Origin of the sequence: Bacillus cereus group sp. MG1 (assembly GCF_040460035.1) — a bacterium.
Taxonomy (GTDB): Bacteria; Bacillota; Bacilli; order Bacillales; family Bacillaceae_G; genus Bacillus_A; species Bacillus_A cereus.
In genome coordinates this window covers 2,858,357-2,916,027 of record NZ_JARVGY010000001.1, presented here as the reverse complement: position 1 = coordinate 2,916,027, position 57,671 = coordinate 2,858,357, and the positions used below count along the sequence as shown (strand labels likewise).

Here is a 57,671-nt window from a genome sequence, read left to right as displayed (position 1 = left end):
GAACGAATCCGATAAATCCACCGTACGTTAATTCTCCTTGCAGAACAAACCATGTACCGCATATTAAGACGAAGAGCGTTACGAGCCGCATGAGCATATAACTAATCGATGAATTTAACGCCATAATTTTATACGCCATTAATTTCGTTGTACGGAAACGAGCGTTGTTGACAGCAAATTGCTCTTTCTCAAACTTTTCATTTCCGAATGCTTGTACAACACGAATTCCCCCAACATTGTTCTCAATGCATGCATTAAAATCAGCAACGTCTGAGAATAAACGTCTAAATGTACCTGTCATTTTTTTATTAAAGTAAAGTGCTAACCATAATAGGAATGGAATGACGAAGAACGTTAATAACGCTAACTTCCAGTTGATCATCATCATAAATGAGAATGCCCCAACTAAAGTCATTACGGCGATAAATAGATCTTCTGGTCCATGGTGAGCAATTTCCCCAATTTCCATTAAATCGTTTGTAAGGCGTGAAATTAAATGACCAGTTTTATTATTATCAAAAAATCTGAATGATAGCTTTTGAATATGATCAAATAATTTCTGCCTCATATCTGTTTCAATGTTAACACCAAGCATATGTCCCCAATATGTAACGACATATTGTAAGCCTGCATTTAACATATAAACTGCGAGTAAACCGAAACAAGCCCATAAAATAAGCGTCCAGTTTTGCCCTGGCAATAACTTATCAATAAATTGATTTACGATAAGCGGGAAGCCGAGTTCTAATAATCCTGCGACAACCGCACAAGAAAAGTCGAGTATAAATAAACCTTTATACGGTTTATAGTACGAGAAAAATTTACGCAGCATATCTTACCTCCATTTTCCAAAATTAAAAAGACTCCCTAAATGATAACCATTATCAAATAATTATTCAAGTTATCCGTCTATGAAACTGAAAATAAGCTTTGCGATAGTTGTCGTTTTTTGCTGGAAAGTCGATATATTCGAATAATCGCCGATATATTTCGAGTTGCGCTGATATATTCGGATAATCGCCGATATAAATTTCATTTACTAACTACCCTTCCCCCCAAAAAACAAAAAAGGTATCACCACAAGGTGATACCTCTCCTTCTATTACATCGCTTCCGAATCCCACTCGTGCTCCTGCTCAACGAATACAATACCTAATTCGTGATGCCCACCAGCATATAATGCAGTTTGTGCAAGACGAAGCTCACCATTTGTATCTAATACTTCTAATTTACAAAATGCTCCTGTCGTCTTCGTTTGAAGCGCATCATAAAATTCCTCGGCGCTTTTTGGAATGACTCCATTTACTTTCGTAATAATTTCTCCAGGCAGTAATTTTAGCTCTGCTCCAATTGTATTTGGAATTGTATCTAGTACAACGAGCCCATCATTGCGTGCAGCAAAATATGCTGGTCTTGTTTCATCGGCAATTTTCTCTTGCATCGAGATTGTGAAACGCCCAAGCATTGCGACTCCCATCGCGATAATTGCAAGTACGTGCCACCAGTAACTTGCGACTCCTAAAACGAGCACAAGTCCTGCTAATCCATAAACACGTCTTCCTGTAAATAATAAGGCTTCCGTCGGCTCATAACTTTTAATCTTTCTCATAAATCCAATTAAAAATGGAACGAGGAATAGAGAATATGTATTTGAACCGATTGAAACGACAGGCCACCATGAAATAAACTGCGTTACCGCATCACCCGGTACAAGAATAAAAATAGGAACGATCCATAAACGCTTTGATTCGTGTAAACCAATCTTTAATCCACGCTTCCCCTTCCTAATCCTCGGCGTCGAATATCCTACTGCGTTTTTAGAAATCAATAAGCCTTCTACAATAAGCATAACGCCTAGTAAAATAACAAGGGATACAATGGTACTCTCTTCACCTTCTCGAAGCTGTAAAAAGGAAACTGGTAGCTTAGAAGATAATAGAACACATACAATCGCAATGCTAAATGTATAAGCCGCCGATAAATATCGATACATAGCCGTTAATCCAAATAGTAACGTCCAAATTAAAATGGCCCATAAGCTCGCTTTAGAAACAACAAGTCCAAGCCCAATCGTAACAATAGATACTACTAATCCGTATCCAATCCCTTCAAATAGAGAGGTTCGCAGTTCAAACCAAATATCATAAACTTTAAAAGAAAAATCTTTTCGTTCTCTTAACATACGTAAGTATCCAACGAAGATACTACTTATTACAAATATATAGACAGCAGGGTGTAAGAAAAAACGTCCAACTGCCCGCATTATTTCAAAAATCCACGCCTCCATGAACTCATTCACCACCATTTATATCATTCTTTCTTTTTATATTATCATAACTAAACAAACGTTTGTTTAACACAAAAAAATACAGGCAGCAAACTGCCTGTATTTCTTCTTATTTTGCCATTAATTTTAATGCTGACTGTAATTGTAGATCATTTTCTCCAGAACGAATTTTTTCGATAATTTTAGTTTGAATCGCTTCAGCTGTCTTTTTATCAAGCTGTCCTGTCGCTTCCATCTCATTTGCATTTTGGAATGCTTTCAGAGCCGATTCTGTCTCTTTACTAAAGTATCCATCTTCACGACCTGGTACATACCCTAAGCTCTTAAGCATTTCTTGAGCATGTTTTACTTGTACATCATTTGAATTGTATGAAAGTGTTTTTTCAATTTGAATTGGTGTCGCATGATAATAATTTGGTTGCTTCACTTCTACTGTTGGCGCGATTCCTTTTTTATGAATCCAGTTCCCATCCGGTGTTAACCATTTAAACATCGTTAATTTAATGTTGCTGCCGTCTTTAAATGGAACAGCTTGCTGGACAGTACCTTTACCAAATGTCTTTTCACCAATTAAATCGTATCCTTCTCCTTCTTTTAGCGCACCCGCTAAAATCTCTGAAGCAGAAGCACTTCCATTATCAATTAATACTGAAATTGGATATGGTTTTCTCTCTTTCAGTTCCGTAGAGAATTTCTTCTTCTCACCATTTCGCTGCTCTACTTGTAGCATCGGCTTTTTATTCGTCATAATTTCCCCTAGTATATCTTCTACACTATTTAAATAGCCACCAGGATTACCACGTACGTCAATAACTAAGCCTTTTATATTTTTCTTCTCTAACTCTTTTAACTGATCCTTAAATTCTTTCGCTGTATTTTCAGCAAAAGAAGTGATTTGCATATAACCGATATCTTTTCCACTCTCTTGCTTCACAGAACTAAATACTGTAAAGATTGGAATCTTTTCACGCTTAATTTTAAATACGATCGGATCAGTTACTCCCGCACGTTTAATTTCAATTGCGACAGTCGTTCCCTTTTTACCACGAATTTTTAATACTGCTTCTTCACGTGATAAGTCTTTCACACTGTTTCCATCTACAGATAAAATTTGGTCATTCGGTTTAATTCCTATCTTTTCTGCTGGTGAACCTTTAATTGGCGATACGATAATAAGCTTACCGTCCGTCTTGTTCACCTCAGCCCCAATCCCCTCTAATTCGGGATCAAGCGATTCACTAAACTGTTTGGCTGTTTCTTTATCCATATACGTGGAATAAGGGTCCTTCAGCGTAGACAACATACCTTGTATTGCACCTTCAACTAACTTTTCATCTTTCACGTCTTCCACATAACGTGAATCAATTAGTGCATACGCCTCATTAATTTTTGCCAAATTCCCTTGCGCAGTGCTAGCATTCCCACTCGAAATTGTTTGCGTTACTTCTGATGGGTTAACCCCAAATACAGACATGCCTGCAAACATTCCGCCAGCACCAATTAAAAATGCAACAACCATTCCAATAATTGCAACTCTACGTTTCAATGCGGAATTCCCCTTTCCAAAACACACAGGTGGTGTAGCAAAAGGCATCACACAGTGTGTGATGCCTTTACCTATTTCTACTATATGATAAGCTTGTACGAATTATGTTTGCAACTTTTTATACTTTTAAGAAGCGACGAATTGACATTACACTTCCCCACATACCGATTAAAGCACCGATTAACACTAGTAAACCAGCTAATTGGAATACGAACGGACTGTATGGTAGAAGCTCGAAAATTGTTCCGCCAAGTTTTTCATTAAACACACCTTGCAACGAATTATACGTAATTAGAATTAGGCCAATTGGAATAATTGATCCTAATACTCCTAAGAATAATCCCTCTAGCAAGAATGGCCAACGAATAAACCAGTTTGTTGCACCAACAAGTTTCATAATTTCAATTTCTGTACTACGAGCATAAATTGTAATTTTAATTGTATTAGAGATTAAGAACATCGCTGTGAATAAAAGACCAGCAATTAACGCAATCCCAATGTTACGACCAGTTTTTACAGTATCAAATAATCGTTCAACTTGCCCTTTTCCGTACTGAACATTACTAACAAACTGCATTTTTTCAACCTTCTTCGCGATTGTCGCTGTATCGGTTGGCTCTTTTGCTTTTACAACGAATACGTTTTTAAGTGGGTTATCTTGTTCAAATAACTCAAACGTTTTTCCACTATCACCTAAGCTTTTAATTAAACGTTTTAACTCTTCTTCTTTAGAAGAATATTTAATAGAATCTACTTTTGCAATCTTACTCATATCTTCTTCTAATTTCTTTTGATCCGCTTCTTTTGCAGCTGGATCAATGTGTACACGAATCTCTACATCTTGCTCTACTTTCGTCGCAAAATGGTTCATATTCATAATCGCTGTTAAAAAGACACCTACAAGTAATAATGTAACTGTTACTGCACTAACAGAAGCAAATGTCATCCATCCGTTACGTGATAGATTCTTTACACCTTCTCGCAAATGTCGACTAAGGGTCTTAGCCTTCATATCCGTATCCTCCCTCAATCTCATCTCGAACAATTTTTCCGCCTTCAATCGCGATTACACGATGACGGATTGTATTTACGATATCTGCATTATGCGTCGCCATAACGATCGTTGTGCCGCGCTCATTAATGCGAGTAAAAATATTCATAATATCAAGAGCTGTTTCAATATCTAAGTTACCTGTTGGCTCATCGGCAATTACAACCTTTGGTCTATTTACAATTGCTCTTGCAATAGCCACACGTTGTTGCTCCCCGCCCGAAAGCTCACTTGGAAGTGCGTCTGCACGATCTTCAAGGCCTACAAGACCTAGCACTTCTGTTACACGCTCACGAATTGCATCCGGTTCTTCTTCAATTACTTCTAAAGCAAACGAAACATTCTCATATACCGTTAATTTAGGTAGCAATTTAAAATCTTGGAAAATTACGCCTAATTGACGACGAAAATACGGAACGTCTCTTTCTGCCAATGTTTCGATAGTAAGTCCATTTACATTAATAGATCCTGTAGATGGTTTCTCTTCACGATACATCATTTTAATAAATGTAGATTTCCCGGCTCCACTCGGTCCAACTACGTATACGAATTCACCTTGTTTAATGTTAACTGTAAGACCAGCAATGGCTTTCATACCATTCGGGTACTCCTTATAAACATTCGTCATTTTTATCATTATTTATCACCCAATACTTAATGATTTTTTTCGAAATACTTTTCTGTACATCTGAAAATAAAAGACATCCTTCATTTTCATTTATTCATCCTTGTTGAAGGTAGTTTACTTATGCTTTCTCATAAGCAATACCACTCTATGTAATATATTTCAGCAAAATTCTACAAACCCCATTGTAACATCAAACGGTTTCCAATTTGGATACATTTTTGTTACAGTTATGTTACATACCAGAAAAAAGGAAAACGAGTTGACTATATTATCAACTCGTCCATTTCACCTTTTTTATTTATGTTCAGCTAACCATTCAGATACTTTTTTCGCATCTTCACCTTGAATAAGTCCTGGTGACATTGAACCGCGGCCTTTTTTAATAATCTCTTCGATATCTGCAGCGTCGTACTTACCGCCTACTTTTCTTAAATCAGGTCCAGTTGCCCCTGATAAATCTGTTGCGTGACATCCCGCACAACTTCTTTGGAAAATTTGTTCTGCGCTGTCTGTGCTTGCAGACTGTTTCGAAGACTTACTCTCTTCTTTATTTCCGCATGCTCCTAAAGCAAAAACAACCGATGTCCCTAGCGCAATAGCCAACAATTTCTTTTTCACTTCTATCGCTCCCTATTGTTGATATTCTTTTTATTCCTAACACACTCATTTTCATTATAAGCATTATCTTTATATAGAAAAACTAAGGTGTATTTCATATTCCTCAAAAATACAGTGAGAACCTTGATAAAATAAAGCTTTCATAAGTTGTTTCAATTCTGTGAACAACTAAAAAAACTTCTATAAAGTATCCTTTTTAAAAGGAAAATTAGAAAAGTTCTATATAAATCTTTACCCTATTACCGCTCTATTTTACTATTCTCTACTTTTTACAAAACAATATACAGCATTGTAATCTACATATAATCCCATCAAAAAGAGAAGTTGTCGTTTCCAACTTCTCTTCCTCTTTACTTCATCTATAAAAATAAAATCAAATTCTTTATATCCTCTATTGTCCTCAGCATGCGCCAACAATTTCGTTGGCTTTTTTTCGCTTATTAGATGCGAGAACGTAAGTAAGCATCAATAAATGGATCAATCTCTCCATCCATAACAGCTTGTACGTTACCAACCTCCGTATTTGTACGATGGTCTTTTACAAGAGAATACGGGTGGAATACATAAGAACGGATTTGGCTACCCCATCCGATTTCTTTTTGCTCTCCGCGAATTTCATCTAATTCTGCTTGTTGCTCTTCTAGTTTCTTTTGATATAATTTCGCTTTTAACATTTTCATCGCATGCTCACGGTTTTTAATTTGAGAGCGCTCCGACTGACATGTTACAACCGTATTTGTCGGTGTATGTGTAATACGAACTGCTGAATCTGTCGTATTTACGTGCTGCCCACCAGCTCCACTTGCTCGGTACGTATCAATTTTTAAATCTTCTGTACGTACTTCGATTTCAACTTCATCATTGAACTCTGGTACAACTTCACAAGATACGAACGATGTATGACGGCGCCCTGAAGAATCGAATGGTGAAATACGTACAAGACGATGTACACCTTTCTCTGCTTTTAAGTAACCGTAAGCGTTATGACCTTTAATTAATAAAGTTACACTCTTAATACCAGCTTCATCACCTGGTAAATAATCAACCGTTTCTACTTTGAATCCGCGTTTTTCAGCCCAGCGTGTGTACATACGTAATAACATAGAACCCCAGTCTTGTGACTCAGTTCCACCTGCACCTGGATGTAATTCTAAAATCGCATTATTTTTATCATAAGGATCACTTAATAGTAACTGAAGCTCATACTCATTCATTTCTTGAATTAAGCCTTTTACTTCTGATTCTAATTCCTCATGTAAATCTTCATCATACTCTTCTTTTAAAAGCTCATGCGTGATTTCTAAATTTTCGAACGTCTCATCTAACTGACGGAACTTTCCAACCATATCTTTTAACGCATTCGCTTCATTAATTACAGCTTGTGCGCCTTGTTGGTCATCCCAAAATCCTGCGCCCATCATTTTTTCTTCTAATTCTGCAATTTGTTTCTCCTTAGTAGGGAGGTCAAAGAGACCCCCTAAAAGCCGCTAATCGCTTAGCCATTTTCTCTAATTCCTGTCTAATTTCTACTAATTCCATTTCCTTCACCTCTATGTAATTGCTGTTACTTTCGTATGAAAACAAGGGAAACTCTCTCCACTTATTACGGAGAGAGTTTAATCCTTCTTAATTATACATTTTTGATATAAAAGTTTGCAAAACAGCCAAAGCTACCGTCCTATATTACTGAACGATACCACAGCAGTTTTTATATTTTTTACCGCTACCACATTTACATAAATCGTTGCGGCCCACTTGGTCACCTTTTACAACTGGCTTTTTCTTTGCTTCTTCGCCATCACTAGAAGGATGAACAGCTTCACCTTGCACAACTTCTTGACGTTCTAAGTTTTGTTCAATTTCAGCTTTCATAATGTAACGAGAAATTTCCTCTTCAATAGAAGCAACCATTGACTCGAACATCGCGAACCCTTCCATTTGGTACTCACGAAGTGGATCGATTTGACCGTAAGCACGTAAATGAATACCTTCACGAAGGTGATCCATCGCATCAATATGCTCTGTCCATTTCGTATCTACAACGCGGAATACAACAACCTTCTCAAACTCACGCATTTGCTCTTCTGGCATAAGCTTTTCCTTTTCATTGTATCGCTCTATTAATTTCGCGATAATCGGTTCGCTCATTTCCTCAGGAGCAAGGCGACGTAATTCTTCTTCTTTTACATCTCCGTCTTGAAGAAGGTTTGTATTTAAGTAGTCAACAAGACCTTTAATGTTCCAATCTTCTTCAATTTCCTCTTGTGTATGAAGGGCAACAGCACGTTCTACTGTAGATTTCATCATACCTTCAATAATGCCGCGTAAGTTGTCAGACTCCATTACCTCTTGACGCTGTTTGTAAATAACTTCACGTTGTTGACGAAGTACATCATCATATTGCAGTAACTGCTTACGTGCATCATAGTTATTTCCTTCAACACGTTTTTGTGCAGATTCTACCGCACGAGAAACCATTTTACTTTCAATCGGCTGAGAATCATCCATACCAAGGCGGTCCATCATTGCTTTCATATTATCTGAACCAAATCGGCGCATTAATTCATCTTCCATCGATAAGTAGAACTGCGTAACACCAGGGTCCCCTTGACGACCAGCACGACCACGTAACTGATTATCAATACGACGACTTTCGTGACGCTCTGTACCGATAACTGCTAAACCAACGTTTTTCACATCGTCTCCAAGCTTAATATCTGTACCACGACCTGCCATGTTCGTCGCGATTGTTACAGCACCTTTCATACCAGCCTCTGCAATGATATCTGCTTCACGAGCATGGTTTTTCGCATTTAAGATGTTATGACGTACACCTTTACGCGTTAACATTTTTGAAATAAGCTCTGAAGTTTCAATTGCAACTGTACCTACAAGAACAGGTTGTCCTTTTTTATGACGATTTACAATATCCTCAACAACAGCATTGAACTTACCTTCCATTGATTTAAAGATTAAATCGGCACGATCATCACGAATAATCGGTTTGTTTGTCGGAATTACAATAACGTTCATATTGTAAATGTTACGGAATTCCTCTTCCTCTGTTTTCGCTGTACCAGTCATACCAGATAATTTTTCATACATACGGAAGTAGTTCTGGAATGTAATTGTTGCAAGCGTCATGCTTTCATTTTGAATTTCTACACCTTCTTTTGCTTCAATCGCTTGGTGTAATCCTTCGCTATAACGACGACCTTTCATAAGACGACCAGTGAATTGGTCTACAATTACGATTTCGCCTTCTTGTACAACATAATCTGTATCACGGTGCATAACAACGTGTGCACGAAGCCCCTGATTAATATGGTGAAGAAGTGCTACATGTTTTAAATCGAATAAGTTTTCAATATGGAAAGCTTTCTCCGCTTTCGTAATACCATCTTCTGTTAGCATTACATTTTTCGTTTTCACATCAAATGAATAATCTTTTTCATTTTCTAACGTACGAACAAATGCATTTGCAAACATGTATAGCTCTGTTGATTTTTGAGCTTGTCCTGAAATAATAAGCGGCGTACGTGCTTCATCGACTAAAATAGAATCGACTTCATCGATAATAGCAAAGTGAAGTGGACGTTGAACGCACTGCTCTTTATATAAAACCATGTTATCACGTAAGTAATCGAATCCAAGCTCATTATTTGTGCTATACGTAATATCAGCAGCATAAGCCTCTTGTTTCTCTTCGCGTGACATACTATTTAAGTTAATTCCTACCGTTAAGCCAAGGAACTCATGAAGTTGTCCCATTTCGCTCGCATCACGTTGTGCTAAATATTCATTGACTGTAACAACATGAACACCTTTTCCTGTTAATGCATTTAAATATACAGGTAATGTAGATGTTAACGTTTTACCTTCACCCGTTTTCATCTCAGAAATATTCCCTTCATGTAAGGCAATACCACCCATTAACTGTACGCCATATGGACGCATTCCAAGAACACGAGTTGCCGCTTCGCGAACAACTGCAAAAGCTTCAGGTAGTAGATCATCTACTGTTTCACCTTTTGTTAGACGTTCTTTAAATTCAAGCGTCTTTCCTTTTAATTGTTCATCAGTTAGTGGCTTAATAGATGACTCTAATGCATCAATTTGCTCAACTGTCTTTTGCATACGTTTAATTTGGCGTTGATTTACATCAAACACCTTTTTTAAAATACCGATCATAGGAAATACGCTCCTCTTTTTATTAAAATAAAACTTCCGATTGTTTTCTTTTTCTCTATTACAATCAGTCGTTATAAAAATCAAATGTATGTTATGCCAATTTTTCTCCTAATTAAAAAAACTAAAATGTATATACCTAATGATAATTGTAACACTTGTCTTATAACTATGACAACAATCGGCAAGATGTCGGGCCTTATATTCAAAAAAAGTTTTTATTTCATTTGTTACGTTCCTTTTCTCTGTCTCGCTATTTCAATTTCACGTTACAAATTTCGTATTAAATCTAAGTCATATTCTTTCAAGTTTCCTTTGAAAGAATATGACTACCAGAAATTCCTTAATAAAATCTAAATCAACAATTACAAAAAGCCGGAAACTTTGCAGGTGTAGCATCCATAGATACTTACACCTACAAAAAAACTCCGACTTTAAAAGATATTGTTATGTTGCAAAATCTACAAATACCATTAACATATAGCTGTATCAATCATAAATTTTATTAATTTATCGGTATTTCCAATTCATGATATTTCCCTTTCCTATCCTTCATAAAAGAAATGAATTTCACTTTAGTTGATTCATTTGAAAAGTTTTTATAATTTTTATAAGGGTCATCTCCTGTAAAATAATTTGTCCCTATATACCCTCGTACCGTTTTACCAGCAGGTATTACAGGATCAAACTGATATTTTTTAGGTAATTCCATTGAATAAGGGATTAAATTATAAAACTCACCTATTTTAGAATAAAACATTGTATCGGAAATAGACTTATTACTAAGCAAGTTAATATCTCGATTTGTTGTATTTGTAATATCTAAAGGTAACACATACGTCACTACTTCACGGTCTTCATAGGGATCATAAACTTTTGTAGGATCAAGAGGATCAAGTGCATGAAACGTAATTCCTCGCTCATCTTCAAAAGTTCTATTAGATAAAAACTCATCTTTTACCACTTTATAAGATTCATTATTTAGATTTAATGTTTTAAATCTAAATAAACTAGCAAATATACATAGCAACAGACACAATCCAATACTTATTAAGATATGTTTTCTCGTCACTCTTAATCTACCAACTTTCCATTATTAACATGTACAATACGATCTACCATTTCATTATCTAGAACATGCACATCATGACTGGCTACAACAATAGTCGTTCCCTTGGCTTTTTCTACTTTCAAAATATCTAAAACATCTTTTATCCCATCACTATCTAAAGCATTAGTTGGCTCGTCTAATAACAGTAATTTTGGTTGTTCCATTAAAGCTTGCGCTATCCCTAAACGTTGTTTCATACCTAAAGAGTATCTTTTATACTTTCTCTTATCTGTTTTATCAAGTCCAACCCTTTGAATAATATTATAAATCTCCTCATCGGAGATTTTATTGTTAATCGATGATAAAAATTTCAAATTCTGAAAACCAGTATACCCTGGAATAAAACTTGGATATTCAATCAATATTCCCATAGAATCAGGAAATTGCTTTTGTTTTCCAATTATTTCATTATCTATATAAACAACTCCAGAATTCAAGCGCATTAACCCTGATATAGCGCGTAAAATCATCGTTTTACCAGAGCCATTATGCCCCTTCAAAACTAAAAATTCGCCTTTTTTTACTGACAAACTAATATTATCTAACACAATATTTCCTTTTAATCTTTTCGTCATACATTCACATTTAATATAATTGTCCATAAATTATTCACCTATCACATCTAGTTTTTTAAAACAAAAACTACCTAATAAAATCATTACAACAACAATTACTACTCCTATTAAAAGTAAATCATTATATTGAATAGATTGATTATTACCTAAAGTCAATTGAATTGAACTGTGATCAACAAAATACCAACGATTTGGCATAACAAAAGAGCCTAAAAAATAAATACTATGAAAGAAAATAGACAAAAATAGGTACAACAACATTAGTACAAAAACAATAGTTATCGGTATATAAAAAGTTAAAAACTCAAAAATCAAAGCTAATAAAAAGCTTATAATTATTTGAATTAGCATAGTACCTAATATCTTATAAGGAAATTGACTATATAAATTTAAAAAATTATACTCGCCTAAAGAAAGCAAATAGTAAGCGCTAAACCAAATAAAATACATACCAATCCAAATAATAATTATATAAAAAAACAAAGATAATATTTTCGTTAACCACAGAAAATGCTTCTTCTTAACACGAGGAAATAAATAAACACCATTCTGTTGAATATCTGAAAAAGCAAAATTCCCTACAAGCAACAAAGGAGTGATTTGAAAGAATATCCAATAAAAAGGGATAGAAAATCGCCCCTCCTTATAAAAATAAGATAAATCCACAAAATCTACTCCATGAAAAAATCGATAAAAGGTAACATCTACTAATACAGATTCTTTACCATTACTAAGAGGCTGATTGTATAAAAAGGCAATTGCAATAATAGCGTAAATTAAGAATAAAAAAACCATTATCTTGATGGAATCTCGAAACCTTACATATAAATCTCTTTTTAACAAATAATATAAGATCATAATGTAAACTAGACCACCTCTGTCTCATCATTCATAGAAATATAACTTTTTTTAGATAAAATCCATACACTTATAAAAAAGATAAAAAAACAGCCAAATAAGCGTATAAATAAACCAGTAGCATCTTCAAAGACATTTATATAAAAAGCATTTGTAAATAAAAATCCATGTAATATAAATCTATCTAATAAAACAGCAGTAATCATACATATTATTACAAGTAAACTAGGTAAAAATAATTGCAATAAAGCACTTATCATACATATAAAAACACTCGCAAATAATTGAATGCAAAATAATAATGGATAATTTACATCAACACTAGTTACAGCCATCATAGTTGACATCAAAAACAACTGTAAAATCATACTCCCAGCAAAAAAGTAAACAAAAACGAATAATTTTAAATAATATATAGAAACTAATTTCAATGCATTATTCACTCTGTAAACAACATAAATACTAAAAAAGTTCGACATAGAATATACAGAAAAAACAATTGTTAAAGGAATAAATATAGTCGACAAATTATACAACGAAATAACCTTATACAAAGCTTCCAATTCGTTCATTTTCTCTTTTACAATTCCGGGTTCAAAATAATTGAACAAGCAACCAATGATACTAACATTAAGTACAAAAAGAATACTTAACCAAACATATTTCATCCTTATAGTTTCTTTCATAACATTATAAAAGAACATGCTTCCTACTCCCCCGTAAATAAAGAACTACAGAACAAAACCAAATACATAACAGTACACTAAGAAAAATTTGCAATTCAAAAAAGCCAAAATCTTTAATTAAATAATCTTTAGGATTGAGAATCCCTTTTCCAATACCAAGCCAAAAAATATGTAAAATAAATGGAACTAAATAAATAAAATAAACTCGTTTTATAAAAAACGAAACTGATAAAGCTAAACTCGAAAAAACCGCACCGTATAAACCATTTAAAAATACATACATTAGAAAATATAAAGTAGGGTACTTATAATAAACTATATGAAATTGAGCTGTTGGCGAAACAGTAGAAGCCATATAATTTAATATTGGATGCGGAGCAACTGTTGGATAAGTCATCACATATAAATAAAAATTAAATAGTAAAGGGACACTTATAATAAAAAAAGATACGCTAAAATTAATAAAATAAAGCAGCTTAAAATAATAACATGTTCCCATCTTAGAAATAACAGGATAAATAAATCCATAATTTTTATCAATTCTATAAATCCCTGCTACAGCCATTGCGGAAAGCATAGGAAATATAAGTAAATAAAACTCACTATAAAACGATAATCTATTAAAATATAAAATATTAGATAAATATGGGGATACCTTTATAATCCCAGCATCGTTAAATCCTTTAGTTGTCACAAACATAGCAATATATTGAGCAATAACAATTACTAACATAATAAATAAAGACAACCAAAACATCCTACCTTTTAAAATCCTTCCTAAAAAGTAACTCATCTATAGCTCCTCCATAAACCATTAAATTTAAATCTTTTTTAATATGAACAATTGATCCGCAACACCATAACATTTCTTTTCTTTATTTAACCAAATGTAACGAAAAGAAACATTTGCTCTCTCTCCTTCAAATTTAGGAAACTCAACTTCATACTGATAAACATCATTTGTGCCTTTTCTTTTTACACTCTTAACTTCTTGTTTCCACTGAATTACTTCTCCATCAGTTTGTTCAATCCGTCCCAAGAGATACGTTGGTTTTTTCTTATTCGTAACACCCGTCAAAAAAACATAATAATTTTCTGGTATAACTCCTAATTTCAATTTTTTATTTGAAAGCTTATCCTCTATTAAACTATCATTTTTTTCTATTTGTCCTTGAAAGAAATCATCACCATTTTCACTTTCCAAAAACACTTGTTCAAAAATAGTATTTTTGTTAATTCCTTTTAATTCAATACTTTTCAAATTATCTTTTTCCGTTAAAGTATCTTCAATATGTACAATAGGTTCATCTACTTTCTTTTGACAAGAAACTAAGAAACTAATACTCAATATAAAAAAACAAACTAAAATATATTTTGAAATAAACCTCATTACAGCTCCTCCTATTTTAAAAATGAAATAGCAGGAAAAGTCGTATAATCCGGATTTGAAACTATACGACTTTTTCTAGCACTATAAAATAAATAATTTCAATTTATAATTTCTAAATCAATATTCAATGTAAGGTCCACTATGTCTTACACTATCAGGACTCCAAGCAGTAGGATAAGCATTATTTTCTCTAGAATAACCACCAAATCTCACAGGCACATTTTTCCCATGGTTTTCATATGCATAATTTTGAAAAAGATATGTTCTACCTGGTATCACTGTTCCTTCATGCTTACCTGAAACATTTACCCATTTTCTATCTTCTGCATTTTTATTTTTATCTGCTTCTGTCCAAACATTGAAAGAACCTCCGCCCTTCTCACTGCTCTTCACACGCATATACATAGAGGTAGGCGTCTCTTTAGGACGTGCATTAGTATAATCATATGGACTCCAAAGTCTAAAGGTAAAATTCACATGGTCATCCCTTGTACTAGCCTTAGCCGGTTCGGTTAAAGCGAAAGTACTAGCTAAAATACCTAACGATAAAACAGATCCAAACATAAAACGACTTTTTTTCTTAATGCCCACTAAAAGCACCTCCGATAATTTGTAGCATTATATTGATTGTATTTTTCCACTGAAGGAACAAAATCAATATAATACAATATTATGGTAACAACACCTCAACACACCTTCAATGGATTTCAGAATATTTAATATTACTTTTACACTTGCGAACATTTCGTTAAATTTTTAAAAACAATACTATATCCCTAGCAAAGAATTACTTGTAAAGGTAGCTACATTCCTATGCCTGTTCCAAATAATAAAGAGTAACTCACCTCTCTAAGTTTCGAATTTTCTCCTGCTGTTTTGAGGAAATACCGCCTAAAAATCACTTCTTAATGAAATCGGCTACTTATAAAACTTTTTTAACCTTGCTGCGAAAAATACAAAAAAAGCGCAGCCATTTCGGCTGCGCTTTCGAATTATTATTTAGTTTCGATTAAACCGTATTTCCCATCTTTACGGCCATATACAACATTAGTTTCGTTTGTATCAGCATTTGTGAAGACGAAGAAATTATGTCCTAGCATATCCATTTGTAGGATTGCCTCTTCAACGTCCATCGGTTTTAAATCGAATCGTTTTGTACGTACAAGTTCTAATTCATCTTCTTCTACCTCATCCAAAACAGCTACTGCTTCTGGAAGGATAAAGTTCGTTTTCATAGAACCTTTCTCACGTAACTTACGATTTACTTTTGTTTTATGTTTACGAATTTGTCGCTCAATTTTATCAACTACTAAATCGATAGCAGCGTACATATCGCTATTAGTTTCTTCTGCACGAAGTAATAAATCAGTAAATGGTATTGTTACCTCGACACGTTGCTTGTCAGAGTATACTTTTAAATTAACTTTAATCTCTGGGAATGTATCAAAATAACGCTCTAACTTACTTAGTTTTTTCTCTACATATTCCTTTAATGCTGGAGTTACTTCAATATTTTCACCACGAATGTTGAATTTCATAGATGAATTCCTCCTTTCAAGCCTATGTATTATAATTTCGACATTGGCTTAAAAACTCCTTCTAACTTTTTTAAAAAAATTAGTGGAATTGCGATTTTTTTATCGTTTTTTGTTGAAATGAAAAGATGCATCGTTTCTATCTTTATTTTATCCTATTAACATCGTGAGTAACGAATATAACTGTGGACAATTCGTTACAGAAAAGAAACAACTTTTTGACAACTTACACTATAACAAAAACCCCTTGCGAAAAACAAGAGGTTCTACTACATATATATAACGTTGCCACAAACGCAGCTTTCTCTTCCAAAAACAATATACCCTACAGTTTCACAACATTAGCTGCTTGTGGTCCACGTGCTCCATCTACAATGTCAAACTCTACTTGTTGCCCTTCTTCTAATGACTTATATCCATCTTGTTGAATAGCAGAAAAATGGACAAATACATCGTCACCATCTTCACGCTCAATAAACCCAAATCCCTTTTCTGCATTGAACCATTTCACTCTTCCTTGCATGTTCATTCCATTCCCTTCACTCTAAAAATCAGGGCATTCGCCCCATATTTTGACTATAACGAATGACAACATATGAAGTCAAAGAAGACTTATCGCCTTTTTATTATCCCTTTCGACACTGCCATATTAACTTCTACAAAGTGTCAAACTAGATACTTCTCTTGCCCCTCTTTCATATAACAAACTTCCGATTTGCCTAACTGTAATCCCTGTCGTATACACGTCATCAACGAGTAAAATATGTTGCTCAGAAAACATCTCTTCTCCCTGAAAATAAAAAGGATTGCTTCCTGACACCCTTTCTTTACGTGTCTTCTTACTTTGCTTTTCTGTTTCCCTTCTTCTTAATGATGGATAAGAAATTTTGACAGGCAAACAAGTTGCTAATAACTCAGCTTGATTAAAACCACGTTCAATTTCCCTTTCCTTACTAAGCGGAACAGCGATAACGGTTGAAACATTGGCAAAATACTTTTGAAATAAACTTCGAAAAGGACGATAAAAAATGTGCACTAACTCCGCATCCCCCCGAAACTTAAACTGTGCTACTATTTCTTTCATCTCATCATCATACATATATAACGAACGGTTTTTAAAAGAACGATACTTCTCCTCTTTCGTCCACCTTATACAATCTATACAAATACCGTCTTCTTGAAATGCGGCAGGAACAAATTCTAAAGGTCGCCCGCACTCCATGCAAATTTCTCCTATAATATAGGAAAGTTTCTGCTCACATCTATCACATATATATTTTCTATGACACTTTACAAAAAAAGTGTACCAACTAATCTTTTCTACAAAACACTCATCACAAAGTAAACAATGCATTAATCGATCAATCCTTGTTCTTTCGCATTTTTATTCATACCTTGAATATGTTTTTTCGCGCGCACCATCGCCTCTGTCTTGCCATAGTGAAAATAAATGACCTCTCCATACGGTGCTTCAAAGCTCCGCCCTGCTCGGCCCGCAATTTGTACGAGCGCACTTTCTGAAAACATTTCTTCTTCCGCCCCCAAAACTGCGACTTGCAAATTTTTCACCGTTACGCCTCGCTCTAAAATTGTCGTTGTAACTAATAATGGGATTTCTCCCTTTTTGAAAGCCGCTACTTTTTCTTTTCTCCCTGGATCTTCTGCATGTACACCTTCAATTCGATTGTTTAATGGTTTTAACAACAAGCTTATTTCTTCTATATATCGCACATGGGGGACGAATAAAAAAATAGGGAATTTTTTATTTAAGTATGTTTGTAACCACTGTAGTAAAACTCGAGGAATTCTTTTATGAATGAGGTTTTTTTTCCAATTCCCGCACCAACAAAATAAAGGAACTGGCAAAGGATGACGATGATATCGTCCAGAAACAATAACACCTTTTTGTTTACCTTGTTTAAGTTTTCGCTTCCACGTTTCATCTGGAGTCGCAGTTAAATAAATACGCGCCGCTTTTTCTTTCATCGCTTGTTTTACCGCGTACTGTAACATTTGATCTGCACAATATGGAAACGCATCTATCTCATCTACAACCATGACATGAAACGCCCTATAATAACGTAATAATTGATGCGTAGTCGCAACGACTAGTACTGCATCTTTTTCTTTATCCACACTCCCTCCATATAAAGCCGCTACCTTTATATATGGAAATACTTCTTGCAATCTCGGTGCTAATTCCAGAACAACATCCGTTCTCGGCGTTGCGATACAAACTCTTTCTCCTTTTTGAAGCGCTTCGTTAATTCCGTAAAACAACATCTCTGTTTTCCCAGCCCCGCATACAGCCCAAATAAAAAATGATTCTTTTTGCTTAATAGCCTCTATAACTCCTTGCGCCGCCAAATTCTGGCCAGTAGACAACGTCCCGTTCCACTGTAACAAATTTGAATTCTTTTCTCTCTTTCTTTCAGCAATCCCGCGAACAAGTACAGCACATTCACTTACTCTCCCCATCGTTATACACTTCCGGCAATATGCGCACACTTTACTGCACCTTTTACATAAAAACGACGCAAATAGCCGCCGATCTACATTTCCGCAGCGTTGGCACATATATTTAGAATTCTTCTTTTTTACACCTTGTACACATACGATCTCTCCCTTCTTTTTCAAATCGTTTAATTCCCTCTGTAAATCTGAAGAAAGTTCTTCTAATAGCAACTGTTTCCCCGCTAGCATCAACAATCACCTCCAGCACTACTATAAACCTTTCTCATCATCTCGTAAAAACTCAAAAAAGCCGATAACCTACTTATAAAATAGTAAGCTATCGACTTTATACACGGTTTTTATTCTTTTATAAATCCTAGAATCGACCGTATCCTAAGAAATGTTTTTGGTTATACGAACTGTTAATATCACCGTACGCAATTCCTTTATCGCTAGCATGGATCATTTGGCCATTACCAACGTAAATACCGATGTGAGATGGACCTGCTTTATAAGTACCTTGGAAGAATACTAAGTCTCCTGGTTGTGGGCTATCTACTTTAGAAACTGAGTTCCAGTAACCCCTAACGTCTTGACGACCTACACCAAAGATGTAAGAAATGAATCCACTACAGTCAAAACCACCGTTTGATGGAGATGCACTTCCCCAAACATATGGTAAACCTAAGTAGCTTTGCGCTTTACCAATTACGCCACCCACATTTGGAGCTGGTTTTTTCTCTTCTTGTTTAGGTGCTTCTTTTTTAGGCTCTTCTTTCTTAGGCTCTTCCTTTTTAGGCTCTTCTTTTTGAGCTTGTCCACCATTGTTTGCTGGTGCAGCTTGCTCTGCAGGTGCTTGTGCTGGTTGAGCTTGCGCAGCTTTAGCAGCTTGCTCTGCTTGTTTTTGAGCAGCAGCTTCTTGTGCAGCTTTTGCTTGTGCTTCTTCTTCGGCAATGCGTTGTAATTGTAATGCTTGTTTCTCAAGCTCTTTCAATTGACCTTCCGTACTTGTCATTGAAGTTACAACTGTATCCATTTTACCGCTTAAATCGTTTACCGCTGTTGCTTTTTTCTCTTTTTCAGCGTCAAGTTCTTTCTTAGCAGTTTCAATTTGAGCTTGTGCTTCTTTTAATTCTTTTTGTTTTTCTTTTACCGTTGCAACATCTTTTTTCACACTAGCTTGGTCTTCTTGTTGTGTTTTCATGATATCTTCATCAGACTCAAGAATTTTAGAAACAGAAGTTAAACGATCAACTAAATCTGCAACGTTTTTAGAGTTTACAAGAACTTCTGTTACAACGTTCGTATTTGGTTGTTCTTGAAGTGCAACTAAACGCTTTCTTAATAGCTCTTCACGTTTTGCAATCTTTGTTTGTAATTCTGCAATATCTTTATTTTTCTTTTCAATTAATTGCTCAGTATCAGAAACTTTTTTCATTGTTTCATCAAGCTTTGCAGCATTCTCTTGAACAGATTTATCTAAACCTTGAATTGTTTTGTTTAAGTCATTCATTTGTTTTTGTAATTCATCACGTTCTTGTTGTTGTTTATGTAAAGTGTCATTTTGTGTGTTAATTTGTGATTTCACATCAGAAATTTTATCTTCTGCAAATACATTTGGTGTTAGCCCAGAAAACATTAATCCTGCAACTAATGCACAAGATGCCATTTTTAGCTTTTTCATTTTATTTTTTACACCGCTTTCTTTTTTCTTTTTCCGTATATAACCTATAAAATTTATACCATAATTCGGGATTTTTTTTGCTAATGTTACGTTTTTGTAAAACAAATGTAATATTATATGTAGCTCTAGCGCAAAATGCGTATATTTTTGTATGTATGTGTAGAAATTTATATACTTTTCTCACTTCTATAAACAAAGAAAAAACGTAAGGAATTCCTTACGTTTTATTAAATATACGAATACAGATGAAATGCTACTTCATCCATTTCTCAGCCCAATTTTGGACCTCATCCATAACACTTTCTAACGCTTTTCCCTTGTCAGTTAAGCCATACTCGATTCGAACTGGTACTTCTGGATAGACATTACGAACTACAATGCCCTCGCTTTCCAATTCCTTCAAACGCTCTGACAACATACGATCGCTCATATTTGGGATAATATCTGCGATTTCTCTAAAACGTTTCGACTCTTCAAGCAAAGATTTAATAATTAAGCCAGTCCACTTCTTACTAAGCAGAGTAAAAGCTGACTCAAACTTTGGACATAAACAAGAATTATGCTCCATATGTTTCACCTCTCTTCCATTATAATATAGTTTCTTGTAAAAAGTAAGTTATAAAACTTTCCTCATTATTTTATTTTACGTACATTTTACCATTTCCAAATATTAACTTGTCAACTAAACGTAACATACCCGTAAAAAAACCCTCTTAAAAAGAGAGCTTTTTATATCTTTATTACTTCGTATACCATCCAAGACCTAATGCACCTTCACCTAAGTGCGTACCAATTACAGCCCCAAAATAACCTGTACGAATTGTGACGTGAGGATATTTTGCTTCTAATTCTTTCTTCCATTCATTCGCTTCCTCTTCACGTTGCGCATGAATGATAACTGCTTCCATAGGTACACCTTTACTTGCTTGCTCATCAAAAATTTCAATGATACGTTTTAATGCTTTTTTACGTGTACGAATCTTTTCAAACGCAATAATGATTTTATCTCTAAAATATAAAACTGGCTTCACTTGTAACAGACTACCGATGAAAGCTTGCGCGCTATTTAATCGACCACCACGTTGTAAATGATGTAAATCATCAACTACAAAATAGGCGTCCATCGTTTTCTTCATTTCATCAAAACGAGCGATAATCTCTTTTGGATTCTTTCCTTCACTTGCTAACTTTGCACCTTCACGCACATAAAATCCTTGTACTTCACAACTAATTTCAGAGTCATACGTGTATACATCAATACCTTCTACCATCTGTCCAGCTGTCGTTGATGTTTGATATGTACCACTAATTCCACTTGATAGGTGAATACTAATAACTGCATCATAATCTTTAGCTAGTTCTTCATATAGCTCAACAAACTTTCCGATTGCTGGTTGAGAAGTTTTTGGAAGTTCCTCTTGTTCACGTACTTTCACATAAAAATCATCTGCTGAAATTTCAGCTTCTTCTTGATAAGATTCTGTTCCAAACACAACGTTTAATGGAATCATATATATATTGAGTTCATCACGAATTTGCTTCGGTATATATGCCGTACTATCAGTAACAATAGCTATTTTCATTTTCGTACCTGCCTTATAAAAAGTTTTATTTCCTAATTTTACACGAAAACTACAAATGGTGCATCCATACATGAAAATGCCGGTTGAAATTATACCTACCATCTCGACAAATTACAACAAAAAGATAAAATACTCACCAAAAACTTCAGCATATTTAGAAAAAATGTTTGAATATAAAAAGGCTCGCTTTTAAAATGGAAAGTACTAGTCATTTTGATAGATAGGGGCGTACACAATTGCTATTACAATATTTTACAATCAAAGACTACGGCGAACACGAAATCGTCATTCAAAAATCAAGATTTATTTGTTATATTAGCCGAGCAACGACTGAGGAAGAGGCTCAAGAATTTATACAAAAAATAAAAAAACAACATTGGAATGCAACACATAATTGTTCCGCTTATTTAATTGGCGAACAAGATCATATTCAAAAAGCAAATGATGACGGCGAGCCTAGCGGTACAGCTGGCGTACCAATGCTAGAGGTACTTAAAAAACGTGGACTAAAAGATACCGTTGTTGTCGTAACACGCTATTTTGGTGGCATTAAACTTGGCGCAGGTGGATTAATTCGTGCATATGGAAAGTGTACAAGCGAAGGCATTAATCATGTCGGTGTTGTTCAGCGAAAACTAATGCGTGTGATGCAAACCGAGATTGATTACACATTACTTGGCAAAGTGGAAAATGAATTACGCAATTCAAAATATGCCATTAAAGATATTCATTATCTAGAAAATGTCACATTTGATACGTATGTAGAAGAAGACGGCAAACAAGCATTTACAGATTGGATGATTGAATTAACAAACGGGAAATGTACAATTACAGAAGGAGATATGTTGTACTTAGAACAAGATGTTATCTAAGAATAACCCATTTATCACCTTCAAAGATTAATGTAGTGAATTACTTCCCTACAAATGAACTAACGAACTAAGGAGATTATATATGGAAGAACGTTATTATCATCTCCAAAATAGCAGAATAAAAAAGAAGCGAAGAAGGAAACTTTTCTTCTTCCTTATTTTCGCATTTTTATTTGGCAGCATAGGAGTTTATGTGTTAAATTCTTACTCTTCTCTTATGGGGATGTATAGTGGTTTTACTCGTGAAAAATCGGATTTAAGAAACGAAGATGTAGAAATTACAAAGGAACCTTTTACAATTCTCATTATGGGTATAGAAGATTATGCGACAGATGGTCAAAATGGTCGTACAGACTCATTAATGTTTGCAACAGTCAATCCGAAAACTAAAAAGGTTTCACTTATGAGCATTCCTCGTGATAGCCGCGTTCCGATTGTTGGAAAGGGAAAAGAAGACAAAATTAATGCCGCTCATGCTTACGGTGGAGAGGAAATGGCAATCAAAACTGTAGAAGGTTTTCTAAAAGTTCCTGTAGACCATTATATTAAAATTGATTTCCAAGGTTTTAAAGGTATCGTTGATGCTGTTGGCGGTGTTACCGTTGACGTACCCTTCGATTTTTGGGAGCGCTCTGACGTGGATTACTACAAAAAAATTCAATTTAAGCAAGGACAGCAAAACTTAAACGGTGAAGAAGCACTTGCTTACGTCCGTATGCGAAAGCAAGATCCAAATGGCGATTATGGTCGTGCTGCTAGACAAAGACAATTACTGGCCGCTGTTGCCCAAAAGCTAAACTCCACCTCTACTGTATTTAAAATTAAAGATTTAACGACTGTAGTTGGAAAATATATAAAAACCGACATTCCTATTTCAGACGGACTTGCTCTTTACAATAAACTCTCTGGATTTGATCCTTCTACAATACAAACGTTAAAGCTTGAAGGCGAAGACAAAAAGATAGGCGGTATTTATTACTTCCTTCCAGATCCAATCAGTGTCGAAACGGTGCGTAACGAAATTGAAAAAGAATTAGGAGAAAAAGCAAAAAACCCAACTACAAAAAACAATTCAAATCCTGATTCAAATTCAAGTTCTAATTCTAACGAACAAACAAAAAAAGCAACAAACCAAAATAAAACACCAACTGATCCGCCACCTTCTACAAATGCTCATGCAGAGTGGATTATGCGCAATCAGCCGTAACAAAAAGGCCCAATCTATGCGATTGGGCCTTTTTTATTTACTTATTAAAGTGCTGTAAAATTGCTTCTACAATACGCTCTGATGCACGACCATCACCGTAAGGGTTAGATGCTTTCGCCATCTTATCATGAGCTTCTTTATCTGATAACAGCTCATCAGCAAGACCAAAGATTGTCTCTTCGTCTGTTCCTGCTAATTTCAGCGTACCTGCTTCAATACCTTCAGGGCGCTCTGTTGTATCACGAAGAACAAGAACTGGTACACCAAGTGATGGAGCTTCTTCTTGTACACCACCAGAATCCGTTAACATTAAGTATGAACGAGCTGCAACATTGTGGAAATCAATTACATCTAGCGGCTCAATTAAATGAATACGGTTATGTTCACCTAAAATTTCATTTGCTATTTCACGAACAACAGGGTTCATATGAACAGGGTACACAACTTGTACATCTTCATGTTTGTCAACAAGACGCTTAATTGCACGGAACATATTACGCATCGGTTCACCTAAGTTTTCACGGCGGTGAGCTGTCATAAGTACAAGACGATCATTTCCAAGTTTCTCTAGTACAGGATGACTATATGTTTCTTTTACAGTCGTTTGTAGTGCGTCAATCGCTGTATTTCCTGTAATGAAAATACGTGACTCATCTTTATTTTCCTTCTGTAAGTTCGTTGCTGATTTTGCTGTCGGTGAGAAATGAAGATCCGCCATTACACCTGTTAATTGACGATTCATCTCTTCTGGGTATGGAGAATACTTATCCCATGTACGAAGGCCCGCCTCAACATGACCTACTGGAATTTGATTATAAAAAGCAGCTAAACTTGCAATAAATGTTGTTGTTGTATCACCATGTACAAGTACAATATCCGGCTTCGCTTCTTTCATTACTTTATCCAAACCTTCTAAACCACGCGTTGTAACATCAATTAAAGTTTGGCGGTCTTTCATAATATTTAAATCGAAATCTGGCGTAATTCCAAAGATACTTAATACTTGATCTAACATTTGGCGATGTTGTGCTGTTACAGTCACAATCGATTCAATTTTTTCTGGGTGTTTTTGCAACTCTAATACAAGAGGTGCCATTTTAATTGCTTCTGGACGTGTCCCGAAAATTGTCATTACTTTTAAACGTTCAGTCATGTGATTGCCTCTTTTCTTTCACTAATTACAGCTTCTATTATGACATATAAAAATATGCATGAGTACATCCCTTTTTAACGCATAACAGAAACTTTTCTATTACAAATACTTTTTCTTCCCACCGAGTAATAATCTATCTTTTGTTTCTTAACATCTTCATCAGTATAACAATTTCTCCCATCAAATAAAATAGGCTCCCTCATAAGTTGTACGTACTTTTCTAACGGATACGTTTGAATATCTCCCCATTCTGTTACGATAAAAACCGCACTCGCATCTCTAATCGATTCATCTATACATCTACTATATTGTATAGCATCTCCAAATATATTCTTTACATATTGAATTGCTTTTGGGTCATAAAGAACAATATCTGCACCTATATTAATTAATGCTTCTATTATAATAAGAGATGATGCCTCTCTAATATCATCCGTATTCGGTTTAAAGGATGCGCCAAGAACTGCAATCCGCTTTTTATTCATGTTCATAACTTTTTTCGCTTTTTCAATCAATAGCAGCTGTTGCTTATTATTTACTTCAATAACTGCTTTTAACAAACGAAAATCATGAGCAACATTTCCCGCAATTTGTACCAGTGCTTTCGTATCTTTCGGAAAACACGACCCTCCGTAGCCAATGCCCGCATTTAAAAAAGATGCACCGATTCTCTTATCCATTCCCATCCCTTTGGCAACATCCAATACATTCGCGCCTACCTTCTCACATATATTTGAAATTTCATTAATGAAACTAATCTTTGTAGCTAAAAAGGCATTCGACGCGTATTTAATCATCTCCGCACTTTTAATATCTGTAACATACGTTTCTAAACATAATTCACTATACAAACTCTCTACTCTTCTTGCTACTTCCTCACTATCCGCTCCAATTACAATACGATCTCCATGAAAGAAATCATAAATACCTGAACCTTCACGCAAAAACTCTGGATTCGATACGATATGTACTGTATGCCTCCCTTTTAACTTCTCCTCAATCCATCCCTTCATTACATCATTTGTACCTACTGGAACTGTACTTTTCGTAACAACAATAATATCGTTCGTCGCATATAATCCAATATCGTTACAAGCACTCTGAATATACGTTAAATCTGCCGTCCCATCTAATAAAGGTGGTGTTCCAACTGCAATAAATATAAACTCTACATCATCAAATGCCTCTTCTTTATTTGATGTAAAAGTTAAAGCATTATTCTCATATGCATAATTTATTAATTCATGTAATCTGGCCTCATAAATAGGTAAATCCCCTTGTTTTATCCGTTCAATTTTTTCATCATCTATATCAAAACATGTAACTGAATGCCCTAATTTTGCCAATCCTACTCCTGTAATCAATCCAACATATCCAGTACCTACTATCGTAATTTTCATTTCCTTTTCGCACAGGAATTTACAATAGAAAAGATATGAAATATAGAACTCTTCCTGTGCTTCCTCCTCTCATATTAAAAATGAGAAAAACCTTTTCCTTCTTCATTATATGAATTACTTCCCTTATTTTTTTTAAAGTTTTTGTAAAATTAAATGCACTATAAAGTAAAACTTAATCAGTGAGAATCCGGCTGCCAGTTCACGCGTGATAAATTCCCACATTTTAACACGAAACTTACTCATTTCTAGGTGCAACACTTATAATACTGAAATAAAAGTATTCACTATTGAAGAAAAAGAGGAAATGTTACATTCCAAAGCCCAGTACAATTAACCTTCTTATATGATTCAACATTCTATATACAATTGTCATATATTCTATCCGTTTCCATTAACCGTAAAAAGAAAAAAAGATTGAATTCTAATCTTTTTGTGATACCATATGTTATGAGCCTGTAAATAAACATCATAATTTTCAGATAAATATATTTTCAAAAAAAAATTACGTTAGACTATAAAGGGTGGGGTATTAATGGACTCACAAGTGATTTATGCCATTTTGGCATCATTCATCACTGTACTCGTCGTTACTCCTTTAGTTATTAAATTAGCTTTTAAAATAGGAGCGACAGATAAGCCAAACGCACGTAAAGTGCACCAAAAGATTATGCCACGTCTTGGCGGGTTGGCAATATTTATTGGTGTAGCTGTAGGATTTGTTGTCGGCGGCTTATATGAACAAAGAATGTTATCGATAACGCTAGGTGCGATTATCATTGTAATCATCGGAATTTTAGATGATATGTACGAGTTATCTGCGAGAGTAAAATTCGGTGGGCAACTGTTAGTTGCCATGATGATTGTAAAAAGTGGATTATTAGTGCAAGTATTATATATCCCATTCCTTGGGGATACTGAACTTGGATGGCTTGCTTATCCAATTACAGTATTTTGGCTTGTAGGTATTACGAATGCAATCAACTTAATTGACGGCTTAGATGGATTATCTGCTGGGATTTCATCTATCGTACTTGCAACGCTAGCATATATGGCCTTCACTAGCCCATGGGGTACTGGAACAGCTATTATCTTGCCACTTGCATTAATTATATTAGCAAGTACAATTGGATTTTTATTCTACAACTTCCATCCAGCAAAAATTTTCATGGGAGATACAGGAGCACTATTTTTAGGATACTGTATTTCTGTTATATCGTTACTTGGATTATACAAAAGTGTAACGTTATTCAGTTTTATCGTTCCAATTATCATTTTAGGTGTACCTATATTTGATACGATATTTGCAATCATCCGTCGTATCGTAAATAAAAAACCTATTTCAGCACCAGATAAATCGCATTTACATCACCGCTTACTTGCAATGGGATTCTCTCATCGCAAAACGGTACTAATTATATACGCATTCGGTATTTTCTTTAGTGTAAATGCCATTATTTTCACTAGTGCAACGTTATGGTTATCCATTATTCTTCTTTTCGCTTTGATTTTCTTCACAGAAATCATCGCTGAAATAATCGGGCTTGTACATGAACGCTACAAACCAATCATTTCCTTTTATAAAAAAGTGAAAAAACGCGAAGACTAATTGTAGTATAGCCTTTTCAATTATGAAATATTCAAATAGCATCCTCTTTCTTATAAGAGGATGCTATTTTTTATTCTCATTTTATATTTCCAAAATATAGATTGTTTGAGAGTTCCTCTATTGGAGAAAGCTATACATAATAAGAAAAGTATCAAGTTTTCTTTTTTACATCTTGATTGTCAAACTGAGGGTGAATGTTATGATCAAGCGAGTATTTCAATGTATTATTTTATTTTTAACGATTACTATGTACGTATCATCTAATACTGAAGCAACAACTGTTATTCCTGCTGAATATCATCCAAATACTGAAACAACTTCTCCTACACAAAAAATTGCGTACTTAACATTTGATGACGGGCCAAACAAATATACTACACAAATTTTAAACATCTTAAAAGAAAAGAACGGAAAAGCAACTTTCTTTGTTATTGGCGGAAAAGTGCCACATTACACAAAAACGATGCAACGATTAATTAAAGAAGGACATTATATCGGGCTCCACAGCATGTCACATGATGTAAAACGCCTTTACACTGGTGACCCTTCCACTTTAATTGCAGAAATGGAGCAAACACAAAGCATTGTCCAGCAAGTTACGAAATTAAATACACATCTCGTTCGCGTTCCATATGGTAGTATGCCTTATTTAAAAAAGAATTACCGTGACGCACTTGTATCGGCCCAGTATAAAATGTGGGATTGGACGATCGATACATACGACTGGAAAAGCTATGACAATCCTTCTGCCATACTCGAAAGAGTACGTAATCAAAGTGATGAACAAGTCGAAGTCATTTTAATGCATGATTCGAGTGTAACCGTACAAATACTGCCAAAAGTAATTGATTACTTACAGTCACAAGGATACAAACTTCTTCCCTATAATCCTTCTTCTCATCTCAAAGTGAATTTTTGGAAAGACACAAGATTGTAACAGCTTTAGCGCCTATGTGCTAAAGCTGTTTTATTTTTCTCTTCCCACCCTTCCCATTTTTGTGTAAAATTTTAAATAGTGATGAAGTTTCGAGGTGAATAGAAATGAAACGAATAGATCTCATTTTTAACGCAATACAAAAAGGCAATTATACAGAAGGTGTAACCGCATCAGAACTCGCTACATTTCTGCAACTAGATCGCGCCAATGTAAGTAGCGATTTAAACAAACTTGTAAAAGATAAACGTTTATTAAAAACAAATACGCGACCTGTTCGTTTTTACATAGAAACGAACACTTCGTTGGAAACGCATTCAAAAGACATAACTTCATTAGATACATTTGCAATTGAAAATACGAGCCTTAAAATTGCAATTGAAAAAGCGAAAGCTTCTATTCTCTATCCTCCAAACGGTATGCATACTTTACTACTGGGAGAAACAGGGGTCGGAAAGTCTATGTTTGCTTCTTTAATGCACGAATATGCAATTGAAGTTGAACAGCTTCCAAAAGATGCACCATTTATCGTATTTAACTGTGCTGATTATGCAAATAATCCACAGTTACTACTCGGGCAATTATTTGGGATTAAAAAAGGAGCTTATACAGGAGCAAATGATCAAAAAGGGTTAATTGAAAAAGCACATGAAGGAATTCTTTTCTTAGATGAAGTACATCGCCTGCCTCCAGAGGGACAAGAAATGCTTTTCACCTTTATTGACCGCGGAGTATACCGCCGCCTTGGAGAAACAGAGAACGAACGTAAAGCACAAGTATTAATCATTACTGCAACAACAGAAGAACCAAATTCATTTTTATTAAAAACATTTACAAGACGTATACCAATGACTGTTACGCTGCCACCACTTCGTGAGCGTACACATAAAGAGCGCTTTGCTTTACTACAGCGATTTTTCACAAATGAAGCAATTCGTCTGCGAAAAGACATTCACGTTAGCCCAAATGCAATGCGTGCTTTCGTCTTTTACAATTGTCCCAATAACATTGGTCAATTAAAAACAGATGTTCAAATTGCCTGTGCGAAAGCCTATTCTGATTTGGTCACAAAGAAACGTGATTCTGTCTATGTTTCAAGTTCAGATTTACCTTGGTATATGAAAGAAGGGTTGTTCATTGAAAGGAAGAGCCGTCACTTATACCAAATACCAAATGAAACATTTGTATTTACAGGTGAGGAAGGTTGGAGTAATCATAAAACAGAAGATGAAAAACGCTCTTCTATTTACGATTATATTGATTATAAATACGAAGAACTTCAAGCACGTGGTATTGAAGAGGAAGAATTAGAATTACTAATAGAAAATGATGTTCAAAGCTTTTTCGTACAATATTTTAACCAAATATCAAAAAAAACAAGCCATGAAAATGTTTTTAAAATTGTGGATCGTAATATCGTTTCCGTATGTGAAAAAATAGCGGAACTTGCTGAAAAGCATTTATCTAAGACGTTTGATGAAAAAGTATTTCTCGCTTTAAGTTTACATGTACAGACAACTCTACAACGTTTACAAAGCGGCAAACAAATACATCACCCACAATTAAATCAAATTCGTACGAAATATAAAGAAGCTTTTTCCGTAGCTATGCAATGCATTCAACTACTGGAGGAAGAATTACAAATAACAATGCCTATTGATGAAGCTGGCTTTTTAACAATGTTCTTCGTTGTTGATCCAATTCCTGCCTCACAAACAGAAGTAAAAGTATTAATATTAGCACACGGTAATGGCATCGCAACTGAAATGGCAAACGTCGCAAACGAACTTCTCGGCATTGAGGAAGTAACCGGTATTGATATGCCGTTACACGAATCACCGAAAGATTTCTTGGAACGTGTGAAAGTGTATATGAAAACACTACAAAATGTAAATGGGCTTCTCTTACTTGTCGATATGGGGTCACTTGCTTATATCGGTGACATATTAGAAACGGAGTTCAAAATCCCTGTACGTGTTCTCTCGATGACGAGCACACCACACGCACTAGAAGCAGCTCGAAAAGCTCAGCTCGGTTATTCATTAGATGCGCTGTATGAAACAGTAAAAAATTTAACACCATTTTACTTAAACGTACAAGAAGAAAAGAAAAAACCTCTCTCTCCAATGAAATCTGTTATTTTAACAGCTTGCTTAACTGGTGAAGGAAGTGCTTTAGCTATTCAAAAAATGTTAGAGAACTATTTACGATTTGATAAAGACTTAATTGAAATTATTCCAATTAGTATCGTCCATGAAAAAGATTTAACGAAAATGATTGAGAACATAAAAAAAGAGCGTAACATCATTTGTATTGTCACGAATTTCGATGTGCAAGTACCATGCTTAACATATCATTTCCAAGACATCGTAAACTACACAGCGATTCAGCCAATTCAAGAATTAATTACGTATGAAGAAACATATGCAAAAATGGCGGATATTCTTGAACAACAAATGCAGCGTAACGATGGAGCATTACTTATCAAAACAATTCGTTACGCATTAAATACAATTCAGGAATTAATTTCCTTACAGCTAACTCCTGATAGCTTAATGGGTGTTATTCTGCATATGAGCTGTATGGTTGACCGTCTTCAAAAAGGAGAAAGCCTTCTTCCTCACCCTGATAAAGAGAAAAGAAGACAAGATGAGTACTGGATGTATATGAAAGTAAAAAAAGCGTTGCAACCAATTGAAAACACATTTGAAATACAAATACCTGATGACGAAGTATTTTATGTTATGGACTTCTTTATTAAAAATCAGCCTGTGAAAAATTAATCGAGGCCGTTTTTAAAAATATCGATCGTAACGTGAGTTATATCAGCGATTTTCAAAATATATCGGCGCAACCCAGATTATATCAGCGATTTTCAAAATATATCGGCGTAACTCAGATTATATCAGCGATTTTCAAAATATATCGGCGTAACTCAGATTATATCAGCGATTTTCAAAATATATCGATTTACCGACAATAATTGCTAAAACTAGCACCTTATATAATGAGAAAAGGCTGTTCCAACATATGGACAGCCTTTGCCTCTATTTCTTTACTTTTCTAACTCGCCCTCTTATTTCTCCTCTTTTTTGTGATTTCGTATGGACATTAACATATACATTTGCTTGAATAATTTCTTGAAGTAAATGTACGAATGATTTCCCTTGTAAAGGTCCCTCAAAATCCTCTACATTCACTACACCAGTAATACTTCCCTCGTTCAAGCTAATCCCTTGCTCCAGTGGACCATACAAATATAAAACAACAGGACCAATTTGAGTAGACTTCCCTAAATGAATTTGACAAGATGTAACCTTTTCTATATTTTTTAGTATTACTCTGTAATGCAATTTCGTTAAATCATCACTAAAAATAAACTCTGCTACCCCAAAAGCTTCTGTATTTACAGGAGGCACTTCCCTCTTACCTGTTAACCTGGCAAAGAAATGTGTTGTCATAAGGCATTCTCCTTATATAAATTTCCCAGCACTACTTCTACTACTTTATGGTTTAAACATAATCATTTATGACTTTTTCAATTTTAATTACAAAGAAAAGATTCACAAAATCTTTACATTGTGATTGTTCCTGTAGATTGAAAGTCTCTTGTATAATGCACATAGAAAAACATTATAGGAGGTTCCATTGAAAACTAACAAATACACTTTTCATACATTATTAGAGATTTTTCTCGTCTCATTTAAATTAGGACTTACTTCATTCGGCGGTCCTGTCGCTCATCTCGGCTATTTCCACCACGAATACGTGCAAAAAAGAAAATGGATGGATGAACGAAGCTATGGAGATTTAGTAGCACTATGTCAATTCCTTCCCGGTCCTGCCAGCAGTCAAGTCGGTATGGGGGTTGGATTATTACGGGGCGGTCTATTAGGAGCTATTATTTCATGGATTGGATTCACTTTACCGTCTGTGCTTGTTTTGGTTTTCTTCGCCTCATTCCTTAATCAGTTCGATCTTGGAAGTGCTGGCTGGATTCATGGACTAAAACTTGTAGCAGTCGCTATTGTCGCTCATGCCATATGGGGAATGGCGCGAAAGTTAACTCCAGATCGAAATCGTGCAACGATTGCGATTGTAACTGCCGCAATCGCCTTATTATGGCCAAGTAGTTGGACACAAGTCATCCTTATTATAATATGTGGCTTTATCGGTTGGTTTTTATATCGCAACCAACCAATTAGCCAATCTCAAAATATAAGAGTACCTATTTCAAAAAAGATAGCAGTTTCTTGCCTCGTCTTATTCTTTGGACTATTACTACTGCTACCAATATTAAGACCGTTCTCTTATTACATCGCTTTATTTGACAGTTTCTATCGCTCTGGCGCACTTGTATTTGGAGGAGGACACGTCGTGCTGCCCCTTCTTGAAGGTGAGTTCGTACAAAACGGAATGATGACGAAAGAACAGTTCCTAGCTGGATACGGATTAACACAAGCAGTACCAGGACCACTATTTACATTCGCCTCTTATATAGGAGCAGTGTTAAACGGGACGCTTGGGGCAATAATCGCAACAATTGCGATTTTCCTCCCTGCTTTCTTACTCGTTATTGGTGTTTTACCATTTTGGAACAATGTGAGAAAAATATCATTCATACAAGGCGCACTACTTGGTGTTAACGCCGCAGTTGTTGGTATTTTAATTGCCGCTTTTTACGATCCCATTTGGACGAGTACAATTATAAATGCTTCAGATTTCGTTTTCGCTTCGCTTCTTTTTTGCTTACTAGCTTTTTGGAAAGCACCGCCTTGGGTTATCGTTATACTTGGAGCTTTTGGCGGATATATTCTATCCATTTTGTAAATAAAAAACGACGGCATGATGTAGCCGTCGTTTTTCTATTAAAACTTCACAAGTTCTATCCCTTCAGGCAACTCACTCTCTGTTAAAATACGCAATTCCTTCACACGATCCATTACGTAAGAAGAACGCTTCACAAGCTCTGGATCAATATAAGCTGGATGAACCATAATTTCTACCGTTTGTTCACCTTGTACTCTTTCTTTTAACTTCATAAAGTAATCTTCCGTCACACCATCCGCATAAAAGTCACTGTAAAATACATCAGAAAATGGATGCACCGCTCTATCTTCCCCACAACGACGAATTGGAACATTATATTTAGCTGCTAATCTCTCAAGAACATCGTGTAAGATCGGTAATCCGTGTACATGATGATGACTATCTAAATGAGTTGGTGTTAATCCGTAAGATAGGAATTTCTCAATTTGAGCAGTCCACTCTCTCTCAACTTCTTCTGGATTTATATTCCCTTCCCTTACAACACTTTGTTTATGAAACGATCCGTCGCTACCTACAAGTGATGGTACGTCTCCAAGAAGTGGCTCCCCTGCTGTTAATACGAGATGTACGCCTACTCCGAGTAGGTTATACTCTTTCGCTAAGCGTACCGCATGCTCTGTTCCTGGCATATTCATCATCATCGTCGTTGAATTTACAAGTCCATTTATATGACCATCAATAATGCCGTAATTTGTACCTTCTGTAAGACCGAAATCATCTGCATTTACAATTAACTTAATCATCATAATACCTCCTAATAGAATAAAAAAAGCGGGCTAAATAGCGCCGCTTTTACTTCTCTACCTTTTTAAAGAACTGTGGAAGATACTCTTTATGTGCTTCCAACATTTCATCTAAAATTTGTTTTGCAACTTTATCTGATGGTACAAGCGGATTGATTGTCATAGCAAGCAGCGCCTTATGATAATCCCCTGTAACAGCAGCTTCAATTGTTGTGCGCTCGAATGATTTAATTTGTTGTACTAAACCGCGAACTGGTACTGGAAGATCTCCAACTGCAATTGGTTTTGGGCCTTCTTTCGTAATAATACAGTTCACTTCAACAGCTGAATCATGTGGTAAGCTTGCAATTGTTCCGTTGTTTCGTGTATTAACAGGCTGGATATCACCTTTATTATTGTAAATAGACGTAATTAAGCTACATGCTGCATCACTATAATAAGCTCCGCCACGTTTTTCTAATTGTGGTGGTTTAATATCTAAATTCGGGTCTTTATATAACTCAAATAAATCATTTTCTAATTGTTTTACTACTTCTGCACGTGTACCTTTTTCAACAGAAGCTTCTTTTTCTTCTTCTAACATTTCACGTGTTTTGTAGTAGTAACGATGGTATGGACATGGAATCGCACGAAGTCCTCGAATAAAGTCTGGCTCCCAGTTAAGCGCTGCGATATTTTCCATCGTAATTTGTTTTTCTGGATCTGTCACAAGCTCTAACACACGGTCCATTACACTTACGCCATCTAAGTATACATCTAGTCCGTATACCATATGATTTAAACCTGCGAAATCAACGTGAACACGACTCGCATCTACTTCAAGTAATCTTGCAAGACCCATACGAATTCCGATTGGAACGTTACATAGACCAACTACTCTTTGAATATTTGTATAACGAAGAACTGCCTCTGTTACCATACCAGCTGGATTTGCAAAGTTAATTAACCATGCATTCGGACAGAGCTCCTCCATATCTTTACAAATATCTAAAATAACAGGAATCGTTCTCAACGCTTTAAATAAACCACCAGGACCATTTGTTTCCTGACCGATTACATCATATTTTAATGGGATTGCTTCATCTTTTGCACGTGCTTCTAATAAACCAACGCGAAGTTGTGTTGTTACGAAGTCTGCATCTTTTAATGCCTCACGGCGATCAAGCGTTAAATGTACCTCGATTGGTAAACCTGATTTTTTCACCATACGTTTCGCTAAGTTACCAACTATTTCCAACTTTTCTTTTCCTGCCTCAATATCTACTAACCAAATTTCACGAACAGGAAGCTCATCATAACGCTTAATAAATCCTTCAATTAACTCTGGTGTATAACTAGATCCACCGCCGATTGTAGCAATTTTAATTCCAGTCATGCTTTATTCCCCTTTCGCTTCAAGCTTTTTATAAAGATCGATAAACTCTGCTGCTAATTCTTTCACTGTAATCGCATTCATTAAATGATCTTGTGCGTGAATTAAAAGAACACTAACCTCTGTTTTTTCTCCTCTTGCTTCTGATTGTATGAGCTCTGTTTGGAAATGATGCGCTTCATTAATCGCTTCTTTCGCCTTTACCATCGCTTCATCTGCTTCTACCATTTTCCCCTGTTTGGCAAATTGAAGTGCCTCCATCGCAAAGCTTCGTGCGTTACCACTATTTAAAATCAATTGGAATGGAATTTGTTCTGCTGTAGTCATCATAATTACCGCCCTCTCTATAAGGTTCAACCGATTTAAATACCCCTTCAGTTTGAACATGTCTATTAAATTATTATTTTATGAATGATAGTTTGGTGTTCTTGTAGATGAGTATCATCTTTTTGAACATGATATAAAGGTAATTATTCTGACGAGCTATAGGAACTCGCCAGAATAATATTTTTTAAAGTGATACTGAATTGTCGCTTCCTTTTGTTTCAGCTTTTGCAGCCTGTACATAAGTACGGTCACACATTAATACGAATGGATAGTAAATTACTACCGCAATAGCAAAGTTCACCACTTGTAGTGCTGCACCAGCGATGCTTCCGCCCGATACAAGATAACCACTAAAGATTGGTGGCATTGTCCATGGAACTAACGCAACTGTTTTTGGTACCCATCCTAAAGTGATTGCTGTATAAGAAGTAATAACTAATACAACTGGTGTAAGTACGAACGGGATAATTAACGTTGGGTTTAATACAATTGGCGTACCGAAAATAACTGGTTCGTTAATATTAAAGAAACCAGGACCGATAGATACACGGCCTACACCGCGAAGCTGCGCACTTTTCGCTACAAGCATTACTGCCACTAAGAATGCTAACGTTGCACCCGATCCCCCGATATATACGTATACATCAAAGAATGGTTTTGTGAAGATATGCGGTACGTCATATGCAGACATACCATCATTAAATAATTTCATATTTTTCTCTAATGCTGGTAAATAGATTGGGTCAATAATCCCCCCAATAATATTTGGACCATGTAATCCGAAGAACCATAATACGTGAATAAGTAGAGCAATAATAATTGCACTTGGTAATGTACCCGCTAAACCTTGTAATGGTAATTGAATTGTTTCAAATACCATTTTATGAATGCTTGTTCCCGCAAGTTTCACAGCTAATTGAATACCTGCTGTTACAATCAAAATAACGAATGCTGGAACTAACGCTGCGAATGATTTCATTACTGCCGGTGGAACACCATCTGGCATTTTAATTGTAATATCCCTTTGAACAAAGAATCTAAACACTTCTGTTACAAGAAGAGCCACTATAATGGAAACGAATAGACCTTGTGCCCCTGTCCACGCTAAATCAATACCGCCTTCTTTTGGCGTTGTCGGAGAAATAATAATTAATGCACCGAATGTAATGATTGCTGCTGACAACGCATCGACGCCGTAAGATTTCGCTAAATTGTAACTTATCCCAACTGCGACTATGAGGGCGAGTATAGCAAAGGAACCAGTCCACATACCGCCACCGACATCTTTCCAAGCGTCACCAAATGTGCCCTTCATAAAGTTTTGGAAAGCATCAATTGGTAAGTTATTTATAAGTACTGCAAATGATCCAACTAAAATAAGAGGCATAACTGCGATAAATCCGTCACGGATTGCAACTAAGTGGCGCTGCGATCCAATTCTACCTGCGACTGGAACTAAATATTTCTCCATAAATGCAATAAACTTTTGCATTTCGCTTCCCCCCTAATTATTTTTTAAGTGTTAATGCGTGATCTAAAACTGCTTCTCCATTCATCATGCCGTAGTGCATTGGATTGATAACGTCGATTCCAACATTTTTCTCGTCAGCAAGCGTTTTCATTGAAGAGAGCATGTAACGAACTTGTGGTCCTAGTAATAACACATCTGCTTGATCGATATTCGTTTTTACTGCATCCCCAGATACAGCCCAAATCTTGCCTTCTAGACCGCGAGCTTTTGCAGCCGCTTCCATTTTTGTAACTAGTAAACTTGTAGACATCCCTGCTGAACAACATAATAAAATATTCATTTGAAAATCCCCCTTGTGTAGTATAAAAAATTTATGTTTATTTATTTTTCTTTACGCTATTTATTAATGCAATTAGCGTGCCAACTTTTTAAAACCACTAAAATCAGTGCTTTTTCGAGCATTTTCTTTGTGTGTTAACGCTTTCAATTAGTGTGTCGTCCAAAAAATACACAGTGTGTTATAAAACAACACGCTTTTAACACATAACTGTATGAAAATAGATTAGTGTTTAGTCGTCTAGTTGTGTTTAATATGAAAAAACACTAAAAAAACTTTTTCAATGAAAAATAATTCATTATTTTAACCCACTATTTAGTGAAATAAAAAAACCTTGCATAAGCAAGGTTCATTCATCCACCGACATCTTCCTATATAACTCTACAAACTCACTCGCTAATTCTTTCACCGTAATTGCATTCATTAAATGGTCTTGCGCGTGTACCATTAAAAGAGTAACTTCGGTCTTTTCGCCACCAGCCTCTTTCTGGATAAGCTCCGTTTGTACGCGGTGCGCCTCCTTTAATTCCTCTAGTGCTTCTTGTAATTTAGCTTCAGCTTCTGTAAACTCCCCACGCTTCGCACAATCAATTGCTTCCATTGAACAACTTCTCGCGTTTCCCCCATGCAAGATTAAATGAAAAGCTTTCGTCTCTATCGTATCCATTGTAGTTCTTTACTCCCCCTTTTCTTCCGCCAGTTTTTGTTTATCCCATATTTTTAAGAACGGTAAATAAATGAAGAATGCTAGCGCAAAGTTAACAAGTTGCAAAATAACACCTGAAATTTTCCCGCCCGATCCTAAATATCCACTAAAAAGAATAGGTGTCGTCCAAGGTACAGCGGCCCCACTCGGACGTGCAACCCATCCCCATTCCATTGCAAAGTAAGAAACAATTGTTAGCACGACTGGAACTAATATAAATGGAATTAGTAAAAGTGGGTTCATCACAATCGGCATACCAAAAGTTACCATCTCATTAATATTAAATATACCAGGTGCAATTGACAATCTCCCTAAACTTTTTAATTGTTGACTTCGTGCAAATAGTAACATTCCGACAACTAGAGCAAGCGTTGCACCAGAACCGCCCATATAAATCCATAAGTCAAAAAACTGTGCCGTAATCGTATTTGGTACATCTTGCCCAGCTTGAAAAGCAACTCGGTTTTGATCCATTAACGACAACCAAACGGGGCTCATTACACCACCAACAATAGTAGCACCATGAATTCCACAAGACCAAAGAACATGAACGAGAATAACTGCTATTATCGCGCCCCAAAGACTAGCACCAAGTACACTAAGCGGTTCCTGTAAAATTTGTCCTACAATATTATGGATACTGCCAAAAGAAGTATTTTCTATAATTAAGCGTAAAATCCAAATAACTGTTACAACAATAAATCCTGGAACAAGTGCTGCAAATGAACGCGTGACAGCTGGTGGAACTGTCTCTGGCATCTTTATAATTATCTTTTTTTGTACAATAAACCGATAAAGTTCAGTAGATATAAGTGCAATAATCATTGCTACAAATAACCCTTGGCTTCCCATTAATGCAGCTGGGATAGCGCCTTCTACAAGTACACTTTCTTTTGTACTTGGTATAATATATGCAACTTGAAATGGAGTCGCAAGTAAAAACGTCACAAGCGACAATGCCCCGGATGCTAAAGCATCTACTTTATAATACTCTCCAAGTCTGTAAGCGATTCCAAAAACAGCTATTAAAGCCATTATATTAAAAGTTGCACTAACTGGATACCCTAAAGCTCGCTGCCAATTCTCCCCAAACAAACCTGCCATAAAATCGTTATATCCCGGTATCGGCAGTGCACTAATAATGAGGAAAAACGATCCAATAATTAAGAAAGGCATCGTTAAAATAATTCCATCTCGAATTGCTTGTAAATGCCTCTGCTCTGCAACCTTCCCTGCTACCGGCATCACATACTTCTCTAAAAACCGTATCATCTATCCCACTCTCCTCATGGTTTCATTAACAAAGCTGCTTGCAAGATAGCTTCTCCATTACAAAGTCCGTAATGAACAGATTGAATGACATCAACAGGTATCCCTTTATCCTTACATAGTTCTTTCATTTTCGGTAATAAATAACGTACTTGCGGTCCAAGTAAAAGGACATCAGCTTTATCAATATGACTATTCACTTCAGAACCTGATACTGCCCAGATTGTTACTTCTATCCCTCTTGCCTCTGCTGCTTTCTCCATCTTTGTAACAATCAAACTGGAAGACATTCCCGCTGCACAGCAAAGTAAAATATTCATCCCGCTTCCCTCCCCCTTTTTCTCTACCTAAGTTATGGTGCATCCCTTGCCACCACTAGGTTACAAATATATATGTCTAGATTTCCTGCTGTATGCCGAGCTTAAAAACAAAAATTTCTTCGTTTTCACGCTATTCCATTTATCCGTATTCTCCTAGTAAAGAGGACGCTAACTCGCTATAATAATTCAGTATGATTTTTTTAATTGATAGGAGGATATATTTATGAAGGCATATCGCTTTCCACTTATTTTGTTATCTTCTATCCTAATTGGTGGTTTCATTGGTTATTTCATGGGTGCCGATGCAGTTGCTTTAAAGCCGCTTGGTGACATTTTCTTAAACTTAATGTTTACGATTGTTGTACCTCTAGTGTTCTTTAGCATCGCATCGTCTATTGCTAATATGGATGGATTAAAACGTTTCGGTAAAATTATGTCTAGTATGGCTGGGACTTTCTTATTTACAAGTATTTTAGCTGCTATTTTTATGATTATTGTCGTGAAAGTATTCCCGCCAGCACAAGGTGTTGTACTAGAACTAACACAACCTGACAAAGCCGGCAAAGCTGTTAGTGTTGCAGATCAAATCGTCGGTATTTTAACAGTATCTGACTTCTCGAAGTTACTATCTCGTGAAAATATGTTAGCTCTTATTTTCTTCTCTATCTTAATGGGGATTGCAACTTCAGCAGTTGGCGAAAAAGGAAAGCCATTTGCTACATTCCTACAAGCTGGTGCAGAGATTTCAATGAAGGTTGTATCTTTCATTATGTACTACGCTCCAATCGGACTTGCTGCTTACTTCGCAGCATTAGTTGGCGAATTCGGACCACAACTTCTTGGAACTTACTTCCGAGCAGCAATGGTATACTATCCTGCTTCTCTCATTTATTTCTTTGTATTCTTCACATTCTATGCATACCTTGCAGGTCGCAAACAAGGTGTACAAGTATTTTGGAAGAACATGGTCTCTCCTACAGTTACATCACTTGCAACTTGTAGTAGTGCCGCAAGTATTCCAGCAAACTTAGAAGCAACAAAGAAAATGGGTATTTCTTCAGACGTTCGTGAAACAGTTGTCCTTCTTGGTTCTACTCTTCATAAAGATGGCTCTGTTTTAGGCGGCGTATTAAAAATTGCTTTCTTATTCGGTATTTTCAACATGGAATTCGAAGGACCGAAAACATTAGCAATCGCACTTGTTGTTTCTCTATTAGTAGGAACAGTAATGGGCGCTATTCCAGGCGGCGGTATGATTGGTGAAATGTTAATCGTTTCTTTATATGGCTTCCCGCCAGAAGCATTGCCAATTATCGCAGCAATCAGTACAATCATTGATCCTCCTGCAACGATGTTAAACGTAACAGCAGATAACGCTTGTGCCGTAATGACAGCTCGCCTTGTAGAAGGTAAGAACTGGATCAAAAACAAATTTGCTTAATAAATAGAAAGAGGATGCTCGTTTTGAGCATCCTCTTTCTTTGTTGTTAATCCATTCCGCCACAAATTTGTTAAAACCTTCACAAATATTCCACACCTCTTATCCATTCTCCGTACTATAATCATGTATGGAAAAGGAGATGGACACAATGACACAAAGCGCACCAGAATTTAAAGTTTTGCAAAGCATTGCATTTCTCGCTGTCGTTTTGCAAAGTTCTTTATTATATACAATGAATCAAGGAAATGTCTTACTTGAGCAATCCCTCATTATGGGCATGCTATTTAATCTTGCAAAATTCTCAGCACCAGCATTCATATTTATCGTTGGATTTCACTTAATTCGTCACTATACAAAGCAATTAGTATATAAAGAATATATTTCCGAAAAAGCGATACACTTACTCATTCCTTATTTCTTTTGGTCTATTCTTTACTTATTAACAACAAATAATCTTATTACGTTACAAAGTGGAATAAAAAGTTTATTACTCGGAACAGCCGCTCCCCATCTTTGGTACGTTATTATGATGTTCCAAATTCACTTATTGTTCCCTTTACTATGCACACTTTTTTATTGGTTTCAAAAACGAACAGAAAATAAAAAAGACATATATAAATATATGACCTTTTTCGCTTGCCTATATTTTCTATTAATGTGGTTCTCTTCTCACTATATTTTTAATGGAGAAAAATTAACAAGTTCAACAATTTTACATTATACAGATCGATCATTTCTATTCTACTCATTCTATTTCGTTATGGGCGGCATTGCCGCTGTAGCACTAAAAACTTGGCGTCTATTCGTCATGAAACATATCCCGCTTATAACAATATTATTTTTCATCTTATTTTTATTCATCAATTATGAGTTGTTTAGTTTTTACGGAGCAAACTCTATTCATTTAACTGTTTCTACCTATTTAAAACCATCTATGTTTTTATATATCGTATGCGAAATTATCATACTGTATGTGTTATCTATTATGATAGTACAGCGTCGTGGTTTCTTATATAAAACGTTACGTTTCATTGGTAATTACACGTATGGTGCTTATTTAGCTCATTTATTCTTCTTGCAACTATGCACAAAACTTCTTTCCTTATTCACACTGCAAGAAAATACTATATTATATGCCCTATTACTATTTGTGTTAACGGCCATTATCTCTATTTCAACAATGGTCATTTGTAGCACAATACCATTTCATACTTGGATTACAGGGCCTTCTCCTACAACAAAGATGAAATGGACGAAGGTTGTATTACGAAGAAATCATAAAAAACTATTCAAGCCATATATTTGATATAATAATACGCATATAAAAAGAAAGCGAGAGACACCTATGATTAATCAAGTTGGACAAATTATGCTATATGTAAATAACCAAGACGAAACAGTACAATTTTGGACAGAAAAAGTAGGGTTCCAAATCATTGCGGAAGAAAATAACGGAAACGGATTCCGCTGGATTGAAATTGCACCGGCGAAAGAAGCAGGAACAAGCATCGTCCTTCACGATAAAGCGTTAATCGCGAAGATGCAACCTGAACTAAACCTAAATACGCCTTCACTTATGTTCTTCTCAAATGACTTAGACCGTCTATATAAAGATCTTTCTGAGAAAAATGTCACAGTTGGACAGGTTGTAGATTTACCTACTGGTAGAGCATTCAACTTTGCTGATAATGAAAATAATTACTTTGCAGTAATGGAACGCAAATAAAAAATAAGCTATCCGAAAAAATCGGATAGCTTATTTCATTTTAAGAAACTTGTTCTGCATTCGTTTCTCTATGCTGTATATGACTCGTGATCCAAGCAATTCCACCGGCAACAACGAGATAACATAACAATATTAAAATTTGCATTTGTAATTGCGACCAATCTCCTAAAGAAATAACATCTTGTAATCCTCTAAGAGAATGAGACATTGGGAGAAACTGTCCAATTTTGCTAAGAACAGCTATGTTTAATTCTCCTGGGAAAGTACCTCCGCTCGTCGCTAATTGCAGGACAAGAAGCGTTACCGCTAAGAACTTTCCAACAAGACCAAATACTGTTACTAGCATAAGAATAAATGTCATAAACGTAAAGGAAATAACAATACTTGATAAAACAAAGAGTGGCACACTTGCGACTTCTAATTTCATAACACCTAGCACAACTACATCTACGAGTAGCGCTTGAATGAGTCCAATTAAATATACCAATCCTAGTTTATTAATAAAATGTACCGTTCCGCTTACCTTCATGTTTTGTCTGCGGCCAAGAGGTAAAATATTCGATGCCATAATTCCGCCAACATAAAATGCAAGTGATAAGAAATATGGTGCAATGCCTGAACCGTAGTTAGGAACGTCAGAAACTGTTGACTTCACTAACTGAACTGGCTCTGAGAACATCGTATTGCGTGCATCATCATTACGAACATCCGCTATCTTCTCTGCGCCCTCTCCTAATTTCGTAGAAAGTTCTTTCGCACCATCATCAAGTTTAACAAGTCCATTTGTTAATTTACTAGCACCGTTATTCAGCTCCGTTCCACCACTCGCAAGCTGATTTACACCTTCTTGCAGGGATGTAAATCCATTTCCCCACTTCATAAATCCATCAGCCAAATTCGATGCACCATCTGCTATCTTTTTCGTTCCAGCAGTAGCTTCATTTAACTTAAATCCGAATGTATTCATGCCTTCTTCAATCTTATGTTGACCATCAGTTAGCTTCTTCGCACCTTGTGTCAATTGTTGTTGGCTATTATTTAAAGTACTTGTTGCTTTAGCTAGTCCATTAGACGTAGCAACAATTTTTTGAAAAGCGGGATCTTGCTGCACTTCTGGATGATTTTTCACGTACTCTTCTAATTGTTGTTTCACACTATTGGCCGCCCCATCCGCTTTTACTTGCCCTTCAGCAAGCTTCTCACTTCCGCTCACCCATTCATTTGTACCAGCACTTAATTCACTAACTCCTGATTGTAACGTTTTTTCACCTTGTGCTAATAACTCCATACCACTATGAAGTGATGTCGCTCCTTGACTCAGCTCATTTGCTCCCCCCGTTAAGGCAGATTGGCTAGACGCAAGCTTGTCACTTCCTTCTTTCAATTTCGATGTCCCGTCACTTAAACGATCAATACCATTCGCAAGCTGATTCGCTCCATTTTTTGCATCGGTCGTTCCTTCATGTAACTTCTCAGCACCATTACTTGCATCACTCAACCCTTGTGCCAAATCTTGAAACTTTGAAAAAACACCTTCTGTATATGATTTCGTAATACTGTTTGAGATTTTTGTTTTCATATTTTCAACAGCTGTCGTTCCAATTTGAGCCGCTACAAAGTTTTTACCTGGATTTACTTTGTACTGCAACTTTGCTGGCTCTGGTTTCTCATCCATAAGTGTACTTACCTTTTTAGAGAAATCTTCCGGAATCGTAACAACCATATAATATTTATCTTCTTTTAACCCTTCATCCGCACTTTTTTCTGATACGAAATGAAAAGCCAATTCCTTATTCTCTTTTAAATTTTTAACAAAATCGTCTCCTGCATGAATTGTTTTTTCATCCATCGCAGCACCCTTATCTAAATTCACAACCGCAACAGGTAATTTATCTAATTTTCCGTACGGATCCCAATATCCAGCTAAAAAGAATCCTGAATAAATTAACGGAACGATTAATAAAAAAATTAAAGCGATACGTCCATGTTTATGGTGCCACATCGCTTTCCAATCTTTAAATATAAGTTTAATTCCCTTCATGAAACATACTCCTCTTCTAATTTAACACCCTTCGAATGGTTTAACAGATTTACTATACACGTCACTTTACATACTGTATAATACATCTTTAATTATTAATTCATTCCTTTTGGTCTATAGAAAGGAGACTCGAAATGGAACTGCTCCAGTTAAAATACTTTCAGACAGTTGCACGACTAGAACACATGACAAAGGCAGCTGAAGAATTGCATATCGCGCAACCTTCACTCAGCAAAACAATTGCTAGACTCGAAAAGGATTTAGGAGTCCCTTTATTTGATCGCCAAGGCCGACAGATTACTTTAAATTCTTTCGGAAAAGTATTTTTAAAACGAGTAGAACGTATTTTTCATGAATTAAGTGAAGGAGAACGAGAAATTAAAGATTTAGCCGAATTACAACAAAGCTCTATTACACTGGCCGTTTCTATTCCAAGAATATTACCAGAACTACTTGGCTCTTTTTTACTAGAACATCCTAACGTTCGATTCCAACAATTTCTTGCATCCACTCCTTCTATGAAACGACAACTAGATAATATAGAAATTGACTTTTGTATCTCCTCTGTGCCAATTGAAGGTGAGGAGATTGTTTGGGAACCACTTATTACAGAAGAAATTTTCTTAGTCGTCCCTTCAGGCCATCGTTTATCAGGCCGAAAAAATATCCACCTGCATGAAGTAAAAAACGAACCGTTTATTAGTATGAACACTGGCTATGGATTTCGACACTTAACGGATGAATTTTGCAAAGAAGCTGGTTTCACTCCGCATATTGCTTTTGAAGTAGATGAACCGACCGTGATTAGCGACCTCATTAAGCAAGGTCTCGGCATCGCTTTTGTTCCAAGTTTAACTTTATTAAAAAACTCTACTTTAGCATCAAGCAAGTTGCGTATTATTGAACCCAATTGTCAGCGAACCATCGGATTAAGTTGGTCAAAAAAACGCTACTTATCAAAAACAGCTCAGCAATTCCGTGAATTCGTGATTGATTACTTCTCCAACATTAGGACGTAAAATTATATCAACAAATAAAAGTTGCCACCCTCATATGGTGGCAACTTTTATTGTTCACTCTTTTTTAATTCCATTTCAGCTAAAAGTGGTAGTACATTATCAAAAATATGCGTATTATTATTTTCACCTGTTACATATCCACCATAATATCTACTAAATACGTTATCATTTCGGAATGTGGCCATATGATCATACAATTCTTTCGCAAACTTTTTATCACCTGTTTGTAGTACGTACAAAATCGTTAATCCGTATGCGGCTGGCGATTCATAATTCACAGTTTGTTTTCCCGTTTCTAAATTGTAACGACCGTATAGCTTTCCATCCTCCTGGAATTTCTTCTTTATAAATTCCAAATAAGCAGTTGATGAAAGACCACCTAAACTTCGATGATATGCAACGTATGATTGGTCAATAAGATTCACTTCTTTATCGTACGTAAATGTACCATCTTCTTTATACTCTTTCGGGAATGCCCAGCCATGCCTTGGATAGTCCGCTAAAAATTGAACGACTTCCTGATATTGCTGAGCAGAAACTTTGTCGTACTTCTTCATATAGGAGAATGCACGTGGATTTATGTATGATGTTGTTACAAAATTATTTTGTTTCCCTGCATCTGCATCATAATAATCAACATAATAATTATCTTTTTTATTATAACGAAGTACAGCATCACTTAATTGATCGGCAAGGTTTTTATAACGCTCTTCCTTATACATTTCATAAGCACGATATAATTGTTCTATAATACGAAGATCATCTATAAGTGCATTTGTAGCTGACTGCCTCTCTCCCTTTTCAGAGAGTTTCCATAAAACGATATGATTCTTATATACGAAATTATCTTGAATAACCTTTACTTGCTCATCAAATAACGCCTGATCATCTTTATCAAGTGTATATTGTAACCATAATCCCGCTGATTCTGATAAAGCTTCACGTCCCTTTGCTTCACCCGTACCTGCCTTAGTATCTACTAAACGGTACGTGGCAAGCGTTCCATTGTCATTCACCATATGTCTTAAAATAAAATTTTCTGTACGGTTTCCTTGTAAAGCTGACCAAAATACAATTCCACCTAAAGCGATCAAGAAGATAATTCCAATCCCTATATATAAACGTTTCCGCAATCTTTTCACCTCCCTAGTAAGGCTAACCTTAATTTTATCAGAACATACATAAATTTAAAAAGACAATCCACTAGATTGTCTCCCCCATTTCTATCCCTCGTAAACCTCTTTAGAAGGTTTATATAGCGATTGTACAAGCCGATCATATTCACGACGTGTAATCTCTTTATTATATAGCTTCAATAATAAATCTCTATGCTCTTTTGAAAATGCCATCTTTTTAATGACTTCAGGATACATAAAACACCCTCTCCATTTCACATAAACTTCTTCTTTTCGAAAAACAGAACTTATGTTCGCATAAAAGATTATAAAAGATTCCTGTAAAAAAAACAAACAAAACATGAGAAACTATTTATTTCTTTCTATTCAAAATATTACAACATTATATTATCATATTCACTTTTTAAATACATATATATTTTTGGTAGTTTTTTTGAATAAATCTTCCAATTCAATCAGAAAATAATGGCAAAAAAGAAGAGGAGTTTACATATGGATACGGTAACATTAGCAAGAGCATTTTTTGGTTCTTCATTAGCATTCCACATTATTTTTGCAACACTTGGCGTCGGACTTTCATTGATGATTTTTATAAGCGAAATACTCTATCACTGGAAGAAAGACTCCGACTATGCCATTATGGCGAAAAGATGGACAAAGGCGTTTGCTATTCTTCTCGGTGTAGCAATTCCAACTGGAACAATTGTTGGTGTGCAAATCTCACTTCTTTGGCCTGGTTTCGCCAAAATTGTTGGGCAAGTTATTTCTGTTCCCTTCCAAATTGAGATTTTCGCCTTCTTTTTGGAGGCTTTATTCATGTCGATTTACGTATATGCAGCTGATAAACTTCCTCCATTTATGAGATTAATCTCGCTATTTTTCGTCATGCTTGGTGCCACGGCATCCGCCGTGCTTATTACATCAGCAAATACATGGATGAATACACCAGCAGGCTTTTCAATGAATCCAGATGGATCTGTTTTTAACGTTGATCCGTGGAAAGCTTTCTTTAATCCAAGTTTTGGCACAAGTGCATTTCATGTCGTTATTACGGCTTATGCAACCGGTGCAGCTGTCATTGCTTCTATTGCTGGATTTAAATTATTGAAGAAAAATTTAAGTACACGTGAAATTGCTTATCATAAAAAAGGGCTGCTATTAGGGCTTGTCGTTACATTTATTACAGGCGCTACGATGTGGCTTTCAGGACATGAATCAGCGATTGCCTTACATAAACACTCACCTGAAAAACTTGCATCTGCTGAAGCTTTATTTGAAACGACATCACACGCACCGCTATCCATTGGCGGAGTTGTGGATCCTAATACACTTGAACTAAACTATGCACTTGAAATTCCAAACATGCTTAGCTTATTAGTGGGACTAGACCCTAGCACTGTCGTAAAAGGACTAAACGAATTCCCACAAGAAACATGGCCACCATTTTATACACATACACTATTCAACTTAATGGTAGGAACTGCTGCGTTTACCTTTGCTGTTGCAACAATTGCACTCTTATATTGGTATTTCGTGTACCGAAAAAAGGGAACAGAACTACCGAAGTGGCTACTTTGGGGGGCTGCCGCATGCGGACCAATTATGATGCTCGGTATTGAATTCGGATGGATTTTCAGTTGTAGCGGTCGTCAACCATGGACAATTTATGGTATGCAACGTACCGTCGATGCATCTACACGCGCTGATTTCGTCGGTCCTTTATTTGTTTTGTTCATCATTTTGTATATTGGACTCGCTATTTTAACAGTCATTGTTCTACGGACATTCTTTAGAAGACATCCATTAAAGAATGATTTACAACACCAAGGAGGCGATTCTCATGTATGAGGAAAGTATTGCAATCATCATCTTATGGGCCCTTATTTTCGTATACAGTATACTAGGGTCCATTGATTTTGGCGCTGGTTTTTGGGGCATGGTATACGCAAAACATCCGACGCTCGCTGCTAAACTTGCGAATCGGTACTTATCACCAACTTGGGAAGTAACAAATACGTTTCTTGTTTTCGTCGTTGTCGCATTTCTCGGCTTCTTTCCGAAAGCGGCCTTTACTCTTGCGACAGTAATGTTCGTACCAGTTATGTTAATTTTAGTGCTCATTGCAGTACGTAGTACATTTATGGTATTTGCTTACTCCTTGCCAAAATACCAATACCTTCTTCGGGTTATTTCAGGTATTACTGGTCTATTAATTCCAGCACTATTAATTACCGTTTTACCCGTTACAGAGGGAGCCTATATTACAATGTCTGAAGGAAAGGAAGTACTCCTATATGGAAAACTTCTTTCTAGCCCAGTTATCTACTGTTATATGCTCTTCGGACTAACTTCTGAACTATTTCTCTCCTCTCTCTTTCTTGCTGATTTTTCGAGAGAACAAAGTTCAGAAGATACGTATAGAATTTATAGAAGAAATGCTATCATCCTTGGTCCTGCAACGCTCGTTACGGCAATTATTGCCCTCGTTGTAATGGATCCAGAAACACATTGGGTTATGCAAGGATTAATAAAGCAATTCCCGTGGTTTACAGTTTCTATTGTTTTATTCGTTATCGGATACTCGTCCCTTTGGTGGACAAACAAAAAGTACAATACACTAGGATACCCTCGCATTGCCGTTTTAGCTGTCGTCGCTCAATATGCATTTGCAAGCTATGCTTACGGGGTCGCGCATTTACCGTATATTATTTATCCTGACGTAACTGTATTTACAAGCTTTACAACGAAAGAAACGTTCTATGCACTGCTCATTCTATACGCAATTGGGATTGCAATTTTATTACCAGGATTTATTTTCTTCTGGAACTTATTCTTGAAGGATCGTACTTTTTTGAAGGAAAAATAATATAGCATTGGAGTCTGTTCCAAAAGGCATTTTAGGATAGACTCCTTTTGTCGTGTTTTGTCGATAAGTCGATATATTTTAAAAATCGCTGATATATTTTGAGTTGCGCCGATATATTTCAATAATCGCTGATATATTTTAACTTGCGCCGATATATCTCAATAATCGCTGATATATTTTAACTTGCGCCAATACATCTCAATAATCGCCCATATAAATTTCATTTACTATCTTACTGCCCCAATAATTTATAGACTCCTCTCATAATAGTTATTTCACTATTCGTGACACCTGTCCTTTAGCATGAAAAACACATATTCGGTTCATCTCGTTATACGTCTAGTTCTTCTTATTTTTTGCTGAATATACTACCAATATAAACTTGAGACAAGCTACATCTGTTCAAGGGAAAATAGAAAGGTAGGCAAAATATGAGCATTGAAATATGGATTACTATTATTGTATTTTTCTTAACGATGATCGTTATCTTTTGGCGACCCCGCGGCTTAAATGAGGCTTGGCCAGCAGCAATCGGAGCTGGTATCATCATAATTACTGGACTTGTATCAAAACCAGACATCATGGATATTATAAGTAAAATTGGCGGTGCCTCCATAACAATATTAGCAACTATTGTTATGGCAGTTATATTAGAAAGCTTCGGCTTCTTCCATTGGTCCGCAGCGAAACTAGCAAATTTAGCAAAGGGTTCTGGGCGCCGCTTATACTGGTATATTCAATTATTATGTTTTCTTATGACTCTTTTATTTAATAACGACGGTAGTATTTTAATTACAACTCCAATTTTAATTCTTCTTCTAAAAAACCTTCAATTAAAACCACATCAACAAATTCCTTATTTATTAAGTGGTGCTTTAATCGCTACGGCATCTAGTGCACCAATTGGTGTAAGTAATATCGTAAATTTAATCGCATTAAACATCGTCCATATGACTCTTTATATGCATACTGCTATGATGTTTGTACCTGCAACATTAGGCTTATTATTTATGTCATGGCTCATGTATACAGTTTTGAAGAAAAAACTTCCGAAAAAATTACCTGTTTCTTCATATGATATTGAAGAAATTTTCTTCACGAAAAACTTCCATCCACTAAAAGGAAATAATTCTGTTGATACGAAACAAAAACGGACAAGATTCATGTTAAAAGTATTAGGTTTCGTCTTCCTGATGCGCTGTCTTCTATTCGTTGCATCCTTCTTATCCATCCCAATTGAAATCGTTGCAGTACTTGGTTCACTCGTTCTTCTCATTTGGAGATGGTACTACTTACGAACAAATCCTGTCGACATTTTGAAAAAGACACCGTGGCACATTTTAATTTTCGCCTTCTCTATGTACGTCATTATTTACGGACTCCACAACGCAGGATTAACAGCTGTACTTGTACAATGGCTCGAGCCAATTGTGAATCAGCATCTACTCTATGCTAGCTTTGCGATGGGCGGACTTGTATCCATCCTCTCTAACGTCTTCAATAACCATCCTGCCCTTATGATTGGTACAATCACATTAACAGAAATGGGACTAGATCCAGTCACATTAAAAACTATCTATCTTGCAAACATCATTGGTAGTGACATCGGTTCACTATTACTACCAATTGGTACGCTAGCTTCACTCATTTGGATGTATATTCTGAAACAAAACAAAATTAAAGTAAAATGGAAAGACTATTTAAGTGTATCCCTTATCGTTATCCCGCTCACAACAGTCGTCACACTATTTCTCTTATTCTACTGGGTACATCTCTTCTTTGCCTTATAAACAACAGAAGCCCCATTTGCTACCGTCTTAGCAAATGGGGCTTCTTCTATAATAAAGTTAGGTACTACAGTGTGATCAATCAAGTAAAGAGGTGTAACATGTTATTGATATAAATGACTACCAGCTTCTTTAAATTCTTCTGCTTTCTCTTTCATTCCTTTTTCAATTGCTTCTTTCGTTTCTAAATCATTTTCTTTTGCATATTCACGAATATCATGTGAAATTCTCATACTACAAAACTTCGGTCCACACATTGAACAGAAGTGAGCTGTCTTTGCCCCTTCTGCAGGCAACGTTTCATCATGATATTCCATCGCACGTTCAGGATCTAAAGATAAATTAAATTGATCGCGCCAACGGAATTCGAAGCGTGCTTTTGAAAGTGCATCATCACGCTGATGAGCCGTTTTATGTCCTTTCGCAAGATCAGCCGCATGCGCTGCAATTTTGTACGTAATAACACCCGTGCGTACATCATCTTTGTTTGGCAAACCTAAATGTTCTTTCGGCGTTACATAACAAAGCATCGCTGTTCCAAACCAGCCAATCATAGCAGCTCCAATTGCAGATGTAATATGGTCATAACCTGGTGCAATATCTGTCGTTAGCGGCCCAAGTGTGTAAAACGGCGCGCCCTGACAAATATCAAGCTCTTTCTCCATATTCTCTTTAATTAAGTGCATCGGTACGTGTCCAGGTCCTTCAATCATAACTTGCACATCATGTTTCCAAGCAATTTTGGTTAATTCACCAAGTGTTTCAAGCTCAGAAAACTGTGCTTCGTCATTTGCATCTGCAATTGAACCTGGGCGTAATCCATCTCCAAGAGAGAACGAAACATCATACTGCTTCATAATTTCACAAATCTCTTCAAAATGAGTGTATAGGAAGTTTTCTTTATGATGGAATAAACACCACTGTGCCATAATCGAACCACCGCGCGAAACGATACCTGTCGTACGCTTTGCAGTAATTGGAATGTAACGAAGTAATACACCAGCGTGAATTGTAAAGTAATCTACGCCTTGCTCCGCCTGCTCAATTAACGTATCACGATATACTTCCCACGTTAAATCTTCTGCAATTCCGTTTACTTTTTCCAGCGCTTGATAGATCGGTACAGTTCCAACTGGTACAGGCGCGTTACGAATAATCCACTCACGCGTCGTATGAATATTTTTACCTGTAGATAAATCCATAATCGTATCCGCACCCCAGCGCGTTGCCCATGTCATCTTCTCTACTTCTTCTGCAATCGAAGAAGATACAGCTGAGTTTCCGATATTCGCGTTTACCTTCACATGAAAATTACGCCCGATGATCATCGGTTCAGCTTCTGGATGATTAATATTCGCTGGTAAAATAGCGCGGCCTTCTGCGATTTCCTTACGAACAAACTCCGGCTCTACCCCTTCACGAATCGCAACGTATTCCATCTCAGACGTAATAATGCCATTACGTGCATAGTGCATTTGCGTAACATTTGCACCTTGCTTTGCTCTAAGTGGCTGGCGATCCATTTGCGGGAAAACAGGTGTATGTTTCGAAGCTACTCTCACACCGTCATCCTCTGGTTTCACTTCACGCCCTTCGTATGCTTCTACATCACCACGCCCCATAATCCAAGAGTGGCGCGGCGTTGGAATTCCTTTTTCCAACTCGACCTTATACGCAGGATCTGTATAAGGACCGCTCGTATCATACACACGGATTGGTGGATTTGGAACGCCATTCGTTTCGCTTTGTTCAATCTCACGCATCGGCACTTTCATACCTTCTCGTGGTCCATCCACATATACTTTCTTACTCCCTGGTAAACTCGACTTCAATTCAATTTGCTCAGCTGAAACAGATTGTTTCATAAATTTTGTTGCCCCCCTGTTCGTGACAAGGACAAGATATGGCCAGCGCATGCCAAAATAAAAAGAGCCAGGTCCATAAAAAAATAAGGACCTGGCTCATAAAGACATCATTATGTAAAGCCGTTAACTTCCCTACGCTGGTACGAGCCAGATCAGGTCCAAAGGGTTAAGAAGTTCACGCGCTTCTCTCTCAGCCTACGCATACGTTAGGCACCCCTAGTTTATCACTGATTTAATTTTCAATACTTTCCCATCATACACGATAATCTGAAAAATGAAAAGTTTATTTCTTTTGCTCTTTACGGAATCATCCACGTTAAATAATACGCCTGCACATACGTCATAATACCAACAATAATTACGAAGAATAAGCTATGCTTCACTGTAAAACGGAACAAATCCGATTCTTTTCCAGCAAGACCAACCGCCGCACAAGCGATCGCAATCGACTGCGGGGAAATCATTTTCCCTGTTACACCGCCTGTTGTATTTGCTGCAACGAGAAGCACTTCAGATACGCCGACTTGCTGCGCTGTAATGGCTTGTAAATTTGAGAACAGTGCATTCGCAGACGTATCAGACCCTGTTAGGAATACGCCAATCCAGCCTAAGAATGGTGAGAAGAACGGGAATAGTCCACCAGTTCCGGCTAATGCTAACGCTAACGTGGAAGATAGACCAGAATAGTTTGCGATAAATGCAAACCCTAGTACGAATCCGATAGATAGAATTGGCATTTTTAATTCGCTTAACGTTTCTTTAAATGTCACTACTGCATCTTTTACATTCATTTTCAAAATAAACATGGAAATGATACAAGCAATTAAAATCGCTGTTCCAGTTGCCGATAATACATCAAACTTCAAAATTGCCTCGTAAGGCATTGGTTTATTTACAATTGGCTCTGCTTTCATTACTAAATTATGCAGACCTGGAATTTCAAACTTAAATACAAGACTTTCTAAAGCCCCTCCTGAAGCAAATAGTGCCTTAAAGAAACTTTGGCTCCAAATGACTACCATAACCGTTAATACGATAAATGGAGACCATGCTTTCACTACTTTTCCAAACGTTAATTTCGGCATCGATGCCGCTGTCGTTGTTACTGCTACTTCACTATTTGCTCGCCCGGATTGATAAATTTCTTTCGGCTGCCAAACTTTTAAGAACAGCGCTAAACTAATTAAACTTACAAGTGCTGATGTAATATCCGGAAGTTCTGGCCCTAAAAATGTCGCTGTAATGAACTGCGTAATCGCAAATGAACTACCCGCTACAAGTAACGCAGGCCACGTTTGTCGTATCCCTTTAAATCCATCCATTAAAAATACGATAAAGAATGGAACAAATAATGATAGGAACGGTAATTGATGCCCAGCCATTTGTCCAATTTTATGTGGATCAATACCTGTTACTTGTCCAGCAACTGTAATCGGAATTCCCATCGCTCCGAACGCCACTGGTGCAGTATTTGCAATTAAACAAAGACCTGCTGCGTATAAAGGATTTAACCCAAGACCCGCAAGAAGTGCTGCTGTAATCGCTACTGGTGCCCCAAATCCTGCCGCTCCTTCTAAAAATGCTCCAAATGAAAATCCAATTAAAATAACGAGTAGACGATGATCATTCGTAATCGATAATACCGATGCACGAATCACATCGAATTGACCTGTTTTTACAGAAATTTTATATAAAAATACCGACATAATGATAATCCAAGCAATTGGCCATAATCCGTACAAGAAACCATATCCGGTCGCTGCCATTGCCATCGTGAACGGCATTTTATAAGCGAATAACGCTACTAAAACTGTAAGTACAACTGTAATAAATCCTGCCACATACCCTTTCATGCGGAAAACTGCTAAAGCTAAGAAAAAAAAGATAATCGGAATAAGTGCGACCGCTGCCGAAATCCAAATGTTTCCGAATGGATCATAAACTTGTGTCCATGTGTTCATTGTTCTCTCCGATACGATAAACTTAACTAAATCTATACAATTCAATCAAATTTACACGAGTTAGTGCTTCATCGTGTTCTCGCAACCCCAAAGGGACGAGGGGTATAACACTCCACACGAGGCAGTATCGTTACCTCCTATTATCAAGCATTTATTTTACCCATCTTGATAAATTTATCGCAGCATTCAAATCTCTATCGTGATGGCTATTGCATGAAACACAACACCACTCACGTATTTTTATACTCCATTGTCCTTCTGGTTGAACTGAATGGTCGTATTTTACTCCGCAACATGAACAAATCTTGCTTGAGGCGAACCATTTATCAGCTTTTTCATACGCAATGCCGTACTTCTCGCACTTATATGACCAACATTGAAAGAAGAAGTTTAATTTTTGAAAGGAAAGTGCCTTCGATAGTTTTTTGTTTTTTAACAGGTTTGAAATAGATAAGTCTTCCACAACAATCCTCATTGGTTTGGTTTTCACCAATTTAGCTGTTGCTTGATGGATATGGTTATTTCGGATATTCATAATTTTCCTAGATAACCGCAGGTGCTCAGCTTTCGCTTTTTCATATCCGGCAGACTGAATTTTCACACCTTTTTTAAATCTCCTAGACATATCTCTTTGCGCTGACTTTTTCCTTTTCAAAAGTTTTTTAACCTTAGCATCTTTGTTTATATTTCGTTCTTTCATACCATTAGAAGCTACAAAAAGTTCTTTTAAACCAACATCCACACCAATCGACTCATTCGTTAGTTCTTGTGATTCAAAGTCTTCTTGGAACCCTACACTAATCCACCAGTGACGACCATCAAAGGTAACTCGTGGATTGGATGGTTTTTTATTTCTTGGTAGTTGTTGGCTTGTTTTCACTTCTCCAATAGACTGAATATGAACGACTTTCTTTCCTATAACCAGTCTTTCATAATTGGCATAAAATCCTTGGATTAAATCTTTTTTGGATTTATAAGAAGTGTGATAACCATTTTTGTACTTTTTGAACGAATGTTTTCTCGCCGTATCAAAATCTTTTGAAGCCTGTTTGGGAACTTGTGCATTAATGTCTTTTAACCACTCATAT

52 protein-coding genes, 1 pseudogene and 1 riboswitch (2 of these 54 running past the window's edge) are annotated in these 57,671 nt (G+C 36.1%); of the genes and pseudogenes, 14 read left to right on the top strand and 39 right to left on the bottom strand.

All coding sequences use genetic code 11. The features are described from left to right. The 8 genes from QCI79_RS15045 to secA form a co-directional block, all read right to left on the bottom strand. Positions 1-832 carry the beginning of an ABC transporter ATP-binding protein gene (locus tag QCI79_RS15045; RefSeq protein ID WP_000944624.1) on the bottom strand. Its footprint begins 884 nt before the window's first position, so 832 of the gene's 1,716 nt are visible here — the first part of the coding sequence; its start codon is at positions 830-832; its stop codon lies beyond the left edge, outside the window. A gap of 270 nt (positions 833-1,102) precedes the next feature. Continuing rightward, entirely contained in the window at positions 1,103-2,287 is a 1,185-nt protein-coding gene (locus QCI79_RS15040) for a PDZ domain-containing protein (protein ID WP_000388617.1), read from the bottom strand. 109 nt (positions 2,288-2,396) lie between these two features. Beyond that, positions 2,397-3,833 (bottom strand): S41 family peptidase, encoded by a 1,437-nt coding sequence (locus QCI79_RS15035; RefSeq protein WP_000830313.1) that lies wholly within the window; start codon positions 3,831-3,833, stop codon positions 2,397-2,399. A gap of 118 nt (positions 3,834-3,951) precedes the next feature. After that, positions 3,952-4,845: a permease-like cell division protein FtsX gene (ftsX, locus tag QCI79_RS15030; RefSeq protein WP_000645027.1), complete on the bottom strand. Its 894-nt coding sequence runs from the start codon at positions 4,843-4,845 to the stop codon at positions 3,952-3,954. After that, complete coding sequence (ftsE, locus tag QCI79_RS15025; protein ID WP_000594321.1) at positions 4,835-5,521, bottom strand: cell division ATP-binding protein FtsE; 687 nt, start codon at positions 5,519-5,521, stop codon at positions 4,835-4,837. The genes ftsX and ftsE overlap by 11 nt, the downstream gene beginning before the upstream one ends. A gap of 285 nt (positions 5,522-5,806) precedes the next feature. Then, complete coding sequence (gene cccB, locus QCI79_RS15020) at positions 5,807-6,130, bottom strand: cytochrome c551 (RefSeq protein ID WP_000727971.1); 324 nt, start codon at positions 6,128-6,130, stop codon at positions 5,807-5,809. A gap of 440 nt (positions 6,131-6,570) precedes the next feature. Beyond that, positions 6,571-7,669 (bottom strand): peptide chain release factor 2 gene (prfB, locus tag QCI79_RS15015; protein WP_096001716.1). Its coding sequence is split into 2 segments (ribosomal slippage): positions 6,571-7,596 and positions 7,598-7,669, totalling 1,098 coding nucleotides; the frame shifts between segments, so codons are not numbered across the junction. A 144-nt stretch (positions 7,670-7,813) separates the two neighbouring features. After that, entirely contained in the window at positions 7,814-10,321 is a 2,508-nt protein-coding gene (gene secA / locus QCI79_RS15010) for a preprotein translocase subunit SecA (protein ID WP_000579387.1), read from the bottom strand. Positions 10,322-10,677: 356 nt separating this feature from the next. Here secA and QCI79_RS35020 point away from each other — a divergent pair. Continuing rightward, a pseudogene (locus QCI79_RS35020) lies at positions 10,678-10,827 on the top strand (tyrosine-type recombinase/integrase); the annotation flags it as partial. On the opposite strand, the gene QCI79_RS15005 reads toward QCI79_RS35020, so the two are convergent. From QCI79_RS15005 to QCI79_RS14940, 14 genes are all read right to left on the bottom strand, one after another. After that, positions 10,824-11,351 carry a hypothetical protein gene (locus tag QCI79_RS15005; protein ID WP_033676694.1) on the bottom strand — a complete coding sequence of 176 codons (528 nt, stop codon included), beginning with the start codon at positions 11,349-11,351 and terminating at the stop codon, positions 10,824-10,826. The pseudogene QCI79_RS35020 and the gene QCI79_RS15005 overlap by 4 nt on opposite strands. Positions 11,352-11,392: 41 nt before the next feature. Further along, complete coding sequence (locus QCI79_RS15000; protein WP_000371027.1) at positions 11,393-12,031, bottom strand: ATP-binding cassette domain-containing protein; 639 nt, start codon at positions 12,029-12,031, stop codon at positions 11,393-11,395. Positions 12,032-12,034: 3 nt separating this feature from the next. Beyond that, positions 12,035-12,799 carry a hypothetical protein gene (locus QCI79_RS14995; RefSeq protein WP_033667451.1) on the bottom strand — a complete coding sequence of 255 codons (765 nt, stop codon included), beginning with the start codon at positions 12,797-12,799 and terminating at the stop codon, positions 12,035-12,037. 71 nt (positions 12,800-12,870) lie between these two features. Further along, complete coding sequence (locus QCI79_RS14990; protein ID WP_000466508.1) at positions 12,871-13,566, bottom strand: hypothetical protein; 696 nt, start codon at positions 13,564-13,566, stop codon at positions 12,871-12,873. Further along, entirely contained in the window at positions 13,553-14,341 is a 789-nt protein-coding gene (locus tag QCI79_RS14985) for a hypothetical protein (protein ID WP_000120048.1), read from the bottom strand. The genes QCI79_RS14990 and QCI79_RS14985 overlap by 14 nt, the downstream gene beginning before the upstream one ends. A gap of 27 nt (positions 14,342-14,368) precedes the next feature. Further along, a complete protein-coding gene (locus QCI79_RS14980; protein ID WP_001211058.1) occupies positions 14,369-14,938 on the bottom strand; it encodes a hypothetical protein in 570 nt (189 codons plus the stop codon). A gap of 117 nt (positions 14,939-15,055) precedes the next feature. Beyond that, complete coding sequence (locus tag QCI79_RS14975; RefSeq protein WP_000511547.1) at positions 15,056-15,529, bottom strand: hypothetical protein; 474 nt, start codon at positions 15,527-15,529, stop codon at positions 15,056-15,058. Between the two features lie 404 nt (positions 15,530-15,933). After that, positions 15,934-16,476 carry a ribosome hibernation-promoting factor, HPF/YfiA family gene (gene hpf, locus QCI79_RS14970; protein WP_000671186.1) on the bottom strand — a complete coding sequence of 181 codons (543 nt, stop codon included), beginning with the start codon at positions 16,474-16,476 and terminating at the stop codon, positions 15,934-15,936. Positions 16,477-16,798: 322 nt separating this feature from the next. After that, complete coding sequence (gene cspC, locus QCI79_RS14965; RefSeq protein ID WP_001990088.1) at positions 16,799-16,996, bottom strand: cold shock protein CspC; 198 nt, start codon at positions 16,994-16,996, stop codon at positions 16,799-16,801. Between the two features lie 126 nt (positions 16,997-17,122). After that, entirely contained in the window at positions 17,123-17,827 is a 705-nt protein-coding gene (locus QCI79_RS14960) for a ComFC family protein (protein ID WP_016100030.1), read from the bottom strand. Then, a complete protein-coding gene (gene comFA, locus QCI79_RS14955; RefSeq protein ID WP_000879427.1) occupies positions 17,827-19,176 on the bottom strand; it encodes an ATP-dependent helicase ComFA in 1,350 nt (449 codons plus the stop codon). The genes QCI79_RS14960 and comFA overlap by 1 nt, the downstream gene beginning before the upstream one ends. Before the next feature lie 127 nt (positions 19,177-19,303). Next, positions 19,304-20,716 carry a C40 family peptidase gene (locus tag QCI79_RS14950; protein ID WP_000499473.1) on the bottom strand — a complete coding sequence of 471 codons (1,413 nt, stop codon included), beginning with the start codon at positions 20,714-20,716 and terminating at the stop codon, positions 19,304-19,306. A 148-nt stretch (positions 20,717-20,864) separates the two neighbouring features. Then, a complete protein-coding gene (locus tag QCI79_RS14945; RefSeq protein ID WP_000400857.1) occupies positions 20,865-21,179 on the bottom strand; it encodes a winged helix-turn-helix transcriptional regulator in 315 nt (104 codons plus the stop codon). Positions 21,180-21,351: 172 nt separating this feature from the next. Continuing rightward, positions 21,352-22,194 (bottom strand): DegV family protein, encoded by an 843-nt coding sequence (locus QCI79_RS14940; protein WP_002101558.1) that lies wholly within the window; start codon positions 22,192-22,194, stop codon positions 21,352-21,354. A 236-nt stretch (positions 22,195-22,430) separates the two neighbouring features. Between QCI79_RS14940 and QCI79_RS14935 the strand changes: the two genes are divergently transcribed. Both QCI79_RS14935 and QCI79_RS14930 read left to right on the top strand, forming a co-directional pair. After that, positions 22,431-23,066: a YigZ family protein gene (locus tag QCI79_RS14935; protein ID WP_000926665.1), complete on the top strand. Its 636-nt coding sequence runs from the start codon at positions 22,431-22,433 to the stop codon at positions 23,064-23,066. Between the two features lie 82 nt (positions 23,067-23,148). Next, positions 23,149-24,273 carry an LCP family protein gene (locus tag QCI79_RS14930; protein ID WP_000392787.1) on the top strand — a complete coding sequence of 375 codons (1,125 nt, stop codon included), beginning with the start codon at positions 23,149-23,151 and terminating at the stop codon, positions 24,271-24,273. A 37-nt stretch (positions 24,274-24,310) separates the two neighbouring features. On the opposite strand, the gene wecB is transcribed toward QCI79_RS14930, so the two are convergent. Together wecB and QCI79_RS14920 are read right to left on the bottom strand one after the other, a co-directional pair. Further along, the gene (gene wecB, locus QCI79_RS14925; protein ID WP_000140145.1) at positions 24,311-25,426 is read right to left on the bottom strand and encodes a non-hydrolyzing UDP-N-acetylglucosamine 2-epimerase; all 1,116 of its coding nucleotides are present in this window, start codon (positions 25,424-25,426) and stop codon (positions 24,311-24,313) included. A 74-nt stretch (positions 25,427-25,500) separates the two neighbouring features. Then, a complete protein-coding gene (locus QCI79_RS14920) occupies positions 25,501-26,826 on the bottom strand; it encodes a UDP-glucose dehydrogenase family protein (RefSeq protein ID WP_000704918.1) in 1,326 nt (441 codons plus the stop codon). Positions 26,827-27,358: 532 nt separating this feature from the next. On the opposite strand from QCI79_RS14920, the gene QCI79_RS14915 reads away from it, so the two are divergent. The 3 genes from QCI79_RS14915 to QCI79_RS14905 all read left to right on the top strand — a co-directional run bounded on the left by QCI79_RS14915 (position 27,359) and on the right by QCI79_RS14905 (position 32,149). Beyond that, positions 27,359-28,432 (top strand): glycosyltransferase family 4 protein, encoded by a 1,074-nt coding sequence (locus tag QCI79_RS14915; protein WP_000378321.1) that lies wholly within the window; start codon positions 27,359-27,361, stop codon positions 28,430-28,432. 199 nt (positions 28,433-28,631) lie between these two features. Beyond that, positions 28,632-29,369, top strand: coding sequence for a polysaccharide deacetylase family protein (locus tag QCI79_RS14910; protein WP_000597152.1), 738 nt, complete (start codon positions 28,632-28,634; stop codon positions 29,367-29,369). Between the two features lie 104 nt (positions 29,370-29,473). Next, complete coding sequence (locus tag QCI79_RS14905; RefSeq protein WP_021727781.1) at positions 29,474-32,149, top strand: sigma-54-dependent transcriptional regulator; 2,676 nt, start codon at positions 29,474-29,476, stop codon at positions 32,147-32,149. A 264-nt stretch (positions 32,150-32,413) separates the two neighbouring features. On the opposite strand, the gene exsM is transcribed toward QCI79_RS14905, so the two are convergent. Next, positions 32,414-32,827 (bottom strand): exosporium regulatory protein ExsM, encoded by a 414-nt coding sequence (exsM, locus tag QCI79_RS14900; protein ID WP_000207046.1) that lies wholly within the window; start codon positions 32,825-32,827, stop codon positions 32,414-32,416. 187 nt (positions 32,828-33,014) lie between these two features. Here exsM and QCI79_RS14895 point away from each other — a divergent pair, with 187 nt between their 5' ends. Beyond that, positions 33,015-34,196, top strand: coding sequence for a chromate transporter (locus QCI79_RS14895; protein WP_000856213.1), 1,182 nt, complete (start codon positions 33,015-33,017; stop codon positions 34,194-34,196). A 38-nt stretch (positions 34,197-34,234) separates the two neighbouring features. On the opposite strand, the gene chbG is transcribed toward QCI79_RS14895, so the two are convergent. The 8 genes from chbG to QCI79_RS14855 all read right to left on the bottom strand — a co-directional run bounded on the left by chbG (position 34,235) and on the right by QCI79_RS14855 (position 40,741). Next, positions 34,235-34,939, bottom strand: a complete 705-nt coding sequence (gene chbG / locus QCI79_RS14890) for a chitin disaccharide deacetylase (RefSeq protein ID WP_000593487.1) — start codon at positions 34,937-34,939, stop codon at positions 34,235-34,237. Between the two features lie 49 nt (positions 34,940-34,988). Then, positions 34,989-36,314, bottom strand: coding sequence for a 6-phospho-beta-glucosidase (gene celF, locus QCI79_RS14885; RefSeq protein WP_000145762.1), 1,326 nt, complete (start codon positions 36,312-36,314; stop codon positions 34,989-34,991). 3 nt (positions 36,315-36,317) lie between these two features. Beyond that, the gene (locus QCI79_RS14880; protein ID WP_000989059.1) at positions 36,318-36,641 is read right to left on the bottom strand and encodes a PTS lactose/cellobiose transporter subunit IIA; all 324 of its coding nucleotides are present in this window, start codon (positions 36,639-36,641) and stop codon (positions 36,318-36,320) included. 181 nt (positions 36,642-36,822) lie between these two features. Then, positions 36,823-38,130, bottom strand: coding sequence for a PTS cellobiose transporter subunit IIC (gene celB, locus QCI79_RS14875; protein ID WP_001168848.1), 1,308 nt, complete (start codon positions 38,128-38,130; stop codon positions 36,823-36,825). Between the two features lie 16 nt (positions 38,131-38,146). Continuing rightward, complete coding sequence (locus tag QCI79_RS14870) at positions 38,147-38,449, bottom strand: PTS sugar transporter subunit IIB (RefSeq protein WP_001023567.1); 303 nt, start codon at positions 38,447-38,449, stop codon at positions 38,147-38,149. 346 nt (positions 38,450-38,795) lie between these two features. Further along, entirely contained in the window at positions 38,796-39,113 is a 318-nt protein-coding gene (locus QCI79_RS14865; RefSeq protein ID WP_000379645.1) for a PTS sugar transporter subunit IIA, read from the bottom strand. Positions 39,114-39,122: 9 nt separating this feature from the next. After that, positions 39,123-40,424 (bottom strand): PTS cellobiose transporter subunit IIC, encoded by a 1,302-nt coding sequence (gene celB / locus QCI79_RS14860; RefSeq protein WP_000617782.1) that lies wholly within the window; start codon positions 40,422-40,424, stop codon positions 39,123-39,125. A 14-nt stretch (positions 40,425-40,438) separates the two neighbouring features. Next, entirely contained in the window at positions 40,439-40,741 is a 303-nt protein-coding gene (locus tag QCI79_RS14855; RefSeq protein WP_001023554.1) for a PTS sugar transporter subunit IIB, read from the bottom strand. 223 nt (positions 40,742-40,964) lie between these two features. Between QCI79_RS14855 and QCI79_RS14850 the strand changes: the two genes are divergently transcribed. The 3 genes from QCI79_RS14850 (at position 40,965) to QCI79_RS14840 (ending at position 43,908) form a co-directional block, all read left to right on the top strand. Continuing rightward, positions 40,965-42,182, top strand: a complete 1,218-nt coding sequence (locus QCI79_RS14850; RefSeq protein ID WP_000649376.1) for a dicarboxylate/amino acid:cation symporter — start codon at positions 40,965-40,967, stop codon at positions 42,180-42,182. Positions 42,183-42,330: 148 nt separating this feature from the next. Beyond that, on the top strand, positions 42,331-43,488 hold the full coding sequence (locus QCI79_RS14845; RefSeq protein ID WP_021728008.1) for an acyltransferase: 1,158 nt from the start codon (positions 42,331-42,333) through the stop codon (positions 43,486-43,488). A 39-nt stretch (positions 43,489-43,527) separates the two neighbouring features. Continuing rightward, on the top strand, positions 43,528-43,908 hold the full coding sequence (locus tag QCI79_RS14840; protein WP_000610162.1) for a VOC family protein: 381 nt from the start codon (positions 43,528-43,530) through the stop codon (positions 43,906-43,908). Positions 43,909-43,948: 40 nt separating this feature from the next. On the opposite strand, the gene QCI79_RS14835 is transcribed toward QCI79_RS14840, so the two are convergent. Further along, the gene (locus QCI79_RS14835; RefSeq protein WP_000676212.1) at positions 43,949-45,949 is read right to left on the bottom strand and encodes a YhgE/Pip domain-containing protein; all 2,001 of its coding nucleotides are present in this window, start codon (positions 45,947-45,949) and stop codon (positions 43,949-43,951) included. Between the two features lie 134 nt (positions 45,950-46,083). Here QCI79_RS14835 and QCI79_RS14830 point away from each other — a divergent pair, with 134 nt between their 5' ends. Continuing rightward, positions 46,084-46,968 carry a LysR family transcriptional regulator gene (locus QCI79_RS14830; protein ID WP_000421928.1) on the top strand — a complete coding sequence of 295 codons (885 nt, stop codon included), beginning with the start codon at positions 46,084-46,086 and terminating at the stop codon, positions 46,966-46,968. Positions 46,969-47,015: 47 nt separating this feature from the next. Here QCI79_RS14830 and QCI79_RS14825 read toward each other — a convergent pair whose 3' ends face one another. After that, on the bottom strand, positions 47,016-48,101 hold the full coding sequence (locus QCI79_RS14825) for a hypothetical protein (protein WP_001231654.1): 1,086 nt from the start codon (positions 48,099-48,101) through the stop codon (positions 47,016-47,018). A gap of 90 nt (positions 48,102-48,191) precedes the next feature. After that, positions 48,192-48,341, bottom strand: coding sequence for a hypothetical protein (locus QCI79_RS14820; protein ID WP_000283181.1), 150 nt, complete (start codon positions 48,339-48,341; stop codon positions 48,192-48,194). A 255-nt stretch (positions 48,342-48,596) separates the two neighbouring features. Here QCI79_RS14820 and cydA point away from each other — a divergent pair, with 255 nt between their 5' ends. The 3 genes from cydA (at position 48,597) to QCI79_RS14805 (ending at position 52,760) form a co-directional block, all read left to right on the top strand. Beyond that, positions 48,597-49,952, top strand: a complete 1,356-nt coding sequence (gene cydA, locus QCI79_RS14815; RefSeq protein ID WP_000381987.1) for a cytochrome ubiquinol oxidase subunit I — start codon at positions 48,597-48,599, stop codon at positions 49,950-49,952. Next, entirely contained in the window at positions 49,945-50,970 is a 1,026-nt protein-coding gene (locus tag QCI79_RS14810) for a cytochrome d ubiquinol oxidase subunit II (protein ID WP_000272788.1), read from the top strand. Before cydA ends, QCI79_RS14810 begins: the two co-directional genes overlap by 8 nt. A 431-nt stretch (positions 50,971-51,401) precedes the next feature. Continuing rightward, complete coding sequence (locus QCI79_RS14805; protein ID WP_000021121.1) at positions 51,402-52,760, top strand: arsenic transporter; 1,359 nt, start codon at positions 51,402-51,404, stop codon at positions 52,758-52,760. 101 nt (positions 52,761-52,861) lie between these two features. On the opposite strand, the gene thiC is transcribed toward QCI79_RS14805, so the two are convergent. The 3 genes from thiC to QCI79_RS14790 form a co-directional block, all read right to left on the bottom strand. Beyond that, positions 52,862-54,622, bottom strand: a complete 1,761-nt coding sequence (gene thiC / locus QCI79_RS14800; protein WP_000814481.1) for a phosphomethylpyrimidine synthase ThiC — start codon at positions 54,620-54,622, stop codon at positions 52,862-52,864. Positions 54,623-54,734: 112 nt separating this feature from the next. Further along, positions 54,735-54,850, bottom strand: a riboswitch (TPP riboswitch). 71 nt (positions 54,851-54,921) lie between these two features. After that, complete coding sequence (gene lldP, locus QCI79_RS14795; RefSeq protein ID WP_001099340.1) at positions 54,922-56,583, bottom strand: L-lactate permease; 1,662 nt, start codon at positions 56,581-56,583, stop codon at positions 54,922-54,924. Between the two features lie 151 nt (positions 56,584-56,734). Continuing rightward, positions 56,735-57,671, bottom strand: the 3' portion of a protein-coding gene (locus QCI79_RS14790) for an RNA-guided endonuclease InsQ/TnpB family protein (RefSeq protein WP_021727855.1). It continues 194 nt past the right edge of the window; only the last 937 of its 1,131 coding nucleotides appear in the window; its start codon lies beyond the right edge, outside the window — the gene reads right to left on this strand; the stop codon is at positions 56,735-56,737.

Excerpts from the sequence above, each read along its gene's own strand:
- QCI79_RS15040 (WP_000388617.1), bottom strand. The coding sequence starts at position 2,287 with ATGGAGGCGTGGATTTTTGAAATAATGCGGGCAGTTGGACGTTTTTTC.
- ftsX (WP_000645027.1), bottom strand. The coding sequence starts at position 4,845 with ATGAAGGCTAAGACCCTTAGTCGACATTTGCGAGAAGGTGTAAAGAAT.
- ftsE (WP_000594321.1), bottom strand. The coding sequence starts at position 5,521 with ATGATAAAAATGACGAATGTTTATAAGGAGTACCCGAATGGTATGAAA.
- secA (WP_000579387.1), bottom strand. The coding sequence starts at position 10,321 with ATGATCGGTATTTTAAAAAAGGTGTTTGATGTAAATCAACGCCAAATT.
- QCI79_RS15000 (WP_000371027.1), bottom strand. The coding sequence starts at position 12,031 with ATGGACAATTATATTAAATGTGAATGTATGACGAAAAGATTAAAAGGA.
- QCI79_RS14995 (WP_033667451.1), bottom strand. The coding sequence starts at position 12,799 with ATGGTTTTTTTATTCTTAATTTACGCTATTATTGCAATTGCCTTTTTA.
- QCI79_RS14990 (WP_000466508.1), bottom strand. The coding sequence starts at position 13,566 with ATGTTCTTTTATAATGTTATGAAAGAAACTATAAGGATGAAATATGTT.
- QCI79_RS14985 (WP_000120048.1), bottom strand. The coding sequence starts at position 14,341 with ATGAGTTACTTTTTAGGAAGGATTTTAAAAGGTAGGATGTTTTGGTTG.
- QCI79_RS14980 (WP_001211058.1), bottom strand. The coding sequence starts at position 14,938 with ATGAGGTTTATTTCAAAATATATTTTAGTTTGTTTTTTTATATTGAGT.
- hpf (WP_000671186.1), bottom strand. The coding sequence starts at position 16,476 with ATGAAATTCAACATTCGTGGTGAAAATATTGAAGTAACTCCAGCATTA.
- cspC (WP_001990088.1), bottom strand. The coding sequence starts at position 16,996 with ATGCAAGGAAGAGTGAAATGGTTCAATGCAGAAAAGGGATTTGGGTTT.
- QCI79_RS14960 (WP_016100030.1), bottom strand. The coding sequence starts at position 17,827 with ATGCATTGTTTACTTTGTGATGAGTGTTTTGTAGAAAAGATTAGTTGG.
- comFA (WP_000879427.1), bottom strand. The coding sequence starts at position 19,176 with ATGCTAGCGGGGAAACAGTTGCTATTAGAAGAACTTTCTTCAGATTTA.
- QCI79_RS14945 (WP_000400857.1), bottom strand. The coding sequence starts at position 21,179 with ATGGAGCATAATTCTTGTTTATGTCCAAAGTTTGAGTCAGCTTTTACT.
- QCI79_RS14940 (WP_002101558.1), bottom strand. The coding sequence starts at position 22,194 with ATGAAAATAGCTATTGTTACTGATAGTACGGCATATATACCGAAGCAA.
- QCI79_RS14930 (WP_000392787.1), top strand. The coding sequence starts at position 23,149 with ATGGAAGAACGTTATTATCATCTCCAAAATAGCAGAATAAAAAAGAAG.
- wecB (WP_000140145.1), bottom strand. The coding sequence starts at position 25,426 with ATGACTGAACGTTTAAAAGTAATGACAATTTTCGGGACACGTCCAGAA.
- QCI79_RS14920 (WP_000704918.1), bottom strand. The coding sequence starts at position 26,826 with ATGAAAATTACGATAGTAGGTACTGGATATGTTGGATTGATTACAGGA.
- QCI79_RS14915 (WP_000378321.1), top strand. The coding sequence starts at position 27,359 with ATGGACTCACAAGTGATTTATGCCATTTTGGCATCATTCATCACTGTA.
- QCI79_RS14910 (WP_000597152.1), top strand. The coding sequence starts at position 28,632 with ATGATCAAGCGAGTATTTCAATGTATTATTTTATTTTTAACGATTACT.
- QCI79_RS14905 (WP_021727781.1), top strand. The coding sequence starts at position 29,474 with ATGAAACGAATAGATCTCATTTTTAACGCAATACAAAAAGGCAATTAT.
- exsM (WP_000207046.1), bottom strand. The coding sequence starts at position 32,827 with ATGACAACACATTTCTTTGCCAGGTTAACAGGTAAGAGGGAAGTGCCT.
- chbG (WP_000593487.1), bottom strand. The coding sequence starts at position 34,939 with ATGATTAAGTTAATTGTAAATGCAGATGATTTCGGTCTTACAGAAGGT.
- celF (WP_000145762.1), bottom strand. The coding sequence starts at position 36,314 with ATGACTGGAATTAAAATTGCTACAATCGGCGGTGGATCTAGTTATACA.
- QCI79_RS14880 (WP_000989059.1), bottom strand. The coding sequence starts at position 36,641 with ATGATGACTACAGCAGAACAAATTCCATTCCAATTGATTTTAAATAGT.
- celB (WP_001168848.1), bottom strand. The coding sequence starts at position 38,130 with ATGCAAAAGTTTATTGCATTTATGGAGAAATATTTAGTTCCAGTCGCA.
- QCI79_RS14870 (WP_001023567.1), bottom strand. The coding sequence starts at position 38,449 with ATGAATATTTTATTATGTTGTTCAGCAGGGATGTCTACAAGTTTACTA.
- QCI79_RS14865 (WP_000379645.1), bottom strand. The coding sequence starts at position 39,113 with ATGGATACGATAGAGACGAAAGCTTTTCATTTAATCTTGCATGGGGGA.
- celB (WP_000617782.1), bottom strand. The coding sequence starts at position 40,424 with ATGATACGGTTTTTAGAGAAGTATGTGATGCCGGTAGCAGGGAAGGTT.
- QCI79_RS14855 (WP_001023554.1), bottom strand. The coding sequence starts at position 40,741 with ATGAATATTTTACTTTGCTGTGCAGCGGGAATGTCTTCCAGTTTGATT.
- QCI79_RS14850 (WP_000649376.1), top strand. The coding sequence starts at position 40,965 with ATGAAGGCATATCGCTTTCCACTTATTTTGTTATCTTCTATCCTAATT.
- QCI79_RS14845 (WP_021728008.1), top strand. The coding sequence starts at position 42,331 with ATGACACAAAGCGCACCAGAATTTAAAGTTTTGCAAAGCATTGCATTT.
- QCI79_RS14840 (WP_000610162.1), top strand. The coding sequence starts at position 43,528 with ATGATTAATCAAGTTGGACAAATTATGCTATATGTAAATAACCAAGAC.
- QCI79_RS14835 (WP_000676212.1), bottom strand. The coding sequence starts at position 45,949 with ATGAAGGGAATTAAACTTATATTTAAAGATTGGAAAGCGATGTGGCAC.
- QCI79_RS14830 (WP_000421928.1), top strand. The coding sequence starts at position 46,084 with ATGGAACTGCTCCAGTTAAAATACTTTCAGACAGTTGCACGACTAGAA.
- QCI79_RS14820 (WP_000283181.1), bottom strand. The coding sequence starts at position 48,341 with ATGTATCCTGAAGTCATTAAAAAGATGGCATTTTCAAAAGAGCATAGA.
- cydA (WP_000381987.1), top strand. The coding sequence starts at position 48,597 with ATGGATACGGTAACATTAGCAAGAGCATTTTTTGGTTCTTCATTAGCA.
- QCI79_RS14810 (WP_000272788.1), top strand. The coding sequence starts at position 49,945 with ATGTATGAGGAAAGTATTGCAATCATCATCTTATGGGCCCTTATTTTC.
- QCI79_RS14805 (WP_000021121.1), top strand. The coding sequence starts at position 51,402 with ATGAGCATTGAAATATGGATTACTATTATTGTATTTTTCTTAACGATG.
- thiC (WP_000814481.1), bottom strand. The coding sequence starts at position 54,622 with ATGAAACAATCTGTTTCAGCTGAGCAAATTGAATTGAAGTCGAGTTTA.
- lldP (WP_001099340.1), bottom strand. The coding sequence starts at position 56,583 with ATGAACACATGGACACAAGTTTATGATCCATTCGGAAACATTTGGATT.